Origin of the sequence: Commensalibacter papalotli (ex Botero et al. 2024), from assembly GCF_947179115.1 — a bacterium.
Lineage (GTDB): Bacteria > Pseudomonadota > Alphaproteobacteria > Acetobacterales > Acetobacteraceae > Commensalibacter > Commensalibacter papalotli.
On the sequence record NZ_CAMXCI010000001.1, the window covers coordinates 1,095,760 to 1,153,430 of the forward strand.

56 protein-coding genes, 1 tRNA gene and 1 other RNA gene (2 of these 58 only partly in view) are annotated in these 57,671 nt (G+C 38.2%); 42 read left to right on the forward strand and 16 right to left on the reverse strand.

From position 1 onward, the window contains the following. On the reverse strand, positions 1-318 hold the 5' portion of the coding sequence (locus QMN76_RS04955) for an acetyl-CoA hydrolase/transferase family protein (RefSeq protein ID WP_282023620.1). It extends 1,194 nt beyond the left edge of the window; 318 of the gene's 1,512 nt are visible here — the first part of the coding sequence; it begins with the start codon at positions 316-318; its stop codon lies off the left edge, out of view. A gap of 164 nt (positions 319-482) precedes the next feature. Between QMN76_RS04955 and QMN76_RS04960 the strand changes: the two genes are divergently transcribed. The 4 genes from QMN76_RS04960 (at position 483) to QMN76_RS04975 (ending at position 3,448) form a co-directional block, all read left to right on the forward strand. After that, positions 483-1,178 carry a metallophosphoesterase gene (locus tag QMN76_RS04960; protein WP_034335697.1) on the forward strand — a complete coding sequence of 232 codons (696 nt, stop codon included), beginning with the start codon at positions 483-485 and terminating at the stop codon, positions 1,176-1,178. Between the two features lie 53 nt (positions 1,179-1,231). Continuing rightward, positions 1,232-1,540 (forward strand): chorismate mutase, encoded by a 309-nt coding sequence (locus QMN76_RS04965; RefSeq protein ID WP_034335694.1) that lies wholly within the window; start codon positions 1,232-1,234, stop codon positions 1,538-1,540. Next, on the forward strand, positions 1,540-2,052 hold the full coding sequence (locus QMN76_RS04970; protein WP_282023619.1) for a SixA phosphatase family protein: 513 nt from the start codon (positions 1,540-1,542) through the stop codon (positions 2,050-2,052). The genes QMN76_RS04965 and QMN76_RS04970 overlap by 1 nt, the downstream gene beginning before the upstream one ends. An 85-nt stretch (positions 2,053-2,137) precedes the next feature. Continuing rightward, positions 2,138-3,448 (forward strand): citrate synthase, encoded by a 1,311-nt coding sequence (locus QMN76_RS04975; RefSeq protein ID WP_051461741.1) that lies wholly within the window; start codon positions 2,138-2,140, stop codon positions 3,446-3,448. A 45-nt stretch (positions 3,449-3,493) separates the two neighbouring features. On the opposite strand, the gene QMN76_RS04980 is transcribed toward QMN76_RS04975, so the two are convergent. After that, on the reverse strand, positions 3,494-3,754 hold the full coding sequence (locus tag QMN76_RS04980; RefSeq protein ID WP_371827972.1) for a hypothetical protein: 261 nt from the start codon (positions 3,752-3,754) through the stop codon (positions 3,494-3,496). A gap of 223 nt (positions 3,755-3,977) precedes the next feature. Between QMN76_RS04980 and QMN76_RS04985 the strand changes: the two genes are divergently transcribed. Then, positions 3,978-4,730 carry an orotate phosphoribosyltransferase gene (locus tag QMN76_RS04985; RefSeq protein ID WP_034335688.1) on the forward strand — a complete coding sequence of 251 codons (753 nt, stop codon included), beginning with the start codon at positions 3,978-3,980 and terminating at the stop codon, positions 4,728-4,730. Between the two features lie 21 nt (positions 4,731-4,751). Beyond that, the gene (gene murI / locus QMN76_RS04990; protein WP_034335685.1) at positions 4,752-5,579 is read left to right on the forward strand and encodes a glutamate racemase; all 828 of its coding nucleotides are present in this window, start codon (positions 4,752-4,754) and stop codon (positions 5,577-5,579) included. Here murI and QMN76_RS04995 read toward each other — a convergent pair. Beyond that, positions 5,570-6,574, reverse strand: a complete 1,005-nt coding sequence (locus QMN76_RS04995; protein WP_282023618.1) for a polyprenyl synthetase family protein — start codon at positions 6,572-6,574, stop codon at positions 5,570-5,572. The genes murI and QMN76_RS04995 overlap by 10 nt on opposite strands. Before the next feature lie 192 nt (positions 6,575-6,766). On the opposite strand from QMN76_RS04995, the gene QMN76_RS05000 reads away from it, so the two are divergent. Both QMN76_RS05000 and QMN76_RS05005 read left to right on the forward strand, forming a co-directional pair. Next, on the forward strand, positions 6,767-7,567 hold the full coding sequence (locus QMN76_RS05000; protein ID WP_282023617.1) for a tRNA1(Val) (adenine(37)-N6)-methyltransferase: 801 nt from the start codon (positions 6,767-6,769) through the stop codon (positions 7,565-7,567). 312 nt (positions 7,568-7,879) lie between these two features. Then, positions 7,880-8,848, forward strand: coding sequence for a ribonucleotide-diphosphate reductase subunit beta (locus QMN76_RS05005; protein WP_051461740.1), 969 nt, complete (start codon positions 7,880-7,882; stop codon positions 8,846-8,848). Between the two features lie 52 nt (positions 8,849-8,900). Here the strand turns inward: QMN76_RS05005 and QMN76_RS05010 are convergent, their stop codons facing one another. From QMN76_RS05010 to guaA, 4 genes are all read right to left on the reverse strand, one after another. Continuing rightward, entirely contained in the window at positions 8,901-9,740 is an 840-nt protein-coding gene (locus tag QMN76_RS05010; RefSeq protein WP_034335677.1) for an aldo/keto reductase, read from the reverse strand. A gap of 115 nt (positions 9,741-9,855) precedes the next feature. Beyond that, a complete protein-coding gene (locus QMN76_RS05015) occupies positions 9,856-11,778 on the reverse strand; it encodes a ribonucleoside-diphosphate reductase subunit alpha (protein ID WP_282023616.1) in 1,923 nt (640 codons plus the stop codon). Positions 11,779-12,058: 280 nt separating this feature from the next. Next, on the reverse strand, positions 12,059-12,403 hold the full coding sequence (locus QMN76_RS05020; protein ID WP_328517269.1) for a DUF4377 domain-containing protein: 345 nt from the start codon (positions 12,401-12,403) through the stop codon (positions 12,059-12,061). Positions 12,404-12,576: 173 nt separating this feature from the next. Then, the gene (guaA, locus tag QMN76_RS05025) at positions 12,577-14,154 is read right to left on the reverse strand and encodes a glutamine-hydrolyzing GMP synthase (protein ID WP_282023615.1); all 1,578 of its coding nucleotides are present in this window, start codon (positions 14,152-14,154) and stop codon (positions 12,577-12,579) included. A gap of 176 nt (positions 14,155-14,330) precedes the next feature. Here guaA and QMN76_RS05030 point away from each other — a divergent pair, with 176 nt between their 5' ends. The 3 genes from QMN76_RS05030 (at position 14,331) to QMN76_RS05040 (ending at position 15,436) form a co-directional block, all read left to right on the forward strand. Beyond that, positions 14,331-14,768 carry a hypothetical protein gene (locus QMN76_RS05030; RefSeq protein WP_282023614.1) on the forward strand — a complete coding sequence of 146 codons (438 nt, stop codon included), beginning with the start codon at positions 14,331-14,333 and terminating at the stop codon, positions 14,766-14,768. Between the two features lie 64 nt (positions 14,769-14,832). Next, positions 14,833-14,909: transfer RNA gene (locus tag QMN76_RS05035), tRNA-Arg, on the forward strand. Between the two features lie 140 nt (positions 14,910-15,049). Continuing rightward, positions 15,050-15,436, forward strand: coding sequence for a DNA-binding transcriptional response regulator (locus QMN76_RS05040; protein WP_282023613.1), 387 nt, complete (start codon positions 15,050-15,052; stop codon positions 15,434-15,436). A gap of 153 nt (positions 15,437-15,589) precedes the next feature. Here QMN76_RS05040 and QMN76_RS05045 read toward each other — a convergent pair whose 3' ends face one another. The 3 genes from QMN76_RS05045 to QMN76_RS05055 form a co-directional block, all read right to left on the reverse strand. Then, positions 15,590-17,077, reverse strand: a complete 1,488-nt coding sequence (locus QMN76_RS05045; RefSeq protein WP_282023612.1) for an ArnT family glycosyltransferase — start codon at positions 17,075-17,077, stop codon at positions 15,590-15,592. 167 nt (positions 17,078-17,244) lie between these two features. After that, complete coding sequence (locus QMN76_RS05050) at positions 17,245-17,976, reverse strand: polyprenol monophosphomannose synthase (protein WP_034335661.1); 732 nt, start codon at positions 17,974-17,976, stop codon at positions 17,245-17,247. Between the two features lie 37 nt (positions 17,977-18,013). After that, positions 18,014-18,496 (reverse strand): Lrp/AsnC family transcriptional regulator, encoded by a 483-nt coding sequence (locus QMN76_RS05055; RefSeq protein WP_034335658.1) that lies wholly within the window; start codon positions 18,494-18,496, stop codon positions 18,014-18,016. A gap of 141 nt (positions 18,497-18,637) precedes the next feature. Here QMN76_RS05055 and trxB point away from each other — a divergent pair, with 141 nt between their 5' ends. Continuing rightward, on the forward strand, positions 18,638-19,597 hold the full coding sequence (trxB, locus tag QMN76_RS05060) for a thioredoxin-disulfide reductase (protein ID WP_282023611.1): 960 nt from the start codon (positions 18,638-18,640) through the stop codon (positions 19,595-19,597). A gap of 15 nt (positions 19,598-19,612) precedes the next feature. Beyond that, complete coding sequence (locus QMN76_RS05065) at positions 19,613-19,945, forward strand: MafI2 family immunity protein (protein WP_282023610.1); 333 nt, start codon at positions 19,613-19,615, stop codon at positions 19,943-19,945. On the opposite strand, the gene QMN76_RS05070 is transcribed toward QMN76_RS05065, so the two are convergent. The 4 genes from QMN76_RS05070 to QMN76_RS05085 form a co-directional block, all read right to left on the reverse strand. Further along, positions 19,942-21,378: a mannose-1-phosphate guanylyltransferase/mannose-6-phosphate isomerase gene (locus tag QMN76_RS05070; RefSeq protein WP_282023609.1), complete on the reverse strand. Its 1,437-nt coding sequence runs from the start codon at positions 21,376-21,378 to the stop codon at positions 19,942-19,944. The genes QMN76_RS05065 and QMN76_RS05070 overlap by 4 nt on opposite strands. Positions 21,379-21,418: 40 nt before the next feature. After that, positions 21,419-21,721 carry an integration host factor subunit beta gene (locus tag QMN76_RS05075; RefSeq protein WP_034335648.1) on the reverse strand — a complete coding sequence of 101 codons (303 nt, stop codon included), beginning with the start codon at positions 21,719-21,721 and terminating at the stop codon, positions 21,419-21,421. 39 nt (positions 21,722-21,760) lie between these two features. Further along, positions 21,761-22,699, reverse strand: a complete 939-nt coding sequence (gene sppA / locus QMN76_RS05080) for a signal peptide peptidase SppA (RefSeq protein ID WP_282023608.1) — start codon at positions 22,697-22,699, stop codon at positions 21,761-21,763. A 94-nt stretch (positions 22,700-22,793) separates the two neighbouring features. After that, positions 22,794-23,246: a Ros/MucR family transcriptional regulator gene (locus tag QMN76_RS05085; protein ID WP_034335642.1), complete on the reverse strand. Its 453-nt coding sequence runs from the start codon at positions 23,244-23,246 to the stop codon at positions 22,794-22,796. An 830-nt stretch (positions 23,247-24,076) separates the two neighbouring features. Here QMN76_RS05085 and rplU point away from each other — a divergent pair. From rplU to proB, 4 genes are all read left to right on the forward strand, one after another. Further along, positions 24,077-24,379 carry a 50S ribosomal protein L21 gene (rplU, locus tag QMN76_RS05090; protein ID WP_282065781.1) on the forward strand — a complete coding sequence of 101 codons (303 nt, stop codon included), beginning with the start codon at positions 24,077-24,079 and terminating at the stop codon, positions 24,377-24,379. Between the two features lie 45 nt (positions 24,380-24,424). Next, positions 24,425-24,694, forward strand: coding sequence for a 50S ribosomal protein L27 (gene rpmA, locus QMN76_RS05095; protein WP_034335637.1), 270 nt, complete (start codon positions 24,425-24,427; stop codon positions 24,692-24,694). A 90-nt stretch (positions 24,695-24,784) separates the two neighbouring features. Beyond that, complete coding sequence (gene obgE / locus QMN76_RS05100) at positions 24,785-25,819, forward strand: GTPase ObgE (RefSeq protein WP_034335633.1); 1,035 nt, start codon at positions 24,785-24,787, stop codon at positions 25,817-25,819. After that, a complete protein-coding gene (proB, locus tag QMN76_RS05105; RefSeq protein WP_282023607.1) occupies positions 25,816-26,946 on the forward strand; it encodes a glutamate 5-kinase in 1,131 nt (376 codons plus the stop codon). The genes obgE and proB overlap by 4 nt, the downstream gene beginning before the upstream one ends. Here the strand turns inward: proB and QMN76_RS05110 are convergent. Together QMN76_RS05110 and QMN76_RS05115 are read right to left on the reverse strand one after the other, a co-directional pair. Beyond that, complete coding sequence (locus QMN76_RS05110; protein ID WP_034335629.1) at positions 26,943-27,560, reverse strand: hypothetical protein; 618 nt, start codon at positions 27,558-27,560, stop codon at positions 26,943-26,945. The genes proB and QMN76_RS05110 overlap by 4 nt on opposite strands. A gap of 103 nt (positions 27,561-27,663) precedes the next feature. Continuing rightward, positions 27,664-27,924, reverse strand: coding sequence for a DUF2312 domain-containing protein (locus QMN76_RS05115; protein ID WP_034335627.1), 261 nt, complete (start codon positions 27,922-27,924; stop codon positions 27,664-27,666). A gap of 281 nt (positions 27,925-28,205) precedes the next feature. On the opposite strand from QMN76_RS05115, the gene zwf reads away from it, so the two are divergent. From zwf to QMN76_RS05240, 25 genes are all read left to right on the forward strand, one after another. Continuing rightward, positions 28,206-29,678, forward strand: coding sequence for a glucose-6-phosphate dehydrogenase (gene zwf / locus QMN76_RS05120; protein WP_282023606.1), 1,473 nt, complete (start codon positions 28,206-28,208; stop codon positions 29,676-29,678). A gap of 6 nt (positions 29,679-29,684) precedes the next feature. Beyond that, complete coding sequence (locus tag QMN76_RS05125; protein ID WP_034335623.1) at positions 29,685-30,161, forward strand: hypothetical protein; 477 nt, start codon at positions 29,685-29,687, stop codon at positions 30,159-30,161. 27 nt (positions 30,162-30,188) lie between these two features. Continuing rightward, on the forward strand, positions 30,189-30,821 hold the full coding sequence (gene petA / locus QMN76_RS05130; protein ID WP_282023605.1) for a ubiquinol-cytochrome c reductase iron-sulfur subunit: 633 nt from the start codon (positions 30,189-30,191) through the stop codon (positions 30,819-30,821). Positions 30,822-30,911: 90 nt separating this feature from the next. Continuing rightward, positions 30,912-31,321, forward strand: an RNA gene (gene rnpB / locus QMN76_RS05135) — RNase P RNA component class A. Between the two features lie 275 nt (positions 31,322-31,596). Next, entirely contained in the window at positions 31,597-32,076 is a 480-nt protein-coding gene (gene mraZ / locus QMN76_RS05140; RefSeq protein ID WP_034335616.1) for a division/cell wall cluster transcriptional repressor MraZ, read from the forward strand. Next, positions 32,073-33,023 (forward strand): 16S rRNA (cytosine(1402)-N(4))-methyltransferase RsmH, encoded by a 951-nt coding sequence (rsmH, locus tag QMN76_RS05145; protein ID WP_282065782.1) that lies wholly within the window; start codon positions 32,073-32,075, stop codon positions 33,021-33,023. Before mraZ ends, rsmH begins: the two co-directional genes overlap by 4 nt. Positions 33,024-33,046: 23 nt before the next feature. After that, complete coding sequence (gene ftsL, locus QMN76_RS05150) at positions 33,047-34,147, forward strand: cell division protein FtsL (protein WP_282065783.1); 1,101 nt, start codon at positions 33,047-33,049, stop codon at positions 34,145-34,147. A 69-nt stretch (positions 34,148-34,216) separates the two neighbouring features. Continuing rightward, positions 34,217-36,142, forward strand: a complete 1,926-nt coding sequence (locus QMN76_RS05155; RefSeq protein ID WP_282065785.1) for a peptidoglycan D,D-transpeptidase FtsI family protein — start codon at positions 34,217-34,219, stop codon at positions 36,140-36,142. Between the two features lie 14 nt (positions 36,143-36,156). Next, positions 36,157-37,623: a UDP-N-acetylmuramoyl-L-alanyl-D-glutamate--2,6-diaminopimelate ligase gene (locus tag QMN76_RS05160; RefSeq protein ID WP_282023602.1), complete on the forward strand. Its 1,467-nt coding sequence runs from the start codon at positions 36,157-36,159 to the stop codon at positions 37,621-37,623. Then, complete coding sequence (locus QMN76_RS05165; protein ID WP_282023601.1) at positions 37,620-39,008, forward strand: UDP-N-acetylmuramoyl-tripeptide--D-alanyl-D-alanine ligase; 1,389 nt, start codon at positions 37,620-37,622, stop codon at positions 39,006-39,008. The genes QMN76_RS05160 and QMN76_RS05165 overlap by 4 nt, the downstream gene beginning before the upstream one ends. After that, entirely contained in the window at positions 39,008-40,099 is a 1,092-nt protein-coding gene (gene mraY / locus QMN76_RS05170; RefSeq protein ID WP_282023600.1) for a phospho-N-acetylmuramoyl-pentapeptide-transferase, read from the forward strand. The genes QMN76_RS05165 and mraY overlap by 1 nt, the downstream gene beginning before the upstream one ends. A 1-nt stretch (position 40,100) precedes the next feature. Then, positions 40,101-41,480, forward strand: coding sequence for a UDP-N-acetylmuramoyl-L-alanine--D-glutamate ligase (murD, locus tag QMN76_RS05175; protein WP_282023599.1), 1,380 nt, complete (start codon positions 40,101-40,103; stop codon positions 41,478-41,480). Positions 41,481-41,508: 28 nt separating this feature from the next. Beyond that, positions 41,509-42,675: an FtsW/RodA/SpoVE family cell cycle protein gene (locus tag QMN76_RS05180; protein ID WP_034335599.1), complete on the forward strand. Its 1,167-nt coding sequence runs from the start codon at positions 41,509-41,511 to the stop codon at positions 42,673-42,675. Beyond that, on the forward strand, positions 42,672-43,769 hold the full coding sequence (gene murG / locus QMN76_RS05185; protein WP_282023598.1) for an undecaprenyldiphospho-muramoylpentapeptide beta-N-acetylglucosaminyltransferase: 1,098 nt from the start codon (positions 42,672-42,674) through the stop codon (positions 43,767-43,769). Before QMN76_RS05180 ends, murG begins: the two co-directional genes overlap by 4 nt. A 39-nt stretch (positions 43,770-43,808) precedes the next feature. Then, the gene (gene murC, locus QMN76_RS05190; protein WP_282023597.1) at positions 43,809-45,227 is read left to right on the forward strand and encodes a UDP-N-acetylmuramate--L-alanine ligase; all 1,419 of its coding nucleotides are present in this window, start codon (positions 43,809-43,811) and stop codon (positions 45,225-45,227) included. An 11-nt stretch (positions 45,228-45,238) separates the two neighbouring features. Next, complete coding sequence (gene murB, locus QMN76_RS05195) at positions 45,239-46,177, forward strand: UDP-N-acetylmuramate dehydrogenase (RefSeq protein WP_282023596.1); 939 nt, start codon at positions 45,239-45,241, stop codon at positions 46,175-46,177. Positions 46,178-46,189: 12 nt separating this feature from the next. Continuing rightward, positions 46,190-47,143 carry a D-alanine--D-alanine ligase gene (locus tag QMN76_RS05200; RefSeq protein ID WP_282023595.1) on the forward strand — a complete coding sequence of 318 codons (954 nt, stop codon included), beginning with the start codon at positions 46,190-46,192 and terminating at the stop codon, positions 47,141-47,143. Beyond that, positions 47,131-48,021, forward strand: a complete 891-nt coding sequence (locus QMN76_RS05205) for a cell division protein FtsQ/DivIB (RefSeq protein WP_084051479.1) — start codon at positions 47,131-47,133, stop codon at positions 48,019-48,021. Before QMN76_RS05200 ends, QMN76_RS05205 begins: the two co-directional genes overlap by 13 nt. A gap of 45 nt (positions 48,022-48,066) precedes the next feature. Beyond that, on the forward strand, positions 48,067-49,449 hold the full coding sequence (ftsA, locus tag QMN76_RS05210; protein ID WP_034335583.1) for a cell division protein FtsA: 1,383 nt from the start codon (positions 48,067-48,069) through the stop codon (positions 49,447-49,449). 78 nt (positions 49,450-49,527) lie between these two features. Continuing rightward, positions 49,528-51,051 carry a cell division protein FtsZ gene (gene ftsZ / locus QMN76_RS05215; RefSeq protein WP_034335580.1) on the forward strand — a complete coding sequence of 508 codons (1,524 nt, stop codon included), beginning with the start codon at positions 49,528-49,530 and terminating at the stop codon, positions 51,049-51,051. A 180-nt stretch (positions 51,052-51,231) separates the two neighbouring features. Next, positions 51,232-52,260 carry a UDP-3-O-acyl-N-acetylglucosamine deacetylase gene (gene lpxC / locus QMN76_RS05220; protein ID WP_282023594.1) on the forward strand — a complete coding sequence of 343 codons (1,029 nt, stop codon included), beginning with the start codon at positions 51,232-51,234 and terminating at the stop codon, positions 52,258-52,260. A gap of 156 nt (positions 52,261-52,416) precedes the next feature. Next, positions 52,417-53,295 (forward strand): outer membrane protein assembly factor BamD, encoded by an 879-nt coding sequence (locus QMN76_RS05225; protein WP_235176792.1) that lies wholly within the window; start codon positions 52,417-52,419, stop codon positions 53,293-53,295. Positions 53,296-53,333: 38 nt separating this feature from the next. Further along, entirely contained in the window at positions 53,334-55,055 is a 1,722-nt protein-coding gene (gene recN, locus QMN76_RS05230) for a DNA repair protein RecN (protein WP_282023593.1), read from the forward strand. Next, positions 55,055-57,163, forward strand: a complete 2,109-nt coding sequence (ligA, locus tag QMN76_RS05235; protein WP_282023592.1) for an NAD-dependent DNA ligase LigA — start codon at positions 55,055-55,057, stop codon at positions 57,161-57,163. The genes recN and ligA overlap by 1 nt, the downstream gene beginning before the upstream one ends. 368 nt (positions 57,164-57,531) lie before the next feature. Next, positions 57,532-57,671: the 5' end (the start) of a hypothetical protein gene (locus QMN76_RS05240; RefSeq protein WP_282023591.1), read on the forward strand. Its footprint extends 772 nt past the window's final position; 140 of the gene's 912 nt are visible here — the first part of the coding sequence; the start codon lies at positions 57,532-57,534; its stop codon lies off the right edge, out of view.

Here is a 57,671-nt window from a genome sequence, read left to right on the forward strand (position 1 = left end):
GTTATTAATACGCTCACGCATTTTAGGGTCAGTGTTAAATGATGATCGATAAGAAACACCATTAACTTCAGCTAGCACGCCATCCATCTGAGGGCCCGTCGAAGCGCCTGTTAACACTTTAATTTGAAACTCTTCACCTTCACTATGCGCTTGTTTTATACGATCTGCCAAAGCCCCAGGCACAGCCTTGGGATAACCAGAACCCGTAAAACCACTGACACCGACTAAGTCACCATGTTTAATCCATTTTGCAGCATCTTCTGCGCTGCATATTTTATGTTGTAAGCCCGAGTGATGGATACGTTTTTCCTGGCTCATAATACCCCCTATTTGTTTAATTAACCTTTATATAACCTTTTCCTTTTTAAAAATGAGAGAAAAAATTAAAAAACACTACACAAAACAATGTGAACTCATGTGTTTGAATCATTTCTGGAAATATATGATGCAAATTTTAATGTTTATGTTTAAAATGTTTTGTTATGTCTGATTTGTTTACTTCTTACCCTAAATCTTTACGTATAATTGGCGACGTGCATGGTGACTGGCACGCCTTTCGTCATGCCGTAAACACACACCATTTTATTATACAATTGGGTGATTTGGTGGATTATGGTGCTGACAGCGCTAAAGTTATGGCGTTGATGTTAAAGGTTATTGAAGAGAAAAGAGGGTTATTTATAATCGGTAACCATGATAGAAAGTTAGGATTAGTTCTAAAAGGCCATAAACCACGCACAGACAATGCTCTCAATGAAACAATAGAACAAATTGAAAATTATCCAGATAAAAATCTATCAGAAAAAATCATCTATGCGCTCGAACAGGCACCTGCATGGATTGTATTAAAAAAGTTGATTTTCGTACATGCAGGCTTTCATACAAGAATGTTGATAGAGAGCCCACCATCTAATCCCTTGGCACAGATTAATCCTCTTTTATCCAGAGCGTTATATGGAGAAACTAGTAATAAAATGTATAAAAGCGGGTATCCTGTTCGAAAACTGAAATGGGTAAACCATATTCCCGAAGGATATACTTTATATTGTGGACATGATTGTCGTTCTACTGATGGAAGACCTTGGGTTCGTAAAGGATATGCAGGTGGGACGGCTATTTTTATGGATACAGGTGCCAGCAAAGGTGGGCATTTATCTTGGGTTGATATTCCCCTATAAATATTGCTAGTGTAATTAAAGTGACTTTTTATTTTATATGATTGGATATTATAATGGCCTCTTCTGAAGAAGCATTAGAGCAATTACAAAAGCTTCGCCTCAGTATTGATAATATTGACAATGCTTTGATTCATATCCTAGCTGAGCGTTTTCGATTAACACAAAGTGTTGGAGAGCTCAAAGCAACATATAATTTACCAGCTGCTGATCCTCAAAGAGAAGCTAAACAAATAGCACGCCTGCGTGAAATGGCTCAATCTGCGCGTTTAAATCCTGATTTCGCTGAAAAATTTCTTAATTTTATCATCACAGAAGTCATACAACATCACAAAGCTATTGCTGAACAAAAAGACCAAAGATAATGTCAACCAATCCTTATTTAACTCTTTTTATTCTTAGGCATGGTAAGGCAAGCGATCATGCAAATACAGATTTTGATCGCCCTTTAACAAAAAAAGGGCAACAACAGGCTGCTGAAAAAGGGCTGATTTTAAAACAAAAGTTACCCTTTATAAACACAATTTTTTGTAGCTCAGCACTTCGAACTCGTGAAACGTTACAATACTCTAATTTAGATCACGATCAATCACACATCTTTATCCAAAAAGAACTATATCTTTGTAAACCTGAAGTTTTATTAGCACATATTAACCAAATTGATCATGGAAAATCTGCACTTTTAATTGGTCATAATCCAGGACTACATCAGTTCGCTTATAATTTGTTACCATTATACTCTAAAACACGGACACCACAAGAGGATGCCTTATCAGCATCTTTTCCCAAATGTGCCCTTGCCGAATTTCAATTCTCTTGTTCTGATTGGTCTCAAATTAACTGGCACCAAGGCTCTTTGATTTCGTTTGATCGGTAAAATTTACTCGCCTCGCATAGACGTTACAATTAATACCTTTATTTTTTGTTATATTATTTTAAACAAATATTTTAGGAGTACCTGTATGACACAGACCACACCGTCTTTTACCCCTCCTCAAGATGAGGGCGCTGTCAAAATCTCTTACAAGGGTAAAAGTTCAACTTTTCCAGTTTTGACAGGGACCAGTGGCAATAATGTTATCGATATCCGCAACTTACAAAAAGATTTAGATTTATTTACCTTTGACCCTGGTCTTGGCACGACAGCATCTTGTGAAAGTAAGATTACATTTATTGATGGTGATAAAGGTGTCCTACTTTACCGAGGTTATCCCATAACACAACTTGCAGAGCATTCAAGCTTTCCAGAAGTTGCTTATTTATTACTTTATGGCAATTTACCCACACGACATGAATATAAAGTATTCGTCGATCGCCTAGAAGAAAAATCATTATTACATGAACAAATCCGCAATTTCTTTAACGGATTCCGTCGTGATGCTCATCCTATGTCTATTCTTTGTGGAACAGTTGCGGGTTTGTCTGCGTTCTATCCCGAAGGCACTGATACTTCAAACGAAGAAAGCCGCGACATTGCCGCAGTACATTTAATTGCAAAAATCCCTACAATTGCGGCATGGGCTTATAAATATTCTCGTGGAGAACCTTTTGTATATCCAAGAGCGGATTATTCCTATTCTGAAAATTTTCTGAATATGCTTTTTGCTCGCCCTGATACCCCATACCAAATTAACCCTATCTTTAGTAAGGCTATGGATCGTATTTTGATCTTACACGCAGATCATGAACAAAATGCCTCAACCTCTACTGTAAGATTAACAGGCTCTACTGGTGCACATCCATTTGCATGTATTGCTGCTGGAATTGCTGCTTTGTGGGGACCTGCTCATGGTGGGGCTAACGAAGCTGTTTTAAAAATGCTGCATACTATTGGTTCGAAAGAAAATATTCCTGATTATATTGCTCAAGTTAAAGATAAAAATAGTGACGTCAGACTGATGGGATTCGGCCATCGGGTATATAAAAACTTTGATCCCAGAGCTAAGATCATGAAAAAAACTTGTGATGAAGTCTTAAATGAATTAGGCGAGCAAGACCCATTGCTTGAATTAGCGATGGAGCTTGAAAAATACGCTTTACAAGATGATTATTTTGTTCAACGTAAACTTTATCCTAATGTCGATTTCTACTCTGGCATTATTTTTAAAGCGATGGGCATTCCAGAAAGCATGTTCACAGCATTATTTGCTGTTGCTCGTACAGTAGGATGGGTCAGCCAATGGAAAGAAGCTTTTAACGACCCTTTACGCAGAATATATCGCCCTCGCCAATTATATACTGGCCCAGGTGAACGCGATCTGTGGCCAAGATAATAATAATTAAATAAATTGTAAAAGATTATATACTAATCAGGGAGTTTAATGATTTAAACTTCCTGAAGTATCAGGGCAATCACAACCCCTCGTTTTTCCTTGTGCACCAGTATAAAAATGATGATCAATCCATTCAGAAACTAGCAAACGTGCCTCTGTTATCGAAGATTCTGGATGATAAATTCTATATAAATTTGTGCAGCTTTGAAAAATTTGCATTTCACCTACACCAGCAGATTTTAACTCTTGATAAGCCGTAATAACGGAGCGTTCACAACGACGCTGTATATCATTTACCTGAATAATCACAACTTATTCCCATTTGTATCAATTAACTTTAGTTAACTTTAATTAACCTTTCCTTAAGAATAAGAACCAATAGCATTATAGTAAAGCCACTTTATAACAATGTATCGATTATTCTTTTTTTCTTTTGACATATTTAACACGATAATTACTGATTTTTTATAAAAAACCATATATAAAAGGTAAATATCATAAAGTAAGATTTTTTAACAAGGCACGCACTATGTCTCAAACAAATGCCAGAAAACAACCACGCTCTCCTCGTATGACAGAATGGGATCGTGACGCAGCACTAATTACTGCAAGACTACTCCTTGAAATTAAGGCCGTAAATTACCGTCCAGAAGATCCATATCTTTTAACCGCCGGTTGGAAATCTCCTGTATATATTGACTGTCGTAAAATTATTTTCTTTCCCAGAGCCAGAGCAAAAATTATTGAGCTTGGTGTAGAAAAAATTTGCCGTCACGTCGGTTACGAATCTTTTGATGCCGTTGTTGGCGGTGAAACCGCAGGAATTCCTTTTGCTGCATGGTTTGCTGATCGTATGATGACCCCTATGGCTTATGTACGTAAAAAACCAAAAGGCTTTGGCCGTAATGCACAGATCGAAGGCGACGTTCCTGAAAATATGCGCACGCTCTTGGTCGAAGATTTAACAACAGATGGTATGTCTAAAATTGGTTTTGCCAAAGCACTTCGTGATGCTGGCGCCATTGTTGACCATGCTTTTGTTGTATTTTTCTACGGTGTATTTTCAAGTGCTTATCAAACATTAAGTGATATGGGCATTACTCTGCATTCCCTTTGCACTTGGTGGGATATTTTAGAAGTAAGTTCCGAGTATCCTTATTTCTCTAATGGCGACACATCTGAAATCAGACGTTTCTTAGAAGACCCATGCGCTTGGTCTGCGAAACATGGTGGTGTCAGCAATGAACAAGAAGCTCTTGCTTATAAAAAAGCACGTTTGTAACCCTTAAAACCAATCATATAAATGTCTTATCATATTCTTGCATTTGATTCTGGTATCGGAGGCATCGGCATTGTTCGAAGCCTCTTTGAACAAGCTCAACAGACTAACTTAAATCTGTCCATTGATTATTTGGCAGATAATTTGGTTTTCCCTTATGGTGAGCAAGAAGACAATTTTCTTATCCAAAGAATTATAACATTAATTGGTAAGGCAATAGATAAACTTGAACCTGATCTGGTCATTATTGCTTGTAATACTGCTAGTACTATTGCCCTTCAGGCGCTTAGGGAGCATTATCCTAACACTGAGTTTGTTGGTTGTGTTCCCCCTATTCGTTGGGCAGCTCGGATCAGCCAAACGAAACATATAGGCCTGTTAGCAACCCGTGCCACTGTGCAGCGCCCCTATCTTAAAAGTTTAAAAGAGCAATTTGCTGCTGATTGTCAATTGATCGGCTATGGTTCACCAATTTTAGCCAAAATTGCCGAACAAATTTTTCGTCAAGAGTCTTATAATCCTGAAAATATTGCCCAAGAAATTCACGCACTTTTAAGTATGCCTAGTGCAGAACAAATCGATACAGTATGTCTAGGGTGCACACATTACACATTTGTCTTGCCCCATTTACAAGAGCTATCCCCTCGCCATATTCAATGGCTTGATCCAGCAAATGCCGTTGCTAAACATGCTTTGGATCTAATAGCAGCAAAAACAATTACGCCCAATAATAATACACCACGCACTAACCGTTTCTATTATACTGCCTTACCTAATGAAGATAAAGCTTTACTAGAACAGATTACGTATATGGGATATACAAAGTTACGTCATTTCCAATCTCAGAAATGACGCGTTACTGTGTATCGCGCAATTTCTTCAAACAAAGAATGCAATTCCCCTTCGGGGAAATGACGAATAGCATCACATGCCTTATTCGCAAAAGACATCGCTTCTTTTAAAGTTTCCTCAAGAGCCTGATGCTCATTAATCAAAGACAAAGCATGTTCAAGATCTTGATCCGTTTGATCGCAACTTTCAATGACACGTTCCCAGAATTTCTTTTCCTCTGCATCTGCCTTTTGATAAGCAATTAGAATTGGATAGGTAATTTTACCTTCACGAAAATCATCACCAACCGTCTTGCCTAACTCTTCTTGTTTTGCAGAATAATCCAAAGCATCATCTACAAGCTGAAAAGCCATACCGAGATTCAAACCATAATTCTCTAAAGCTTCTTCATCTTTTACAGTAGAATCAGCAACAATAGCACCGACTCGACAAGATGCTGCAAACAAAGCTGCTGTTTTTCCATAAATGACTTCATAATAACGTGCAATCGATGTCGACAAATCATTTTGCGTGGTCATTTGCAACAATTCACCTTCGGCGATTGTCGCACAAGCCTGAGAAATAACACGCATGACGTCCAAAGACCCATCTTCGGTCATAATTTGAAAAGCACGAGCGAATAAAAAATCACCTCCTAAAACAGAGGCGGCATTGCCAAACACAACATTGGCGCTATCCGCACCTCGACGCAATTTACTTTCATCAACAACATCATCATGTAATAAAGTGGATGTATGTAAAAACTCGATACTAGTTGCCAATCGAACATGACGAGGCATACTACCTTGAGAGAGTTGCTCATACCCACATAATCGAGCAGAAGCTAAGGTTAATAAAGGACGTAGCCGTTTACCCCCCGCAACAATAAGATGGGCTGCCAGCTGTGAAACCAAATCCACAGAGCTTTGCATTCTATCCATAATAAGACGATTACAAAGCTCCATATCACTGGCCAAGTAATCTAATAATTTTTGTAGAGGTTCTTTTGTATCCATTGAGATGGGCTTCTTACTCTATTACCTTTTGTAGAATTGTTACTTTCAATTCCAATCGACTATATGTAACACTTAAAATATTCTTACTAAATCCAAAAACAAGACTATAGAACATTTTTATCATTAACACTTCACTTATTATTAAGCTAGAATACAATTTATTTTGTTAAAACATCTTTTGGTCCATGATTTATGCAATCGCTCTCTTCTTCATCTTCTCTTATACACCATAAATCAAAAAAAACATCTGATGGAACGCTTCTTGAAGGAAAGATTCTTTATAAACAATATCAAGAAGGTTACCGTACTGCTCTAGAACCCATTTTAATGGCTGCCGCAATTCCTGCCAAAGCAGGGCAAACTATTATTGAAGGGGGTTGTGGTGCTGGAGCGGGATTAATGTGTTTGCATCACCGTGTTCCTAATATTTCTGGTATAGGTTTTGAACAGCATCCTGAAATGATAGCCTTAGCTAATGAGAATTTTCAACTCAACGAAATGAATAGTTTAAAAGCTATCGAAATCACTTTACCTAAACTTCCAAAACGCCCTTTTGACTTTTTACCCCAAGGGCAAGAACATGTAGATCATGTTTTTTCTAATCCTCCTTGGCACTCATATAATAGTTGTCCCTCTCCTGATCCCAAGAAGGATTTAGCCAAAAGATTACCTAAAGGCTTCTTGTCTGAGTGGATTTATGCGCTCAGTCGTCCTTTACGCCAAGGTGGAACCTTAACATTGGCACTTTCTGTCTCATTATATGCAGAAGCAAGTGCTGTAATGCATCATTACAAGCTGGGGTCACTAATTTTATTTCCCTTATGGCCGAAAGTAAATCGTCCTCCACGCATTATTTTACTTCAGGGACGTATGGGTTCCACTGGTGGTAGCCATATCGCCCCTGGACTAGTTTTGCATGAGGATAATGGAAATTTCACCACAGAGGCTAATCATATACTTAAAGATGGAAAAATGCTTTGCTTACTACCCTAAACAAGTTAAAATTAGAACAATAGTCATAAGGTTAAGATTCGCAAAACATGTAAAGAAGGCCAATCAGATAAATATTCCCAAACCTATAAAAACTATATATAGTATCTTTACATTATTTTATATACCATATACACAATATCTACCCGATAATTTATCATTAGCATAAAAGCAATTGGCGATAGTTACGCCCTCGTAGATTGATTTTTCTTTGGTTGTTCACCATGTTGCATGAATAAATAACCAAAGAAAGATCCACAAAGGAGAAGTTTGTTGAGTAACAACATAAAAGACACCACGAAACCCCATAATTTAATGACTTATAATCCCGTTTATAAGCCTTTTCATTATCCATGGGCCTATGAAGCATGGTCAACTCAACAACGCCTTCACTGGATTCCAGAAGAAGTCGCTTTGGCAGAAGATGTTAAAGATTGGCATAAAAACCTCAACGATTCAGAAAGAAATTTGATTACACAAATTTTTCGTTTTTTTACCCAGTCAGACGTTGAAGTTAATAATGTCTATATGAAATATTATAGTCAGGTCTTTAAACCCATTGAAGTTCTGATGATGCTTGCTGCATTTTCTAATATTGAGACGATTCATATTGCTGCTTATAGTTATCTTTTGGATACAATTGGCATGCCAGAAGTCGAATATTCTGCATTTTTAAATTATAAAGAAATGAAGGATAAATATGACTATATGCAGAGTTTCAACGTTGATAGCCCCTATGAAATTGCCAAAACAATGGCTGTATTTGGCGCATTTACAGAAGGGTTACAACTTTTTGCATCTTTTGCGATTTTGATGAATTTTCCACGCTTTAACAAGCTTAAAGGAATGGGACAAATCGTTTCATGGTCTGTGCGCGATGAAACTTTACATTGCTTATCCATCATCAAATTATTCCGTACGTTTATTCAAGAAAATCCATCTTTATGGACACCTGAATTCCAACAAGAATTACGCGATATTTGCGCAACCATTGTGGAACATGAAGATGCTTTTATCGATCTTGCTTTTGAAATGGGCGACGTAGAAGGTCTAGATGCTGAAACGGTTAAACAATATATTCGTTTCATTGCCAATCGTCGTTTAACCCAACTTGGGGTTGATATACTTTATGATATTCATAAAAATCCACTCCCATGGATGGATGAGATGTTAAACGCAGTTGAGCATACCAATTTCTTTGAAAACCGCTCTACTGAATATAGCCGTGCTGCAACCCAGGGAACTTGGGAAGATGCGTTTGAAGATATGATTTTAGAAGGTTAGTATTATAAAAAAGAGGTTAGTTTAAATAACCTCTTTTTTTATTTATATGATCTTAAAACTCTTCATATCGTGATGGATCCTGATCTTTTAACCGTCCATCAGGCCTGTCTAATTCTTTGATTTTGGCCATATCAGCTTCAGTTAATGCAAAATCAAATAATGCTAGATTGTTTTTTTGCCTTTCATCAGAGGTCGCTTTCGGAATAGGCATAGCCCCTAATTGCACATGCCAACGCAAGATAATTTGAGCGGTAGACCTTTGATGTTGCTTGGCAATTTCTTGGATAATTGGATTCTCCAACATACTACTTGCCCTACCAATTGGGCTCCATGATTGCGTTATAATTCCCAACTTTTTATTATAAGCACGTTGTGTTTCTTGAGAAAAATAAGGGTGTAATTCTATTTGATTAATACAAGGGGTAATTCCCGTTTCTTTAATAATAGTATCCAAATGCTCTGGTAAAAAATTACATACTCCAATCGATTTAATCATCCCTCTTTTTTGCGCTTCAATCAAAGCCTGCCAAGCCTCCACATAATTTCCTGTAATGGGGTTGGGCCAATGAATTAAATAAAAATCATAATACTCTAATTGAGCTCTATATAAAGACTCCTCAATAGTGAGCAACGCTCTATCATATTGATGATGCCGTCCAGGAAGTTTAGAGGTGACCTGTATTTTCTCTCTAGCAAGACCACATTGACGAACAGCTTCCCCCACTGTCCCTTCATTTTCATAATTAAATGCAGAATCTAAAAAATGATATCCGTTATGAATCGCTCTAACAATATCTTTGGCACCTTGTCTGCCATTTAACTTGTAAGTACCAAATCCAACAGCAGGAATTGTCGTTCCATCATTCAAAATAAGCTTTGGAATAGCAGTCATCTCTTATCCTTTCTATTATGATAAATTTTTATATTTCTAGTTATCAGAGTAAAAGAAAACCCCTTATCTAACATTAAAGATAAGGGGTTTTTATAAAATTACAAAGAATTAAAGTCTATTGACAAGATAGGCACTCTTCATAATCTGTCGTTGTATTCCCATCAATTGGTGTTGATGGCGTAATCGGAGATAAAACATCCATCTTTACCGCAACATTACTGACGTCATCTGCACGTTGTAAGGATAATGAGCGACAATAATATAAAGATTTCACCCCTTTTTTCCATGCTTGATAATGAATTTGATGTAAATCACGTTTATGAATGTCTGCTGGCACGAATAAATTAACAGATTGAGACTGACAAATAAACGGCGAGCGATCTGCTGCATGTTCAATAATCCAGCGTTGATCAAGTTCAAATGCTGTCTTAAAAACATCTTTTTCATCTTGAGTTAAAAATTCTAAATTCTGAACACTGCCTTTGTTCAACGTGATAGAAGACCAAACCTCATCTGTGTCTTGTCCTTTGCTTTGCAATAATGCTCTCAAATGACGATTACGCACGATAAAGGACCCTGATAATGTTTTTTGCAAGAAGACATTGGCATTAATCGGTTCTATTCCTGGACTGGCATTTCCCGCAATAATAGAAATAGAAGCCGTTGGTGCAATTGCCATTTTATTTGAAAAGCGTTCGTTAATTCCATAATCTTCAGCATCAGGACACGGGCCACGTTCTTCGGCTAGCATCACAGAGGCTTTATCCGCTTGAGCACGAATATGTTGGAACATTTTTTTATTCCAAACTTTGGCCATCGCACTTTCAAAAGGAATATTCTTGGCTTGCAAGAAAGAATGAAAACCCATAACGCCCATACCAACTGAACGTTCACGAGACGCTGCATAACGAGCGCGTGCCATTTCATCTGGCGCGTTATTGATAAAATCTTGTAAGACATTGTCCAAAAATAACATGACATCTGGAATAAACTGAGGAACATTATTCCATTGATCCCAATATTCTAGATTTAAAGAAGACAAACAACAAACAGCTGTTCTTTCTTCACCTTTATGATCTATTCCAGTTGGTAATGTAATTTCAGCACAGAGATTCGAAGTTTTAACTTCAAGTCCAGCTAATTTATGATGTTCTGGACGTGCATTATTAACGGTATCTGAATAAACAATATATGGTTCGCCCTGTTCAATACGTGTGGTTAGCAATCTGATCCACAAAGAACGTGCTGAAACTTTACGAATCACTGATTGATCTTTAGGGGACAATAACGCCCACTCTTCATTTTTTTCTACAGCGCGCATAAAAGCATCAGAAACCAATACACCATGATGTAAATTCAATGCTTTACGATTAGGATCCCCCCCTGTAGGGCGACGTAATTCGATAAATTCTTCAATCTCAGGATGCCAAACAGGCAAATACACAGCAGCTGAACCACGACGTAAAGAGCCTTGGCTGATTGCCAACGTTAAGCTATCCATCACGCGAATAAACGGAATCACTCCTGAGGTTTTACCATTCCGTTTAACATTTTCACCAATTGAACGCAGATTCCCCCAGTAAGAACCAATTCCACCGCCACGAGAAGCAAGCCAAACATTTTCGTTCCACAGCTCAACAATACCTTTAAGGCTGTCTTCTGCTTCGTTCAAAAAGCAAGAAATCGGCAAACCACGAGAAGTTCCCCCATTTGATAGTACTGGCGTTGCAGGCATAAACCAATGTTGAGACATATAGTCATAAAGACGTTGTGCATGCCCTGCGTCACTACCGTAATAAGAAGCAACACGTGCAAATAAATCTTGATAAGACTCCCCTTCCATCAAATAGCGATCATCCAATGTCGCTTTACCAAAAGGGGTTAACAAATCATCACGAGAATGATTAAGTTTTACCTGATATCGCCCATAAAGCTGAACGTTCCCAGCCAACGCATCAGTAAAGTCAAACGTGGATTGTTCAACTTTACTTCTTACTGTTACAGAGGGCTTTTTTTCAAGTACATCAACAGGACTCACGTCTCATATCCTCGCAAAACAAGATTAAGGGCTTAAGGGTTTGTTATCCCTAACGATACACCATAAATTGTTAAATGAAATGGTTAATTTTCTATATCTAGTATATTTAAAGATTATAAATATCTATATGATGATATAAAATCAACAAAACAATAGTCTTGACAGGAAATATTTTTATTCGTGTGTGGTTATGACACAAGCTAAATTTACTCTACAAACACGATAAAACAAGAGCTGTCTCCATTATGTATAACTGAATCAAAAAAATAGAAAGTTACTATCAATTTTTATATGCTAAATTTTGATCAATTTTTTCTTTATGAATAATTTTTACTAAAGTCCAATACTGTCCAAACCGATCTGTAACCACTGGATGTTTACTCAAATCTGTATCCTTAACATACAACTGATATCTATATCCTTTTTCTCGTTTGAACCCTTCAATTGAAATATATAAAAAATCCCATTTTGCTTCTTGTGGCTCGCTGGGATTTGTAGAATTCAGCTTTTTAATTTGCATACACTTTTCCATTAGTCCCATCCATCCTTCACACGGGACTATTTCTGGAGACAACATAATCGTATAATGGTTGGAGGGGCAATCATTATGACAAGCACTTAACATAACAAAAAATACAAATAACGAGCAAAATTATAATAGTTTATTCATTGTATTTCTATTCTTTTATACACAAAATTTTTAATATATTTTTAAATAATAAAATTAAGACTTACTTAATTATTGAAATATTAAGTAAGTCTTAATTAAATCAACTGTATTCTTATATAAAAAAAACCTTATTCCCACTCAATGGTTCCTGGTGGTTTTGAGGTAATATCATACGTCACACGATTAACACCACGGACTTCATTCACAATACGCCCAGCAACTCTGGTTAAGAACGCCATATCGAATGGATAGACATCAGCCGTCATCCCATCAACACTGGTTACGGCGCGTAATGCGCAAGCGTGATCGTAAGTACGACCATCACCCATCACACCAACGGTGCGAACAGGGAGCAATACTGCAAAAGCCTGCCAAATGGCATCATATAAACCAGCACTGCGAATTTCTTCCAGATAAATAGAATCAATTTTACGCAACAAATCCAGTTTATCATTCGTAATATCACTTAGAATTCGAATAGCTAATCCTGGTCCAGGAAAAGGATGACGACCGACGATATTCTCTGGAATACCCATTTCACGACCAAGGTCACGGACTTCATCTTTAAACAAATCTCGAAGCGGTTCAACCAGCTGCATATTCATCCGCTCTGGTAACCCACCAACATTATGATGAGATTTAATAGTTACTGATGATCCTGTAACACTGACACTTTCAATCACATCAGGGTATAAAGTTCCTTGGGCAAGAAAATCCGCACCACCTAATTTTTTAGCTTCTTCTTCAAAGACTTCAACAAATAAACGACCAATCGTTTTACGTTTAACCTCTGGATCTTTAACACCCTCTAATTCTTTTAAGAACAGATCAGAAGCATCACGTTTAATCAAAGGAATATTAAACTGCCCTGTAAAGGTTTTAACAACCTCATCGACCTCACCTTGACGCAACATACCATGATCGACAAAAATACAGGTTAGTTGATCGCCAATCGCTTGGTGTATTAATACTGCTGCTACAGCAGAATCAACACCACCAGATAAACCACAAATAACCTTTTTATCCCCAACTTGCTGACGAATTCGTTCGATTTCCAAATCACGAAAACTCGCCATTGTCCAATTTCCACGACAACCAGCAATATTATGCGTGAAATTCTTTAACAATGCTGCACCATGAGGTGTATGCACAACTTCTGGATGGAATTGAACCCCGTATAAACGACGACCTTCATCAGCAATCATCGCATAAGGCGCACCTTCACTGGTTCCAATAACTTTAAATCCAGGAGGAAGTTTCACAACACGATCCCCATGGCTCATCCATACTTGCTCACGACTTCCTCTTGCCCATACCCCACGGCATAAAGAGCTATCTTCAACAACATCGACGTGCGCACGACCAAATTCACGATGATCGCTAGATTCGACCTGTCCCCCTAACTGGTGGCACATTGCTTGTTCGCCATAGCAAATCCCCAAGACAGGGATATTAAGCGCAAAAACTTCATCTGGAATACGAGGAGAATCTTGATCCGCAACACTGGCAGGACCGCCTGATAAAATAATACCTTTGGGCGCAAAAGAACGAATCTTTTCATTTTTACTGGTATAAGGCCAAATTTCACAATAAACACCACTTTCGCGAACGCGTCGGGCTATTAATTGAGTTACTTGGCTACCGAAATCAAGAATAAGAATCTTTTCTTCGTGTAAAGATTGTTCTAAGTCACTTACTTGGGTCATTATACCAACTTCTTCATTAAACTTTTTTGAAAAAACATGCTTCACTATCAAATAAGCGAAAAACATTCAGATAAAAAGAGAATTATCTAAAAAATTTTAACTTTCTCGTTTATAAGACTAAATTAATTTGATGTTTTCATACTATAAGTTTTTATTGAATTTTGTCGGAGCTTTCTATGATTAAAAAGAAAATAAGATATTTTTTTACCAACTCCATGCTTTTAGGGCTTACCTGCCTTGCTTTGAATGCTTGTGGCAGCAAACTTGCAGAAGATCACCCACAAGGTATTTGGTTGGGAAAAATGGAAGTTGAACAAGGAACCTGCCCTACCGATAGAATAGCCGCATTACGCGTTGATAAAAAAATGGTTCTTTTTTCCCCTGATAATGGTGCTTTGATTCTAAGAGGGGATTTCGATAAAAAACAAAAACCAAGACATTTAGTAGCAAAACTTCATCGAGTAGATATGGATCACAAACCTTATGATTTAATTTTCGAAGGTAAAGCAAAAGATGAAAATATTATCGGCACTTATGGAACCCCAGACTGCCGTGCGCACATTACTTTTTATCGCCCCAAACATTATGGCTTGTCAGATGCCATCGCACATTAATTAATAAAAATAAAAAAAAGGCTTGCAATCAAAAAAAAGATAAGATACAAGCCTATTTCAAGACGCACCCGTAGCTCAACTGGATAGAGCACCAGACTACGAATCTGGGGGTTATGGGTTCGATTCCTGTCGGGTGCGCCATTTAAATATCATTTAATTTTAAGTTGATATTTCTTTAATTTTTCCTTAAAATTTCAAAATAGTGTTATACAGATAATAATTTTTTTGTTATAAAAAAAGTTCTTTGCACCTCTCATGTTAAATACACGGTTGATTAGTTAATGATGCTCTCTTCTGCTTCGCTTTTAATCATAGAAGACCAACCAGAAATATGCGATTTACTCGAACTGAGTTTACTAGACAAAGTTGAAAAAATTTATATTGCGCACTCTGTTACTCAGGCATGTTGCCTACAATCTCAGTTTCGCTTTGATATTGCCATCGTAGATTCTTGCTTACCTGACGGCGACCCTTATCCTTTGGTTAAAGAACTACTGACGCAACAATGTAAAATCTTATTAATGAGTGGTAATTTCGAGCTTAATAAGCGTCTGGCACAACTCCCTTTGCCCAAAATTGACAAACCTTTTAGATTACCAACATTAATACAATCCGTTGAGCAAGCCTTTCAAGCTTCTACGGCCGAAGCTTTAAAATCTGCCTCTTAATCATCCGCCTGTATTTCTATGCAAAATATAGCCATTACCATAAAGACATCACCCTTTATTATTTGCTGACTACGTCCGCATAAAAATGATCATGTTCTATCTTTAATTAAAGGGATAGTACGATCCAAAAAAAGAGGTTTTATAAAGTACTAGCTAGTAAGGTAGAAACTTACTTTCTCTCTTTATGATAAGATCAGGACTAAGATTTACCAGATACAATTCATAAGCTTGAGCTATACTGCCCTTTTGGATACGAGCAACGTTCCCACGAGGTGCATAGCCCAAAGGGTTAAGTGGAGAAACAAAATAATCATTTTTACCAACAGTTAAAAATGATAGTTCCTTGGCACGTTGCCTACGAATAAAATAACCTTCTGTTAAATTACTGCTGGGCAAACTAAAATATTGCCAACGATTCCCAATTGCCATTATTTGCCTATCAGGTAAATAGAACCTAAGCTCTGAAGCTAGTCCATAATTATCAGAAATAATAACACAATCCACAGGCACAGCAGCATTGACAGATTGGGCAAAACTTTGCCAACCACCCAACTGTTTTAACAACATATCTTTTTTTGCAGGCAAAGGTACAATCGCAAAAATTGCTTGGATATAAACCAAAGACACTATTGAAAATCCAACAACAATAGCCGTTTTAAGCCATTTCGTCACATAAAGACCTGCAATTACCACTAACACAGGATATAATAATCCTACCCAATTAGCCTGTACTCGATCCCCAATTGCATGTTGAATAAACACAAAAACGGGTAAGACAACCATCAACCACAATAGATATGAACCAGAATTGCATTTTCTTTGCCATACAGCTCGTGTTAAATAAAATAGCCCAATACAAAAACAGATAAAAATAACGGGTGTAGATAAACCTATTTGTCCACCTAATAACTCTGATAAAAATTGCAAAGCACGATTTGGGTTCCAATCCCCAGCTCTTCCTCCTTGCTTGAAAAAGCTGATCCATTGATGCTGGCTGTTCCATATAATAACAGGGGAGAAAATAAAACCTGCTAGGATTGCCCCCCCCCATAGCTCTTTCGTTTTTAAATATCCACGACCTTCTTTGGTAAATAAACACCATAGTCCCAAAGCCGCAATCATTAATAAGGCTGTATATTTGCTCAATAATGCCAACCCAGCACTGGCGCCAATAACCCACCAATATTGTACAGATTTCGTATAAAGCAGACGACCACACGCCCATAGCATTATACAAATAAAAAATAACAACGGCGTATCAGGCGTTACAATAATACCGCCGACACCCACTGTTAAGGTCGCATTTAAAAGTAAAACGGCTATAATCGCTTTTTGCCTTGAATCTGAGTGATGGCGATTAAAATCTTTAACAGCAAAATAAACAAAAAAACTGCCAACGAATGCAGCAACAGAGCCTAAAAAGCGCACTCCTAATTCTGTATTACCCCATAATAAACATCCTGTTTTAATCCACAACGCAATCATGGGTGGGTGATCATAATAACTATAATCCAAAGCACGTGACCAAACCCAATAATAAGCTTCATCAGGAGACAGGTATAGAGATGAAGCAACAATAAAACGCACTATTGTCAAAATAATCAATATTACCAAAAGCCATAAAGATGGATGTTTTTTCACGTATAGTTAACCAGAATAAAAAAGGTGAAGATATTTGAAATGATGCCGATAATAATATCAACATAACACATTATAAGAAAGTTACATTCCACCGTAAGGAAGAATTAAACATCTCTTATTTGCAGCGATATAAAATTGTTTTAAATAAGTTGGTTAGATTAGACCGATTAAATTCGTTGATATAGTTTTTCAATTAACATAATGACGAATTGAATCATTACTCGGAAACCAAGTTTACTTTTCCCAAATATTCTTTCACGAAACCTGAAAGGTACTTCTTTTATTCGAGTTGTTTTGGGCGAGGACATTACCAGATCTAATAAAATCTTGAACCCTGTTCCTGACAATTGTGGCATAAGCTCAATGAACAAAGACCGTTTTAACAGAAAAAAACCACTCATTGGGTCTTGCAAAGGAACAGGTAAAAAAAATTGTGAAATACGAATTCCCGTATTTGATAAAAAATGACGCCATTTATTGGCAAGTCCAGTATCATCACCGCCTTCTACGTGACGACTACCTACTGCAAAATCATAATTATCTTTTAATACAGCATCTAACATAATGGGTAGACATGTTTCATCATGCTGCATATCTCCATCAATCACGGCTATACATTGTGCAGATGTCGACAGCACACCTTCTATTACTGCTGTAGAAAGCCCTCGCCTTCCTACACGTAAAATTCCCCTAATTCGTTGGTCTTGTTGGGCCAATTGCCAAACTTGCTCAATCGTACCGTCAGGAGAGTTATCATCGACAAAAATTGCTTCCCAACGTCTTCCATCTAATGCTTTAACCAGAGCTTGAAATAACGGCTCCACATTATCCCTTTCATTATAGCAAGGGATAATCACACAAAGCTCTAACTTATATTTTGAGGGGGTGAAAACATTCATTACGATATTTACAATCTATCCATATACAAAAGATACATCATTCAGCAGGTTTAGCTAGAGGAACCCCTTCTCTTTGCAAGCTGGTTCTAATGATTTGTAAAGTTTGAACTCTGGCAACATGAGGATTACTGGTCAACTCATGCGTTAATCGATTCTCATCCTCGGCATCCTTAGCAATAAAACGAATTAAGAAATCAACACCACCACGCACCATGTGGCACTCTCTCACCTCGGGCAATTCCGCCATTTGGGTTTCAAATTCTGTTAAGACAGATTCTTTTTGACTATCCAAACCAACCAAAACAAACACTGACAAAGACCAGCCCACAGAAACATTATCTATGACTGCATGATAACTTTTTATAACCCCCATAGCTTCCAAGCGTCTGACCCGTCGCAAACAAGGCGGAGCAGATATACCAACACGTTGAGCTAAATCAATATTAGTAATGCGTCCATCTTTTTGTAATTCATCCAAAATCAGCCAGTCAATTCTATCAAGTTCTACTAATTGTGCCATATACTTGTTACCTGCCCTAGCATTTTGTATTTTATTTATATCTTTAAAAGGCTATTGTTAAACGAAACCTTCTTTTTATACAATAAACACCATATATATAATATTTAAAAAATCGCTACGACAAAATCAGGATATAACAATATGACGGAAACATTTATAACAAATATGCTTATTATTGGTGCGGGTCCTGCTGGATATACAGCAGCAATTTACGGTGCCAGAGCTAATATGAAACCCGTTCTTTTAACAGGCCTACAACCTGGTGGACAATTGACCATCACCAATGATGTAGAAAACTATCCAGGCTTTGCAGAGGCTATTCAAGGGCCTTGGTTAATGGATCAAATGGCAGCGCAAGCTAAAAATGTTGGTGCCGAAATCGTAATGGACAGTGTTTCAAAATGTTCCTTACTTGACCCTCAAAAAGAAGATGGATATTTTGTTTTTCATACCGATGGTGGCAATATCTATAAAGCACGCACTGCCATTATTGCTACAGGGGCTCAGGCTCGTTGGTTAGGACTAGAAGCCGAAGAGCGCCTACAAGGATATGGCGTTTCTGCTTGTGCTACTTGTGATGGTTTTTTTTATCGTGGTAAAAAAGTAGCTGTAATTGGCGGCGGAAATACTGCTGTTGAAGAGGCATTATACCTGACCCATCATGCATCTCATGTTACTCTTATTCATCGCCGCGATAGCCTAAGAGCTGAAAAAATCCAACAAGATCGTTTGCTTGCTAATCCAAAGATCTCTGTCATTTGGGATTCTGTCGTTGAAAATATTCTTTCAGGAGGAACCCCAGAAGCTGTCACAGGTGTTGCTTTAAAAAATATTAAAACAAATGAACAAGCTACCATTGATGTAGATGGTGTTTTTATCGCTATTGGTCATAATCCAAACACCTCTTTGTTTAAAGGGCAAATTGAATTGGATTCTGAAAACTATATCAAGACAAAACCAGGTACAACACAGACCTCTATTCATGGTATTTTTGCAGCAGGTGACGTGCAAGATAAAACTTACCGCCAAGCAATTACTGCTGCTGGCTCTGGATGTATGGCAGCTTTAGAAGCTGAACGCTATTTAGGTGAAACAAACTAAAGAATATGATATTAGATGGGAAAAAATAATCTTTATTTCCCATCTAATATCAAAATGATAGATGACACGTATCTAAAATTATCGATTCATAAAGCTTTCTTAGGGCATATCGGAACAAATATCCGTGCCATTGCTTATGATTATACAAATATATGTATCTTTATTTATGCTTATTTAAATCAAGAGCCAAGGGATGATGATTTTGAAATTATAGATCGTGCTGCTACTGAAATATTAGCAGATTTTCCACAACTTGAATCACAAGATATTACTTTAATCAAAACAGCAAATCCAATAGCATCTCTCAATGCTCATAAGGGATGGATTTTCGTTAGATATGAAAATTAATCCAAACGGTTATAATTATCTTCTATACGAATAATATCATCTTCATTTAAATAAGCGCCAGACTGTATTTCAATCACTACCAAAGGGATACGTCCAGGATTCCCCAAACGATGTAATGTTCCAGCTGGCAAGTAAACACTTTCATTCTCTTTAACAAGAATATTTTCATTGCCCCTTGTGACCTCTGCAACTCCAGAAACCACAACCCAATGTTCAGAGCGATGATAATGTTTTTGCAAAGAAAGTTGTGAACCTTCATTTACCACCAGCTGTTTTACCTGAAAACGATGTCCATTGACCAAAGTTTCATAAAACCCCCAAGGGCGATAACAACGTGCATGTGCAAAGGCTTCTTTTTGCTTGGCTGTTATCAACCGTTCAACAATCTTTTTAACTTCTTGAGATTTGCGTCGATCTGTAACCAAGACAGCATCTTTAGTAACCACAACAACCACATCATCAAGACCACTGACCGCCGCCACCATATCATCCGAGCGAACATAGCTATTATGAGTATTTTCTAAGAACACATTACCTATGGCAACATTGCCTACTTTATCTTTTGGGCTAATGTCCCAAAGACCATCCCAACTACCTATATCTGACCAAGTTAAATCCGCAGCAATAACTAGCATTTGCTCGGTTTTTTCAGCAATCGCATAATCAATCGAAATATCAGGAATATTTACAAAATCCTCAAGTTGGATTCGTTCAAAATATAAATCTGTTTTGCGGTTTTTAATGGCAATTTGTATAAGAGATAAAAGCTCTGGCGTATATTTTTCCATTTCCCTCAGCATCGTCTGTGCAGAAAAAACAAACATCCCTGAATTCCACAAATAATTCCCAGATCCTATCATATGAACAGCACGCTGATAGTCAGGTTTTTCTGTAAATGCTTTTACAAAAAAAGCATGTTCGGCCTCTGAAAGCTTTTGCCCTTTTTCAATATACCCATACCCCGTTTCTGGTCTGGTTGGATGAATACCAAATGTAAGAATTTTTTCCTTTTGAGCCAGGATTGCTGCCTCTTTAACTAATTCAATTAAAAGCTCTGTTTCTTGAACAACTGCATCAGCTGCCATGACCCAAAGAATATAATTTGGGTTTTCTTGAGCTACTAACATGCTTGCTGCTGCAATCGCTGGGGCTGAATTTCTGCCAATTGGCTCTAATAAAATACGGGCTTTTTCAATGCCAATCTCGCGCAACTGTTCAGCAATTAAAAAACGATGATCATTATTACAAACAATAATCGGGTCTGTAAACATAGACCCGACCGCTCTTAATGCTGTATCTTGCAACATCGAATTATTTGTTAACAATGGCCATAATTGCTTGGGAAAACTGGCACGGGAAACAGGCCATAATCTGCTGCCTGTACCTCCTGACAAAATTACGGGAACAATTTTAAAATTCTCAGTTCCACTCATTTTTTTTCCTTGCCTTTTTATTATTTTCCCAAAGCTGAGCTTACTTTTTAGCAGCCTCTTCTAATTGATTATTTGTTCGCTTTCTGAGTTCTTTACCGGTTTTGAAAAAAGGAACGTGCTTTTCTTCAACTTCAACAGCATCCCCAGTTCTAGGATTGCGACCTGTACGAGCTTTACGATTTTTAACAAAAAAAGCACCAAAACCACGCAACTCTACTCTACCACCTTCAGACAACGAAGCTTCGATTTCATCAAAAATCGTAGAAACAATCAAATCAATATCTTTAATTAATAAATTTGGATGTGCTGCTGCAATCTCTAAAATTAGTTCAGATTTAGTCATTCATTTATACTCATTATATACTTTTATTAAATTTGTAGCCTAAGGTTTCCAAATTGCTATAGCACCATCAAGATTTTCATGACTATTATACAGTGCTTGCTGCATAACCCCATTCATCGTATCTCCTAGTGTTTCACCCATAAATCTAGAAAACCACTTAGAAGGTTTCTTATTTTTTAACTCTATTACTTTGATATCAGATGATAATTTTAAATACTGAGCTAACCATTTCTTGGCATCTTGCTCTGTACCAATTTGATCGACTAACCCATTGTTAACCGCTTGTTGACCACTATATGGACGACCATCACCAAGTTCTTTTACCTTGGCAACATCCATATGCCTTCCTTGTGCAACCATTCCTACAAATTGATCATAAAAGTTCTCAATCAATCCTTGTAACATCTCACGACCTTGAGGTGATAAAGGCTTAACCATCGAAGGTTGTCCCTTCAAAGGCCCAGAAACCAGCTGATCAACAGTAATGCCAACTTTTCCCAACAATCCGGAAATGTCAGGCGCTTGCATAATGACACCTATAGACCCCGTCAAGGTAGAGTTTAAAGCAAAAATCCGATTGGCTGGTACAGAAATCATATAACCAGCTGAAGCGGCTACACCTCCCATACTGACAACCACAGGTTTTTCCTTTGCAAAACGCATTACTGCATCATGCAATTGCTCTCCTCCTGTAACGGCACCCCCGGGACTATTCACACAAAGGATCAATCCTTTGATAGATTTATCTGCCAAAGCGTCATCAATTAACTTTACTTGCTTAGAAACATCAGATCCAATAATACCTTCGATTTTCAACTTTACCAAATGATCACCACCAGATCCCATCTTAGATAAAGAAGCACTCACAATAATTGATGCAACAGACACAACAAATATAATTATTGCCATACAACGCCACAAAACCAATTTTCGTCGTATTTTTTGACGTTCGAGTAATAAATCACTTTCTATTTGCATTTAATTGAGCATCCCATAACCATAAGATATTATTTATATTTCCAAACAATGGATATATAATTATCAAGACAACCCGAGTCAAAGAGAATATTTTTTAATCATCTTTGCGGCTTTTACGTCCATGGGTATGATCATTTTTATTATTGGCAATATTTTTACGTCCTAACCCAATTTCACGAGCTAAATTAGATCTGCGTTCTGCATAATTTGGCGCAACCATAGGATAGTCTGCAGGGAGATTCCAACGTTCACGATATTGTTCCGGTGTTAATCCATACGCACTTTGAATATGACGTTTTAACATTTTCAATTTTTTGCCATCTTCTAGGCAAATAATATAATCAGGAAATACAGAACGTTTAATAGGCACAACAGGCTGTAACTTTTCTGTTTCTGAGCCATTTTTCTCTATAGAGTTTAACGTTTGATATACTTGTCTAATTAATTCTGGCAATTGATCTGTGCCAACCGAATTATTAGATATATGTGACGAAACAACTTTGACTGTCAGCTCTAATAGCGAAAAATTTTTTTCTTCTAATTCCATTATATTTACCCAAAAACCACACTAAATACTTGAACTTTGTTTATAAAATTCAAATAAAATTATATTATAAATTTTATTTTTCAATATATATAGAAATAACAACTCTAACATTATTTAGAATAATTACTATCTAAAATTGAAAAAATATCTCTTCACTCAACATAATACTCATCACCCAAAATAAAACTTTGATTTCCCCAAGATTTCTTACTGTTTAATATAAGATTAACAACCCATACGCATTAATAATTTTCAAAAGAAAAACCATGAACAAAACAAAATCATTTTATCTAATTTGCATCATAAGCTTATTCTTTCTATCAAATTGCGCTCAAAACAATTCACATCATAATTATGTCAAAGGCTCATACTTACAAATTGGCTCTGGTGGATCTGTGCGTTAATCTTAAATAAGTATTCAAGAAAAAAATCATTATTAAATTTAAACAATACAGTAAATAATGTGACTGATTTATCGATAGTTTAAAAATATTTCAAGAAGTATTAACAAAAATGACAAAGAATATTTATTGCACTATCGAAAATACAAAATGTTTTTATGTATTACTCACTATGCTAAAAATATGTATACTTTGGTATTATATTAATATTTAATACATAAATCACTACTATTAATCAGATCAAATCTTTAAACTAAATATATCTATAAAAATTAGCTTTTTTATTGACTTAGCAATTGACTTTTATACTAAAAAATATGATATATGTCAGAATTCAAAGTCTATCGTACCTTTGAAAGCTAATTATAACAAAAAGAAATTCTGTAAAATCACTTTTACAAGAGTTTGGCATAAATAGAGAGTTTATTAATGTTTGCAATTATCCGCACTGGTGGAAAACAATATCGCGTTACCCCTGATATGGTATTAAAAGTTGAAAAACTTGATGTCGAAGCAGGAAGAACCGTTACTTTTTCAGAGATTCTAGCTGTTGATGGGAAAATTGGTATCCCAACTGTTGCTGGCGCATCTGTAAAAGCTACTGTTATTGCACAAGATCGTTTGAAAAAGGTAATTATTTTCAAAAAACGTCGTCGTCAAAACAGCCGCCGCAAAAATGGACATCGCCAACCTGTAACTGTTTTGCGTATTACCGAAATTAACGCTGCGTAATTCACAACCCTATTCAATATTGATTTCTTAAACAGGAGATAAATCATGGCACATAAAAAAGCAGGCGGTTCCTCCAGAAACGGACGCGATACAGAAGGTCGTCGTCTTGGAGTAAAAAAATTCGGTGGACAATCAGTTATCGCTGGTAACATTATTGTTCGTCAACGTGGCACAAAAATTAAACCAGGAAGTAATGTTGGTTTAGGTCGTGACCACACAATTTTTGCCCTTGTTGATGGCAATGTACGCTTTGACAGCCGTAACAAAGGAAACGTTACTGTTTCTGTAGAAACGCTAGCTAACGCTGCTGAATAAAGTCATCATTGACCTTTATGGTCTTTGTTATTCAATAAAGGGTCGATTCGTATTGAATCGACCCTTTATATTTTAAGGTATAGATAAAAAATGAAATTTCTCGATCAAGCAAAAATTTATATAAAATCAGGAGATGGTGGCAATGGCGTTGTCGCCTTTAGAAGAGAGAAATTCATTGAGTATGGCGGCCCAGACGGTGGAGATGGTGGACGCGGTGGCGACATTATTTTTCAAGCTATTGATAATTTAAATACCTTAATTGACTTTCGCTATACCCAACATTTTCGTGCTCGAAAAGGTGGCAATGGTTCTGGTTCCAACCGAACAGGTGCAGCTGCTGATGACGTGATAATCAAAGTCCCCGTGGGAACACAGATTTTTGATGATGACAAAGAAACCTTGCTGGCTGACCTTGATGAAACAGGAAAAACCATTACTTTATGTCGTGGTGGTGATGGTGGTTTTGGAAATGCACGCTTTAAATCCAGCACAAACAGAGCCCCTCGCCGTGCAGATCCAGGATGGCCTGGTGAAGAACGTTGGATTTGGTTACGATTAAAATTAATTGCTGATGCCGGATTGGTAGGGCTGCCAAATGCAGGAAAATCAACATTTTTATCCGTAGCTTCTGCAGCGCGTCCTAAAATTGCAGATTATCCTTTTACTACGCTACATCCTCAGTTAGGAATGGTGCGTTTATCTTCTACTGAAGAATTTGTTCTGGCAGATATACCAGGACTAATCGAAGGTGCCCATATGGGCAATGGTCTCGGCGATCGATTCTTGGGCCATGTCGAACGTTGCGCTTTGTTACTTCATTTAATTGATATTACATCCGAAGATGTTGTTGAAACTTGGAAAACCATTCGCCATGAATTGGAAGCTTATCACGGCGATCTTATTAAAAAACATGAAATTATTGGGTTAAATAAAGTAGATCTTTTAACTTCTGAAGAAGTTTTGGAAAAACAACAAGCTTTGGAAAAAGCAACAGGGCAAAAAGTCTTTTTACTTTCTGCGGCAACGCATCATGGTGTAAAAGATATTTTATATTATTTACAAAACTATATTACTAATCATAAACTGAATGATATTTCTCACCAAAAGCCATTTAGTCCTATATGAAACAAATTCCAAAAATTAATAAAGCCCGCCGAATTGTTATCAAAATTGGTAGTGCCTTGCTGGTCGATGGCCAGAATGCTTGTATCCGCCAATCTTGGTTACAAACTGTAGTCAAAGATATTGTCAATTTACGTATGCAAAATTGCGATGTTTTGGTTGTTTCTTCAGGGGCAATTGCGCTGGCACGTTATGCGTTTAACTTAAATCGCCATAAATTACGGTTGGCGGAAAAACAAGCTGCTGCTGCAATTGGGCAAATTAAACTGGCTCAGGCATGGAGTGAAAATTTTCTTGCCCACGATATTACAACTGCGCAGATTTTGCTAACCTTGGAAGATACAGAAACACGTTTACATTATTTAAACGCACGCTCGGCTTTGGAAACTTTATTAAAACTCGGTTGCATCCCTATTATCAATGAAAATGATACAGTAGCCACCTCAGAGATTCGCTTTGGTGATAATGATCGTTTAGCTGCTCGTGTTGCCGAAATGGTAGGAGCAGATCAACTCATTTTATTATCTGATATTGATGGCTTATATACCGCAGATCCAAAATCAGACACAAACGCTCAACATCTACCTATCATCGAAGAAATTACGCCTGAAATTATGGCAATGGGAGGCAAAGCCCCGAGTGGTTATTCCTCTGGAGGCATGGCGACCAAGCTTGCTGCGGGGAATATAGCTACTACAGCTGGTTGTGCCATGGCCATTGCTTTTGGCAAACTTCAGCATCCTTTAAAAGCGCTGCAAGACGGTGCAAGATGTTCATGGTTCTTACCTAACCACTCGACTTATTCTGCTCGCAAGCGTTGGATTGCAGGGGGAATAACAACAAAAGGGATTGTTTACGTTGATCACGGGGCAGAAAAAGCCTTGCACTCTGGAAAATCGCTACTGCCTGTAGGTATTATCAAGGTTGAAGGCTATTTCCAAAGAGGAGATTTAATTAAGATCTCTAATAAAGAAGGACTTATTATTGGCAGTGGTGTTACTGCTTATGATTCGTCTGAAATTAACCAAATTATTGGTCTGCAAACAGGCGATATTAATGCATCCCTTGGATGGGAAGGGCCCGATGAAGTCATTCACCATGACGACATGGTTCTTCCCCTTTCCAATTAGCGCGGGGGCCAACGCAAAATAGGTTCGGCTCTACGTCGTGGTTGTGATCCTTCCTGTCTTTCTTCTTTAACTGGTTTGCTAGGAGGATTGTAAATTTGATCTTCTCTTCGCCCAGGGTTAACAAATTGTTGCTCTTGCCTTGATACAGCAGGTCCACGCTCTCTAAAACGATTTTGTCTGGCGTTTTGTTCTTCCTCTGAAATATGTGTTTCTTTTTCAGGAGAACGCGTAAAGTCAACCTCCTCTGATTGAGAAGGAGGATCAAAACATGTGGGACGATTTTTTGTAGAAGCAACTGCTGCATAATATTCAGCAGAAGAATCTTTTAACTTTTTCCCTTTATTAACCACACCACTTCGACCAACCTCATCATCACCTGTAGGAATAGGCTGTAACTTGAACTCTAAGCGTTCACGTGCGTCAGGAAGTCGCTTCAATAAAACCCGTAATTGAGATTGGATATCTTCCATTTGATGATCAAGATACGTCAAACGACTTTTTAATCCCAAAACAGAAAACGGCATTAATAAAAAACAAAGACCAAAAATAACAACTACGCCGACGACGATCAGTTGAAACCATAAAGGCATCCATTCTGGAAAAAAAGACCCCATAAAACTTATCCAGCTACCTAATTACTAAAATAAAATTAATATTCTTGAATATGTATGAATTTATCAACTTTGAGAAAATTGTCAAAATTCCCCTTGAAATTCATTACATTCCCAAAGCGCGACGATAAATATCAAAAAGCGTTTCTTGTTCTTCAATTTCCGAAGGCTCTTTTTTACGTGCCGTAATAATACGACGAATAACAGGCACATCAAATCCAGCAGATTTCGCTTCAGCATAAATGTCTTTGATATCATTTGCTAGACCTTTACGCTCTTCTTCTAAACGTTCAATACGTTCAATGATGCTACGCAAACGATCTGCTGCAATCCCACCAACTTCTGGTGCTTTTTCAAACTCACTCATTTTAATTCCTTACTTTTGCATACTATCAAATAAACAGTATTTGTTATATTGCATTACGCAATCCTTTTGGTAGCGTCAATTATTTGATGCAATATTATTTTATTCAAACATAATTAAAAGTTTGAAAAAAGAAAATATCATATTAAGCTAACCCTAAATCATGATAATCAGTAAGACTAATTATTCAATGATAGGTTTATATTTTTATTATCGTTATTACCAAATTTATTTTACGCTTAATTCATGCAATTAAACAAAATAATCTGAAAGGTTAAATTTTTATGGAAAACCCGCATACCTATTCGCCATTTGATTTTATTATTTTTGGCGCAACAGGTGATTTAACAACTCGAAAATTATTACCTGCTTTATATTATCGTTACCTTGATGGTCAATTACCCAGCAATACTCGTATTATTGGTACTGCACGCTCACCATTGACAGATGAAGATTTCAGAAAACGTGCCCAAGATGGATTAAATCAATTCGTTCAAGAAGAGGATCATAGCCCAGAGAAAATAGAAGATTTCATTAAGCTCATTTACTATATAAGCTTGGATGGCGCAGATCCTAATGGCAAATGGGCTGATATTGAAAAATTATTAAATTCAGACAAAGCCAACACTGTACGTATTTTTTATTTTGCAACAGCACCTCGCCTCTATGGTGATATTTGTGATAATTTATCTAACAAAAAATTATTAACAAAAACCACTCGTGTCGTTTTAGAAAAGCCTATTGGAACCTCTTTAGCAACAGCCGAAGAAATTAATAGCCGTGTAGGAAAGCATTTACCAGAAAATCATATTTTCCGTATTGACCATTATCTTGGTAAAGAAACGGTTCAAAATATCTTAGCTTTGCGTTTTGCAAATCCTGTTTTTGAACGTTTATGGAGCTCTGATTCAATCGATTATGTCGAAATTACTGCTGCTGAGACTGTTGGGGTTGGCAAACGTGGTGGATATTATGATGGTGCTGGCGCATTACGAGACATGGTACAAAACCATTTATTGCAAGTCCTGTGTATGGTAGCAATGGATCCACCTATATCATTAAATGCTGATGATTTACGTAATGAAAAGTTGAAGGTTTTACGCTCTTTAAAACCAATGACCGACGAAATGATCAAGACAGACACTGTCAGAGGTCAATACACAGCTAATTCTATTAATGGCGAAGATATGCCTGGTTATTTAGAAGAGCTTAAAAAAGACAAAAGCAATACAGAAACATTTGTCGCAATTAAAGCACAAATTAATACATCTCGTTGGACTGGCGTTCCTTTTTACCTCAGAACAGGCAAACGACTGGCTGAAAAAACCAGCGAAATCATTATTCAATTTAAAAAATCCGCTTGGTCCTTATTTCCGACAGCTCCTCAACCAAACCGTTTACATATCCGTATTCAACCTGATGAAGGTGTGTCGTTATCAATGCAGGTCAAAGATCCAAGTAAATCTCATACCAGTTTACGCAGCACCTTTATTGACATTGCGTTTTCGCCAGCTTTTCATATTCGTTATCCCGATTCATATGAAGGATTATTAATGGATGCTGTTAAAGGAGATCCATTATTATTTATACGCCGTGACGAAGTTGATGCTGCGTGGAAATGGATTGAACCTATTTTGGACGGTTGGGCTAGAGACGTTATTCCCCTTTCTCAATATAAATCTGGAAGTTGGGGCCCTCAGGCATCTCAACAATTATTGGCTAAAGACGGCCATATTTGGCACGAAGATATGCCTTAATCTCCTATGTCTGAATCACCTAATCATTCTCAAAAGCCTGTTAAACAAGAAGAGAATACATCTCGTTTCTCAGGCAAACCTCGCCGTTCAATAAAGCGCAGGATTATACAGCGTGTTATTTTTGCATTACTGTTTTCTGCTGGGGTTATTGGTGCCCAAGAAATGGGATGGATAGACAATATCTCGCGTCAATGGAGCAAACAAAAAGTAAACTGGATGGATAATAAACAAGTCACCCAGTATCTACGCACGGTCATTACCGATAATAAATTGACCCAGACACCTATAAACTGTCTTGTTTTTGTTATTAATAATGACACAGGAGAAGAAACAGTGAATATGCAGGTAAGAGAGCAACATAACAGCACTTGCACCAATACACGCAATGATTTCCCTTTGTTATTTACCTTTCGCGTTGATCGAACAAATGGTAATATACAGGTTGATAAGGGATCCCCTAATCACTTTTATCCTATCCATTAATGGCTCAATGATAAGGCTTAAGCTCAAATGACGGATACTCCATCCACACCAACGCCTCCTCTACTCTCTTCACAGAACAATCGGCGCAGTTTCTTAAAACTATTAACCGCTAGCTCTGTGACCGTTGGCGGCGTTGTTGTGGCATGGCCTTTTCTTAATAGTTTAAATTCACAAAACACAATTCTGGAACATAGTTTTGTTGATGTTGACATTTCTTCCTTAAAAACAGGACAGCAAATAACCGTAACTTGGCAAGGACATCCCGTATTTATCTTAAACCGCCCCAAAGAAACACTGCAAACATTACAAGACGCAAGCTTGGTTTCACACCTACGCGATCCAGACAGCAAGGATTTCCAACAACCTCCTTATACGCAAAATTGGCATCGTTCTATTCATCCTGAAACAGCTGTTTTAATAGGGGTTTGTACGCATTTAGGATGCGTTCCAACCTTACAACTCAGCAATAAAATGGGGGGACTATATAATTGCACATGTCATGGCTCAAGGTTTGACCTAGCAGGACGTGTCTATAAATCCATGCCCGCACCCTATAATCTTCCTGTGCCGCCTTATACTTATATAAAACCTAATATCATTCGAATTGGTGAAAACCCCAAAGGTCAAGATTTTGACTTTACGAAAATCAAGCAACTTTGATTTAAACACTTTATCGTAACAATTCCTAAAATCCTCATCTTTATAGTTTTTCCTTGACTTTTTATCCAAAACACAGTCCCTATGAGCTTGTCAGATAGCCAGATGATCGCTGTTTATATTGCCAAAAACTCTATAAAAAGAGGAAAGTCCGGGCTCCACGGAAAAATGGTGCCAGTTAATGGCTGGCGAGGGTAACCTCAGGGAAAGTGCCACAGAAAATAAACCGCTTGTCGGAATTTATTGTTTCTCAATAAATTACAAGTCAGGGTGAAATGGTGTGGTAAGAGCACACCGCGTTCTTGGTAACAGGAATGGCAGGGTAAACCCCACCAGGAGCAAAACCTAATAGGGATAACGGATCATTGCAAAATGATCGAAGATTTTCCGTCTTGTTATCCGGGTTGGTTGCATGAAATGCGATGCGAATCGTATTCTAGATGAATGGTCATCACTTGTCTTTTAGACATTTACAGAACCCGGCTTACCGGCTATCTGACTTTTAAACTCTCTTTCAATTTAAATACTACCACTTATAGAATAACTTTAACCCCAATTTTTCATAAATACGAAGCAATTTTATCTTTGTTTAAAGAAGTTTAATAGCTTTTGGGCAAAAGCCACTGAAAATAGAAGATTTTTTACTGTAATCGTTTGACCTCCCATATTGACCCATGCTATCCCATAAAAGAACATGGTCGATTAATAATGACACCAGATCAATTCATATTCATTTTCTTTTAGATTTACGCAACATGTTAGAAAGGGGCATACAAGAATGAGCTTATTCCTTGGTACACATCAAAATAGACTTGATGTCAAAGGAAGGGTTTCTGTGCCTGCAAGCTTTCGATCTGCCTTGCGTAAAGAGCAAACTAAAGAAAATCATTCATTAATTTTCCGCCCTTCTCATAAAATGCCTTGCATTGAGGTTTGGCCTCTTTCGATTTTTTCTGAACTTACCAATTCTTTAGATAGCTTAAATCTGTTTTCAGAAGAGCATGATGATATCGCTACAACTCTATATGCAGAAGCATGGCCTATTGATCCAGATCGAGAAGGCAGAATATTGCTGCCAGATATTTTAAAAGAGCATGCTAACTTGACAGATTCAGTGACCTTTATGGGGCTAGGAACGATTTTTCAAATCTGGGAACCAATTGCAGCTATTGAAAGATGCAAAGCTGCACGTCATAAAGTGCAACAAAAAACCTTGGCAGTTCCACCAAAAGCAACAAAAAAAGGGGTAGAGTTATGACAAAACATATCTATCCTGCGCATGAGGGACATTTTCCTGTCATGTTAAACGAAGTAATGGCTTTACTAGATCCACAAGATAAAGGTGTCTATGTTGATGCTACTTTTGGTGGCGGTGGATATAGCAAAACCATCCTATCTGCTGCTGCATGTGAGGTTTGGGGGATTGATCGTGATCCCGATGCCATTGCTCGTGGACAAGAAATTCAAAAAGAATTTACTTCTTTACATTTATTACAAGGTGATTTTTCCAATATAAAGGAATTATTAGCATCACAAAAAATTACTGAATGTAATGGTATTGTTCTTGATTTAGGGGTCTCTTCTTTTCAAATTGATCAAGCAGAACGCGGTTTTTCTTTCCGTTTTGATGGTCCTTTAGATATGCGAATGAGCCGCACAGGAAAAACAGCGGCTGATCTAGTCAACACACTTTCAGAAACAGAGTTGGCGGATATTTTGTTCCACTATGGTGAAGAACGGTTTTCTCGTCGAATTGCCAAAGCTATTGTCCAGCGCCGTATTGAGGCTCCATTTGAAACCACCCAAGATTTGGCTGGTTTAATTCAGAAGACTATTCACGGGGACAAAAGCGGCATTAATCCTGCAACGCGTTCTTTTCAAGGGTTACGCATTGCTGTAAATAATGAACTAGAGCAAATTCACATTGCACTTCAAGCAGCTTTAAGTTTATTAAAGCCCGGTGGGAAGCTAATTGTTGTTTCTTTTCATTCTCTTGAAGACCGTATCGCCAAAGATATTATGAACAAAGCTGCTGGTCGTATCGCCAAACCGTCTCGACATTTGCCGCTTTCATTGTCTCCATCACAAGCTGATAATGAGTTTGAGTTATTAACTTCGAAACCACAACGCCCCTCTGAACAAGAATGTCAGCTTAATCCTCGCTCTCGCAGTGCCAGACTGCGTGCGATCAAACGCCGTTTATGATCTGAAAAAAGGAAAAACTCCCAATGATGATCCGTCCTTTCACTTTGTTTTGTGCTTTCTTTGCTGGAGTTTCTGGTATGGTTTTGTACGCACAAAAACATAAAACAACCCAGCTCGACAGAGAAATTACTAAAATTGTGTACGATACACAAAGAATTAAGTCTAATACAGCTATGTTGCGCACTGAATGGACGTTATTAAATCAACCTGATCGTTTGAAAAATCTTGCTAATCAGTTTATCCCTGGGTTACGTCCCTTAAACCCTAGCCAGTTTGTACAAATGGCTGCTGTTAGCACAACGCTTCCGCCAATTATAAAGACTCAAGAAAAAGACAAAACACGTGAAGATTTAGTTAAAAATGTTGCCCAAAATAATGGGCAGCCTGCTCCTATTATTGCTGATACTTCATCTGATAAAACTGAAGAAAACAAAAATACATCACCAGCGCTTATTGCCAAAAATACTGAGAGTTCATCTCCATCTGTAACACAAGCTAAACCTCAACAAACAGCCAAGCCTATTACAAAACCTGTTATTGTTGCTAAAAACAGTGTGAAGATTGAACCTGTAACTACTTCAGAGCCCGTGCGTCGTAAAAAAGTTAAAACGACAGAAATTGCTGATGCAACAGATGCTATTGAAACACAAAATCTAAAACCACAAACTGTTAAAAAACCTATTATTTCACCAACTAAAAATAATGTCGTTACTGAGTCTGTGGTTACGCCTGCACCAGTACATCGTAAGAAAGTTAAAACGACAGAAATCGCTGATGCAACAGATGCTATCGAAGCACAAAATCTAAAACCACAACCTGTTAAAAAGAATCATATCCAGAATGTTTCTTATAATATTCAAAGTGATAATCCTTTTTCTCACAACAAAGTTGCACGTCCGAAACAGACTGTTTCTAGTCAAACCAATACAACAAATAATGAAGCTTCACTTGAGAAAAAACTCTCTAGTAAACCAACACAACCGACGTCAACCATTGCCCAAAAAAAACGTCCCGCTGCGATCAAAGTTGCACGGAATGACAGTAAAAAAAGTAACTATACCGAATCTGCTTTAGGTGGTAACGCTGATGATGCCCTTCCCGCTCCTGTTCCTTTCGCTCATTAATTATTAAAGGTTGTATATAAAGCGATGCAATACAGGGATGATCAGAGGTCTAATCCTCCGCGTAGAAAAATGCAGGAAAATAATTCTGAGCCAAAGCTAAGCAAAAGAGAAAAGAAAAAACAATACAATAAAATGGATAAGACCAGAGCCCGTCTGCTGATCGCAGCATGTGGCTTTTGTGCTTTGTATGGCGCTGTGGCTTTTAAGTTAAGTTTAGCTACTATTCTAATGCCTCTTGCCCCACAAAAAAATCAAATTGCACCTCAGGTTCCTGCTATTCCCAAGAGCGATCCAAAGGGAGTAATGTCAGGTGATTTTTCTTTACCTCAAATTAAAAGAGCTTCAATTATTGACCGAAATGGTCAAATTTTAGCTATTTCATTACCGGTTGCACAAGTTTACGCTAACCCTCTAGAAATCATTGAACCTACTGTTGTTGCCAATAAACTAAAGGAAATACTTCCCTCTCTTGATGTTAATAAAACAATAGAGCGTTTATCTTCGCGCAAACAGTTTATTTATGTTGCGCGAGACATCTCTCCACAACAAGAGGTTGCCATCAATAACTTAGGTATTCCTGGATTATATTTCGAAGCAGGTGAACGCCGTCGTTATCCACTAGGAAGGCTTGCTTCTCATATTATGGGTAGTGTTGATATTGATGATCATGGGATTGCTGGCATCGAGAAATTTTTCAATGAACGTCTTATGGAGAATCGTCATCCATTAAGATTATCTATTGATACGCATGTGCAAACTGTTGTCCAAGAAGAGGTGGAGGCTGCAAAAAATAAATTCCAAGCAGAAGCCGCTTGTGGAATTGTTATGGATGTGCACACGGGTGAAATTCTAGCAATGATTAGCTTGCCAGATTATGATTCCAATCAATTTAGTAAGTCATCTCCAAATTCACAGTTTAACCGTGCCACTAATGGGATGTATGAACCAGGATCTACCTTCAAACTACAAAACGTAGCCATGGCATTAGAGTTAGGCGTTGTTCGCATTTGGGATCGTTTTGCGACTGCGCCTATACGTGTGGGACGATTTACTATTAAAGATTTAAAAACAGATCATTTCCCTCCATATTTATCTTTACCTGAAGTGATGGCTTACTCATCCAATCCTGCCTCTGCACATATCGCCTTGGATGTTGGAGCAGAAAGGCAAAGGGAATGGATGCAAAGAATGGGATTTACCGCCCGCGTTCCTATTGAATTACCAGAGGCTGGCCGACCCATTGTTCCCGCTGCCAAAAACTGGGGGATTTCAACTGTGATGACGATTGCTTTTGGTCATGGTATTGCTGAATCTCCACTTGCAATTGTCAGAGGAACCGCGGCTACTGTAAATGGTGGAGTTCTAGTCAAACCAACTTTATTATCTTTGCAAGATATCAGTAACAATGATCCATCTGTGCAACCGCAAGATCCCAACCTGCCCCCTCCAAAACCACAAGCTCAGGGCGAACGTGTTCTTTCTGAAAAAACTTCCTCACTTTTAAGAAAAATCTTGCGTTTAGACGTAACCAAAGGGACTGGTAGAAATGCAGAAGTGCCAGGATATTTTGTTGGTGGAAAAACGGGAACCAGTGAAAAAGTCAGTAAATCTGGGGGGTATCTAAAACATGTGAACGTTTCTGCATTTACGGCTGTATTCCCGATGAATGATCCTAAATATGCGGTCTATGTGATGCTAGATAGCCCTAAGCCAACCAAAGAAACTCATGGTTGGACAACGGCTGGTTGGAATGCTGCCCCAGCTGTTTCTAAAATCATTGGACGTATTGGCCCTATCCTTAATCTGTTTCCAAATACCAAAGATGCTGCCACCATTGATGCACAAATGGCTATTCCTTTGCGTCCTCCTGTTCCTAAAGGTATCAGAGCTTTGGGACCAGGAAATGATCCAGGCGATCCTCGTCTTAATCGTCAACAATCCAATGAAAAACCAAAAAAGAAAACCACCGTCACAACATCTTCAACAAGACAATAATAAAGCCTTTTATCATGATCTCTCTTAATAGCCTGCTCCATGATGTGCACTTGCCCATTATAGATCAAGATATCCACCTAACGGGAATAACCCTTGATAGTCGCAAGGTCAAAGACGGATACTTGTTTTGTGCCCTTCCTGGCACGCACTCTAATGGATGTGATTATATTAAAACGGCTATTGAAAAAGGTGCCAAAGCAATATTACTATCCACAAATGTGGATTTTCCTGAAACTGAAGGTTGTGTTTATATTTATAATGACAACCCACGTTATGTTTTTTCTTTAATGGCTGCTTTATTTTATCCGAAACACCCCAAACATCAAATCGCGATAACTGGGACAAACGGAAAAACTAGTACCGCCGATTTTGTTCGCCAATTATGGATTTTAAAACATTATAACTCAGCAACTATTGGTACTCTAGGCGTTATCAGTAATACAAACTATCATTATACAGGCCCTGTTCTGACTACCCCAGATCCGATTACCTTGCACCAAATTCTAACGAACTTGGTTAAACACGATATACAATATGTGGCATTAGAGGCCTCATCTCATGGGCTTGATCAATATCGTTTAGATGGATTAACCTTGGAAGCTGGTGGGTTTACTAATCTTACTCGTGATCATCTAGATTATCATCATGATCTTCAACATTATTTAGAAGCCAAACTGCGGTTATTTAAACATATTTTACCGATTGGCGGTATTGCAGCTGTTAATGCAGATATGGATCAAGATATCTTAAAACAAATTAAGCAAACTATTCAGGAGCGGCAGCAAAAACTTCGCTTAGTTGGTGAGCAAGGTGAGTTTTTAAAACTAATTTCTGTAACACCACTTCCAGAAGGGCAAAAACTAGAGATTAAAATAATGACTGGCGAACAAATCTCAGTGACCCTTCCTTTACTTGGACGATATCAAGTAGATAACATTTTACTAGCCATAGCATTAATTGCCAAAGACACCATTGATGTAAAAAACCTCATCTCTTTACTTCCTCAACTTAAAGGGGTTAGAGGTAGAATGGAGCAAGCAGCTATTTTACCAAATGGTGCAGCAATATATGTTGATTATGCTCATACACCTGATGCATTGGCACATTTATTGCAATCTTTACGCCCTCATACTCACCACAAACTTTATATTATTTTTGGTGCAGGCGGAGATCGTGATACAGGCAAGCGTCCTTTGATGGCACAAGAAGCTCAAAAATATGCCGATCATGTCATTATCACCGATGATAACCCTCGTAATGAGAATCCCGAGCTTGTTCGAAAGCAGGTCAAAGTCGGTGCTCCTGATGCGCTAGAAATTGCAGGGCGAGAAGAAGCTATTGCACAAACTATCAAAAAGCTACAAAAAGACGATATCTTAGTAGTGGCAGGAAAAGGACATGAACAAGGCCAAATTATTGGCACTACTGTTTATCCTTTTGATGATGTCACAATAATACAAAAATATGCGAGCCGTTTATGACTCTTTTATGGACTGAAACCGACCTTGTTCACGCAACCCAAGGTTCGTTCTCTTACGCTTGTCAAATCAAGGGCACAGGGATTTCTATTGATACGCGCACCCTTGAAAAAGGAGATATCTTCATCGCCATTATTGGTGAGAATAGCGACGGTCATGCACATGTGAAAAAAGCATTAGAGCTAGGAGCATCTTGTGCGATTATCAGCCATCCTATTGCAGAACTATCAGAAGATTCTCCTGTTTTATATGTTAAGGATACATTACAGGCCTTAACAGATATCGGTTATTATGGTCGTAAGCGTTTTACAGGCAAGGTTATTGCAGTTACGGGTAGTGTGGGTAAAACCACGACCAAAGAAATGCTTAAAACAACTTTGTCAGCTTTTGGCAGCGTGCATGCCGCAGCAGGATCGCATAATAATCATTTAGGTGTTCCATTGACTTTGGCACGCCTGCCAAATGATACAGATTTTTGCGTTTGTGAAATTGGAATGAATCATGTTGGGGAAATTGCACCATTAGCAAAGTTGGTTAATCCTCATATTGCCATTATTACCGAAGTTGCTTCATCTCACCTTGGATATATGCAAAACCTAGATAATATCGCCAAAGAAAAAAGTCAGATTATAACAGCCCTAACCGCTCAAGCTATTACCTTGATTCCAGATACGATTTATGGAATGTCAGTTTTCCAGAAAGTCGCCCAACAATATCAAGTACAATTAATAACAGTTGGTTTATCTGAAACTGCATCAATACAACTTAGCGATATTGAATTACTTCCTCAAGGATCAAAATTCCAAGCTACTTTGCACAATCAAGAATACCATTTTACTCTCTCCTCACCTGGAAAACATTTAGTGCATAATGCAGGTTTAGTTATTGGTGTAATAGAAAGCCTAAATCTGGATATTAAACGCTCTATTACTGCTTTAGCTGCATTTCAAACTGGCAATGGCAGAGGAAAAATCTTACCTTTACAGCCCATCAATGGAATTATATTAGACGAGAGTTATAATGCTTCCACCCTTTCTATACGCACGGCATTACAAACTTTATCTATACTGGCTCCAGCAAGAAAAATTGCAATATTAGGAGATATCAAAGAATTAGGTGAGTATAGTCAGTCTGAACATCTCTCTTTACTTCCTCATTTAACCACACATGCTGATCTAGTTTTCTGTTGTGGTGAAATGATGAAAATTGTATTTGAACAATTGCCTCTCACCTTACAGGGTTCTTGGCGTGCGACTGCGCAAGAATTAATTCCAGTAATCCAAGAGCGTCTGCAAGAAAATGATACTCTTTTGATTAAAGGCAGCAACTCTATGCGTATGAATATAATTGTTACAGCTTTAACTGCTCCAGCCATAAGGAAAAACTAATGCTATATGATCTGATAACGCGTTTTGGGTTGGAATATATTTCTCCTTTCAACCTCTTTCGCTATATTACATTTCGTGCTGGAGCTGCCTGTTTTACCGCCTTTTTCCTAAGCTTATGGATTGGCCCCTATATTATTGCCAAACTCCATAAAATTCAACGTGATGGACAACCTATCCGTGCTTTGGGACCAGAACGTCACATCAAAGAAAAAGCTGGAACGCCCACAATGGGCGGAATTATGATGCTTTTTACCCTGACTTTTTCCACCTTGTTATGGAGTGATCTTTCCAACGGTTTTATGTGGATTATGTTATTTGTAACGCTGGGCTTTGGGTTAATTGGTTTTTTTGATGATTATCAAAAACTGGCTAAAAGAAACACAGATGGTCTTTCTAAACGCACACGTTTAGGGGGAGAGTTCTTGATCTCTGCTGTTGCAGCCTTTGGTTTACAAGCAATAACCCCACCAGATATCGCCAATCATGTCGCTTTACCTTTTTTTCAAAATCTTATGATTCCCCTAGGATATTTCTTTCCTATTTTTGGAATGGTCGTTATTGCAGGATTTGGAAATGCAGTTAATTTTACCGATGGACTAGATGGGTTAGCCATTGTTCCTGTTGTTATTGCATTCTTGGTCTTTGCGTTGATTGCGTATCTTGTCGGAAATGCAGTATTTGCCAAATATTTATTCTTACATTTTGTACCACAAACAGGAGAACTTGGGATTTTCTGTGCAGCGATTATTGGTGCTGGGTTAGGATTTTTATGGTTTAATGCTCCTCCTGCTTCTGTATTTATGGGAGATACAGGATCCTTAGCCTTAGGTGGGGCTTTGGGTGCTGTTGCGGTTGCTGTCAAACATGAATTCGTTCTATGTATCGTTGGTGGTTTATTTGTCGTTGAAACATTATCTGTTATTATACAGGTTGCTTGGTATAAACGTACAAAAACCCGCGTATTCCTGATGGCACCTTTGCACCACCATTTTGAGAAAAAAGGCCTTTCAGAATCAAAAATTGTTATTCGTTTTTGGATTGTTGCGATTATGCTGGGTCTTATTGGTCTGGCCACATTAAAGTTACGGTAATATGAATTTCTCATCTACTCTTTTTCATAATCAACACTATGCCATTTTGGGGCTGGGGAAAAACGGTATTGTTGCTGCCAAACGCTTATTAACAATGGGCGCAACAATACAAATATGGGATGATCAAGAACAAAAAAGAAATGATATCCCCGCAGAGCTCAAACCGTATGTTAAGTCGTTTAAAGATCTACAAAATTTTAACGCGCTGGTTATGTCTCCTGGTATTCCACATCTTTTACCCAAAGCACACCCTATCGCAACACTTGCGATTGAGCAAAATATCCCTATTTTTTCCGATGCAGAGCTTTTATACCGCGCGGTCAAGAAGTCTGGATCAAAAGCACGTTTTGTGGCTATAACAGGCACAAATGGCAAATCCACAACAACAGTTTTATTAACGCATTTACTAAATGAAGCAGGTATTCCTGCAATGGCTGGTGGAAACTTGGGCCCTGCTGCTTTGGCATTACCTTTATTAAGGGATAATGGGGTTTATGTTCTGGAAATGTCTTCTTATATGCTTGAACGTTTATCAGAATTTACCGCTGATATTTCGTGCTTGTTAAATATGACCCCAGATCACTTGGAACGTCATGGGGATATGCAAGGATATATCAAAGCCAAAAGTCATATTTTTGATCGCCAATCTTCTACTGATTTGGCTATTATTGGCGTCGAAGATAATATTTGCAGCCATATTGCTCAAACGCTAGGTAATCAATCCAAAGTGCAAATTCAAACCATTACAGGCATCGATAAAAAAGCCGATTTTTGGGTAAGCAATCATATTTTACGCGATCAACGAGGCCCTATTGCAGATCTTACAACCGCTTTTTTACTTCCTGGGGATCATAATGCGCAAAATGCTGCAGCTGCAGCTGCAATGGCTTTACGTTTAGGCCTCAGCAAAACACAGATACAAACTGGATTAAACTCTTATCAAGGCCTAGCACATCGTCAACGCCCTGTGGCTACTATTCATAATATAACTTTTATTAATGACAGCAAAGCAACAAACGCCGATGCGGCCTCAAAAGCATTAACTTGTTATAACGAATTGATTTGGATTGCGGGAGGATTGGCCAAGTCCAATGGCCTTGACGATCTAGTGCCTTTTTTTTCGCGCATCAAGTTGGCTCTGCTAATTGGCGAAGACGCACAACTCTTAGCCAAAACCTTGCAAGCACATCATGTTTCTTATAAAATCGTGAGAACCCTTGAACATGCAGTTCCTGAAGCTTTTGGGTATGCACAAACACATCATATAAATACAGTTTTACTGTCTCCGGCATGTGCCAGTTTTGATCAATTTAGCAGTTTTGAAGAAAGAGGTGATCATTTTGCCGAGCTTGTTATGCAGCTTTCATCTTCACTTTCTTAAATCATCCAAGAATTAAAGGCCCAAATTAATGTCAGGAATTTCCCGCACTGATAATTCGTTACTTGCACGGTGGTGGCGTAATGTTGACCATTGGACGCTTGGTTCTGTAGGTCTGTTAATTGGTTTTGGTTATATTTTAATGATGGCCGCAAGCCCTGCCGTGGCTCAACGTATTGGGGCTTCAAGAGATGTATTTATTTTCAAACAGGTCATGTTTCTAAGCATTGCAGCTTTAACTATTATTGTTGTTTCAATGTTATCAACTGAAGGGATCAAAAAACTCAGTATTTTAGGCACATTTCTTGCTATTGCTGCCACGGCATATACGTTGGTTCATGGAATGGATATTAAAGGAGCAAAACGTTGGATTGCTTTACCAATTATGTCCTTACAACCTTCTGAGTTTTTAAAACCCTGTTTTGCAATTTTTACTGCATGGTTGCTAACGCAATGGAAAATGCGTTTTTATATACCTGGAATTCTGATTGCTTTGGGATTTTATGGTGTGATTTTATTTATTTTAAAATCCCAACCTGATATTGGTATGTTAGCCGTTATTACTGCTGTTCTGTTAACACAGCTGTTTATCAACGGATTAAACATGTTCTGGATTTTTTCTGGTTTTGGCGGAATGATTGCTGCTTTTATCGGTGCCTATGTAGTATTACCCCACGTGCGTTCACGCGTAGAACGGTTTTTACATCCTGAAGTCGGTGATCATTATCAAATTGATACTGCTTTACGTGCTTTTGGGAATGGTGGATTATGGGGGCGTGGTCCTGGTGAAGGACGTGTCAAAGACTTGCTACCTGATGCGCATGCTGACTTTGTTTTTGCTGTTGCTGGAGAAGAGTATGGTATGGTTGTTTGTTGTATCATTATCTTTCTTTTTTGCTTTATTGTTTCCAGAACTCTGCTAAAACTTATCAAAGAAGATGATCCTTTTGTAGTTTTAGCAACCTCTGGATTAATTACAGGTTTTGGGCTACAAGCCTTTATTAATATGGGATCAACGTTACATCTGATTCCAACCAAAGGAATGACGCTGCCATTTATTTCTTATGGGGGATCCTCGGCTTTATCCGTTGCTTTTACTATTGGTATGGTTCTCGCATTAACACGAAAACGGGTAGAATCTCCAAAATTCTTTAAAAATAACAATCAACCTTTTAGCAAGAGAAACCTCGTACGATGAATAAACCAAAAATCGGCATTGTTGCTGGGGGAACAGGGGGGCACTTCTTTCCTGCCAAAGCATTAGCTATGCAACTAAGAGAAAGAAACTATCCGATCTTGTTTATGACGGATAAACGAATAGAAGATCCTCAATTAGCAGAATGGGATGATATCCAGCAATTCGTCATTGATGGTGGGGGAATTGCAAAAAAATCTATTGGACAAAAAATTCATAATGGGTTGGAACTTTTAAAGGGTATTTCTCAGGCTCGTAAAATATTACAAAAAAACCCTGTAAGCGTCATTATTGGTTTTGGTGGATATCCTTCCATTCCTCCACTTGCAGCGGCACGCTTATTACCCAAGAAAAAACGTCCAAAGATCATTTTACATGAAGGTAATGCCATTATTGGTAAGGCTAATGCAATGTTGTCTTACTTTGCCGATACTATTGCAACATCTTTTCCAGAGGTTACAGGCATTTCCAAAAAAATTCCTGTAAAGACAACAGGACTTCCTGTTCGCCCCGATATTACGGCACTTTATCCTTCTGTTTATCAAGCGCCGACAGATACAATTAATTTAGTGATTTGGGGAGGCTCTTTAGGGGCTAAGATCTTAGGCGAGATCGTTCCTTATGCTTTAGAAAACCTACCTGTTGAGATCAAACAAAAGTTACGTATTACACAACAAGTGCGTCAAGAAGATTTGGATCATGTTAAGCAAATTTATAAAAGAGCACAAATACAAGCTACTCTTGCACCGTTCTTAAAAGATGTCGCTTCTATTTTAAAACAAGCACATCTGGTTGTTGGCCGTGCTGGTGGTTCCTCAGTTTCAGAATTATCCTTAGCAGGAAAACCTGCAATTTTAATTCCTTATCCATTTGCTGCAAATAAAGAACAAGACTATAATGCCAAAGCTCTAGAGCAAGAAGGTTCGGCGTGGGTAATTGATCAAAGCGAATTCTCAGTTACTCGGTTAAACGCATTATTAACAGACTTGCTAAACCATTCTGAGAAATTAACAACAGCCGCCCAATCCCATAAACTTATTTACCCTGATGCTGCAAAAGAATTGGCAGATTTAATAGAATCCAGTATCACCATATAAACTCCTTGACGATTATTTCAGAAAGAAAGCACCGCAATTATGAGATCTCTTCCCCTTTCGATTGGCACTATTCATTTTGTAGGAATTGGTGGTATTGGCATGTCCGGTATTGCTGAGACTTTACATTATCTGGGATATAAAATCCAAGGGTCAGATATGTCAGAAAATGCAAATGTATTACGTCTTCGTAAACTCGGCATTGTTGTTCATATTGGTCACAGTGCGGAAAATGTCGGCCAAGCTCAAGTTGTCGTTATTTCTTCAGCAATCAAAAAAGATAATCCTGAAATCGTTGAAGCACGTTCCAGATTTATTCCTGTGGTTCGCAGAGCAGAAATGCTGGCCGAGTTAATGCGTTTACGTTGGTCTATTGCCGTTGGAGGCACTCATGGAAAAACCACAACCACCAGTATGGTTGCTACTTTATTAGAGTACGCAAAACTGGACCCCACCGTCATTAACGGGGGTATTATCGAGGCCTATGGCACCAATACGAGAATGGGATCTGGGGACTGGATGGTTGTTGAGGCCGATGAAAGTGATGGTTCGTTCTTACATCTTCCTGTAGTCATTGCGATTGTCACCAATATGGACCCAGAACATATGGATCATTGGGGCACTCCAGAAGCTATGGAAAACGCCTATCATCAATTTGTATCCAATATTCCTTTTTATGGTTTTGCTGTTCTTTGTATAGACCATCCTGGCGTGCAAAAAATGCTGCCAAACCTTTCAGATCGCAGGCTTATTACCTATGGTTTTTCCCCTCAAGCTGATGTTCGTGCAGATAAAATTATTGCCGACAAACTAGGTACAACTTTTGACGTTGTTGTCACCAACCGTCATAAACAAATTAACCGTCGCATTGGGCCTTTCCGTTTACCGATGCTGGGCCAGCATAATGTACAAAATGCACTGGCTGCGATTGCTGTTGCTTTGGAAATGGATATCAGCGAAGACAATATTCGTTCTGCATTTGCTGCATTTAAAGGCGTTCAACGTCGCTTTACTCGCGTTGGAGAAATTGGAAAAATCAGCATTATTGATGATTATGGTCATCATCCCGTTGAAATCTCTGCCGTATTAAAAGCAGCTCGCCAAGCAACATCAAATAATGTAATTGCCGTAGTACAGCCTCACCGCTATACGCGCTTACGGGATTTATTTACTGAATTTTGTTCTTGTATGAATGATGCCAGCACCGTTATTGTGGCAGATGTATATGCAGCTGGTGAAGATCCCATTCCTGATTTCGATCGTGATGCTTTGATCGAAGGATTACGTGCTCATGGACACCAATCTGTAGTCGCTTTACCCCATCCTGATCAATTAGCGGAAATGATTAATGCCATTGCAGAGCCTGGTGACGTAGTAATTTTCCTGGGGGCTGGATCTGTAACCTATTGGGCACATGCTTTGCCAGAGCAACTTAAAAAATTACAACAAGAAAGCACTTAAAGGGATAGAATATGCAACAAGGTCTTTTTACCAAAGAAGCATTTTCTGATTTACTGCCAAAACTGCAGGGAAAGATCAATTTTGATGTTCCTCTTAATGTACGCAGCTGGTTCAGAGTAGGCGGAAATGCAGAAATTTTGATTAATCCTGCCAATGATGAAGACCTTGCATATATTTTATACCAACTCCCTTTGGAGTGGCCTATCTTTACTTTGGGCGCAACTTCAAATTTATTAATCCGTGATGGCGGTATTCCAGGCGTTAATTTTCAACTCCGCAAAGGGTTTAATGAAATCATTCCTGATCAAGATGGATTTATTGTTGGTGCCGCATGTCTTGACACTGTTGTTGCTGAACATGCCGCTGCGACAGGAATTAAAGGATTAGAATTCTTAATTGGTATTCCTGGCTCTATTGGTGGAGCTGTCAAAATGAATGCAGGAGCACATGGTTCAGAACTGTCCAATATCCTTGATTGGATAGAGATTATTACCCGCGAAGGCAAATTAATTCGTTTATCTGTCAGCGAGCTTGGGCTGAGCTATCGCCACTCCACTTTGCCACAAGATGCCATAGTTACCAAAGCACGCCTACAAGGGCTACCTGGGGACAAAGAAAAAATTATTCAAGCAATGAATGCTATTAAAAAGCAACGAGAAGACTCACAACCCATTCGATCTCGCACAGGCGGATCGACCTTCCGCAATCCTGACCCTTCAGTTTCAGAATATAAAGCATGGCAGTTGATTGACATGGTTAGCGGCAGAGGCTTAACCATCGGTGGCGCGCAAGTCAGTGAAAAACATTGTAATTTTTTAATAAATACTGGTACAGCGACAGCGGCTGATATTGAGAATCTGGGTGAAGAACTGAAAAAGCGCGTTATGGATCAATTCTCTATTGCACTTCACTGGGAAATCAAACGCATTGGTCGTCCATTACAACAATAAGAAAGTATTCAAATGTCCAAAAAACATGTAACCGTTCTTCGTGGTGGAATTTCTTCTGAACGTGAAGTCAGCCTAGCCAGTGGCAGCAATATTATCGAAGCGCTTAAAGAGACTGGTTATCAAGTCAGTGATCTTGTGGCTAATGATGACCTTGAGCAGATCATTCAATGTTTAAAAGAACAAAAACCTGATATCGTGTTTAACGCATTACATGGTCGTTTTGGAGAAGATGGAGCGATCCAAGGTGTTTTGGAATGGATGAACATCCCTTATACTCACGGTGGTATTTGTTCCTCTGCCATAGCAATGAACAAACAAATGACTCGTATTCTATTGGCTGATTCAGGACTACCTGTTGCCACAGGTAAAGTAATCCCTGTCCACGAGCTGGCTCACCAAGATCCCTTACCCTCGCCTTATGTTATCAAACCTATAGAGGAAGGCTCTTCAGTTGGGGTGTATATAGTCAATGAAACAGATGCACAAGAACGAAAAAAGCGCCGTCAAAAAATTATAAAAGAATGGCACTTTGGCGACAATGTCCTTGTTGAGCAATTTATCCCAGGAAAAGAATTAACTGTATGTGTTATGAGAGATAAAGCTTTAACCATCACAGATATTTCCTCTGGCACGCATGTGTTTTATGATTATACCTCTAAATATACGGCTGGAGAGTCAAAACATATTTTGCCCGCACAAATACATCCAAAGGCGTTTCAAAAAGCTATAGATTATGCTCAACAAGCACATAAAATTCTAGGGTGTTATCCTGTTTCCAGAACGGATTTTCGTTATGATAATTCACAAGAAACCTCTGATCATCCAGGCGCACTTTATATACTAGAAGTCAATACTCAACCTGGTATGACCAAAACCTCTTTATTACCTGAGCAAGCACAATATTGTGGTATTTCTTATCCTGATCTCTGCTCTTGGCTAGTGGAACATGCTAAATGTCGAGCATGAGAAAACGTCCTGATTATCAAAATGATCGACCATCGAAAAGTAAAATTGCTTTTCGGCGGTCAAGGCGATTATTGCGCCCTTTTATTTTTTTAATTGTGATTTTTGGCATCCTTGGCGGTGGGGGATGGTTTATCGCTCGCTTGGCTTCTGATCAACAATACTCAGTCATCGTAGGTAAAGTAAGCAGTATTTTACCTATGAAAATTACGAAAATTATTATTACGGGATGTGATTTGACCTCTGAGGATGAGGTTAAAGAAGCTTTGGGCATTCACATCGGAGATTCTATTTTTAATTTTTCCGTCAATGATGCTCAACAACGTCTGGACGAGCTACCTTTTGTTGAAACCGCTTTATTAAAACGACAATTACCTAATACAATTATTATTCATATTACTGAGCGTAAACCTTTTGCTGTATGGCAACATAATGGCCAATTTAAATTGATTGATCGTAAAGGCCAAATTGTGAATGATCATGGTATGAGTGGTAAAGATGGGCAAGCTTTTTTAAAGCTTCCATTAGTTGTTGGTTATGGTGCTAATACAGACGGTGCTGAACTTCTTGATATTTTATCTTCTCAACCTGACATCAAAAAACATGTCGTTGCCGCAGTTCGTGTTGGTAATAGACGATGGAATCTGGATTTAAAAAATGGTACCACTGTAAAATTACCAGAAAATCAAGAGCTACCAGCAATTCAACGTTTAAACCGTTTGCAAAAAGACATTCAGATATTAGATCGCCCAATAAAAATTATTGATTTGCGTCAAGCAGATCGATTAGTTATTACAGAAGACAAAGACTATATAAACAAACAAAAAGAAGATTCACAAAATATAAACGGTGATAATACCAGTACGCAATCAACACCATAAAAAACTACACTTTCATCATTCCGTTTTATAATCAGGGTAAATGTCATGAGTAAGCTAGCTTCTTCTCAGAAAAAAGCGCAAAGAAAAAACACTAATACAAATCATGACAAGAATGCTTTGGCCGTAGCACAATCCAGACAGTTAGTAAAAAGCCGTGTCTTTCCTCCTGACGATTTGCCCTATAAAAAGGATTGGCTTCCTGGTGTTTTTGGTGTTTTAGATATTGGCAGTAATAAAATTACTTGTCTTATTGGCCAAGGAAAGCCAAATGGTCAATTACAAGTTTTAGGCTATGGTTGGCGCAGATCTCATGGAGTTAAACAAGGTGGAATTGTAAACCTTGAAGCAGCTGAACGTGCAATTCGCTCTGCTGTCGGCCAAGCTGAAGAGGCAGCTGAACGCAGATTAAGTAAGATTTATGTTAATCTCTCTGGAGGGAAACCTCAAAGCCAGCTTTTTAATGTTGACTGGCCTATTGGCGGCAGAGAAGTTAATAATCACGATATTTACCGGCTTGTGAATGAAGGTGTTTTAAGAGCACAAATAGATGGTAGAGAAATTATTCACGCTCTACCCTTGGCATTTGATGTTGATGAAACTTCTGGTGTGGAAGATCCTCGTGGTCATCAATGCGAGCTTTTAAGCACTCGCCTACATATTATCGATACATCTGCAACCGCCCTACGTAACCTTGCCACTGTATTAATGCGTGCGGAATTACAAATTGAAGCAATCATTTCTTCGCCATTAGCAGCTGGATTAGCTGTTATGGCACCAGACGAACGTGATTTAGGGGCGACAATTGTTGATATGGGAGGGGGAACAACTTCTCTTGGTATTTTTGGCGAAAACCAACTTCTTTATACCTCGCAAATCCCAATTGGTGGGTCCCATATTACCAGAGACATTGCAGGGATTCTATCCACATCTATTGATACAGCTGAATGGTTGAAAACGATGTGGGGCAGTGCGGAATACTCTTATGACGATGAATATCAACAACTTCCGATTCAAATGATAGGCGATGATGACTATGAAGTTGTGACAAAAATACCGCTATCAAGAGTAATTTCTATTATTCGCCCCCGAATCGAAGAAACTTTAGAACTTGTCAGAGACCGTCTGGATAATGCAAATGTCGGAAATGCTGCCAATGGTAGAGTGATTTTAACAGGCGGTGGATCACTCTTAGATGGCCTTGGACCATTGGCTGCACGCATTTTAAATCGTCAAATTCGCTTAGGAAAACCGAATAATATCATAGGTTTACCAGACGATACTGCAAATTCTGCTGCTTTTTCAACTGCCGCGGGATTATTGGCCTGGGCGGCAGGAGATGGTCGAACTTTAGCTGATCTTGATTTTTTTGAAAAAAAATCAGAAGGCTTTTTGAAAAAGCTTGTTGAGTTTATCCGTGTACATATATAAATATTTCTTTGGATTCTAACACTTTTCTGATGTATCCTGTTTTCAAAACACAAAGCTATACTTGGTTCGAGGATATCCATGACACTCAATTTGACAATTCCACAACCTACCTATGCTGATTTTACACCTCGTATCACAGTTTTTGGTGTCGGTGGTGGTGGCACGAATGCCGTTGATAATATGATTCTTTTGCAGCTCAAAGGGGTCGAATTCGTTGTTGCGAATACAGATGCACAGCAACTAATGAAGAGCCTTTCTGATAATCGTATTCAACTGGGTCCTCATTTAACCCAAGGGTTAGGTGCTGGTGCAAAGCCTGATATTGGCCGTGCCGCCGCAGAAGAAGCAGCAGAAGAAATTGCCCGTCATATGGAAAATGTTCATATGGTATTTATCACTGCTGGTATGGGTGGTGGAACAGGAACTGGTGCAGCCCCCGTAATTGCACGTATGGCACGTGAACGTGGAATCCTGACAGTGGGTGTCGTAACAAAACCTTTTACCTTTGAAGGTGCCAGAAGAGCTCGCCTTGCAGAAACAGGCATTGCCGAACTTCAACAATTTGTTGATACTTTAATCGTTATTCCGAACCAAAATCTTTTCCGCACAGCAACTGAAAACACAACTTGGAAAGATGCGTTTAAAATGGCTGATGAAGTTTTGTATATGGGCGTTAAAGGGGTAACAGACTTAATGATGTCACCTGGCCTTGTTAATCTTGACTTTGCTGATATCCGCACCGTTATGGCGGAAATGGGTAAAGCAATGATGGGAACAGGCGAAGTAGAGGGCGAAAATAGAGCTATTCGTGCAGCAGAATCCGCAATCTCTAATCCTTTATTAGAAGATACCTCTATGGCTGGGGCAAAAGGATTATTAATCAACATTACGGGTGGTGATGATCTTACCCTATTCGAAGTTGATCAAGCTGCGAATCGTATTCGTGAAGAAGTCGCTGATGATGCCAATATTATCTTTGGTTCTGCAATTGATGAAAATCTAACTGGAAAAATTCGTGTTTCTGTTGTTGCTACAGGTATTGACAGCCCTGTTCAATACGAAAAACAAACACCTACAGCCCCACAGCCACAGCCGAGCGAACAAGAAAAAAATGTTGCTGTAGAGGCTGCGCCTCAAAACACAACACCTTCTTCTACAGAAGCAACTCACACTTCACAAAAAATTCCTGAACCTATTAACTATCAAGAGCCTCCTCAAACGGTAAAACCTGCTGCGCCAGCAAAAACAGAAGCTGTTATTGAACAAAACAGTTCTTACAAAAATAATGATGAGCCTCGCGCACCCTCTCCCGATGCGATTCCAGAGCGTGCTTCTAAAGCATCACCTCGTTCAGGTTTGTTCTCAGACCCTCATCATCGTCAGGATGACACTGCCCCTCCACCATCAAGAAGCTTATTTGGTATTGTAACTGGGGCACTACGCGGAAATAAAAACCCTTCTGCATCACAAGCTGAACTAGGAAAAAATGAACCCTCTATGGTTAATAACACAGAAGGTCAAGCCCGCTCTCATAACGAAAGCCAATCTAAAATAGACGAGGATGGCCTTGATATTCCAGCCTTTTTAAGAAGAAAATCTTAATTGATGAGCTATAAAAAAGACCTCTAGATAATAATTTAGAGGTCTTTTTTATAAGTATTTAATAATCTTGCGTAACACTATGCAATAATCTTTGACTGGCATTCTTCCAATTTCCCCTCTACATATACATTAAGATATCGCTCTTTTTAAGGTTATTATTAATTAAGATTGGAAAAGACTATGGATAGAATGCAAATTAAATCTTTGCCAAGACCAACTAATATACCACGTCGTTCTATCTGGTCTCATCTTCCATTGACTCAATCCTATATTGCACCAGAACACACTATATCTACACCAATTTCTTGTTGTGGAATTGGGTTACATTCTGGAAAATATATTAACCTAAAACTGTTACCTGCACCTGCTGGAACAGGAGTAATATTTCGCCGAACAGACATGAGCAATATCTCTATTCGTGCCTGTTATGATAATGTTGTTGACACAACCCTGAGTACTGTTATTGCAAACCCCAAAAATCCATCAATTAAAATAGCTACTATTGAACATTTAATGGCAGCTTTATCGGGCAATCAAATCGATAATATCATTGTAGAATGTGATGGCCCTGAACTTCCTGTTTTAGACGGTTCCTCTGCTCAATTCAACGCTTTATTAGAACAAGTAGGCCGCCAGACATTACTGGCTATTATCCCTAGCATTAAAATACTAAAAACCGTACGTGTAGAAAGTAAAGATGCTTTTGCAGAGCTAGTCCCTTCAACTTATGAAGGATTAACTTTGACCCTATCTATTGATTTTCCTGTGGCTGCTATTGGCAAACAGATTTTTAAAATGCATCTAACTCCTGAAAATTTCAAAAATGAGTTGGCGCATTGCCGTACTTTCACACTTAAGAGTGAAATTGATACTCTACATAAAATGGGTCTTGCCAAAGGTGGCAGCTTGGATAATGCAATCGTTGTCGAAGGTGATATTATCTTAAATCCGAATGGATTGCGTTGTAAAAATGAGTTTGTAAAACACAAAATGCTTGATGCTATTGGTGATTTAGCATTAAGTAATGTTCGCATACATGGTGAATTTATCGGGCATAAATCTGGGCATAAACTTAATAATCTTTTATTACGTAAATTAATGTCAGATAAAGAAGCATGGTGTTATTTACCCACATCCACCACTCGTGCAGCATCACCAGAAATTTTTCCGAATTTTTTCTATAAAAAACAAGAAAAACAAGAGGCTTAAAAACCTCACTTTAAATTAAAATTCATTTTTATTAAAGAAAGCACTTCAACTTCTCTAATGACATGATATAAAAATATTTCGATTATTAAGTATTGTGCCATTTTTAATAAAGCAGAAAGTTGTCAAACTGTGGTTACAGTGAATCCAAAACTACATATGTTAAAAAACATAACACGTGGCTTTTTTTCTGTCATGCTTGTGACCAGTTTGGTCGCATGCGGCGGCGGTAGTAGCAAAGATGCAAAAAAAGCAGCAGCTGATCATAACTCTGAAGAGAGCTATAGACAAGGCACACCAGAGCAGCTTTATAATAATGGTATCGATGCAATTAAAACAAAACATTATAAACTAGCTACTAAACAGTTTGAGATGTTGCAAGAGAACTTCCCCTATTCTGGGTATGCTCCGAATGCTCAATTAATGCAAGGTTACGCGTTTTACTTACAAAATAAATATCCAGACGCTGTAAAACAACTTGAAACTTTCTTGCAACTTCATCCCAATAGCCCTGATGCACCTTACGCATTTTATTTGCGCGCATTATGTTATTATGAACGAATTTCAGACGTTTCTCGTGATCAACAAAGTACATTAGAAGCTTTGAGTGCTTTAAACGACGTTGTTAATCGTTTTCCTGGCACCTCTTATGCACGTGATGCTCAATTAAAAATTGATCTTTGTCGTGACCATTTGGCAGGTAAAGAAATGCTAGTGGGTCGTTTTTACGAGCAACAAAAAAATTATGAAGCAGCAATTACGCGCTTTCAACGTGTAGTTTTTGATTATCAAACCACCAACCATGTAGCAGAAGCATTACATCGTTCTGTTGAAATTTATCTTAAGCTTGGATTGACTGATCAAGCTCGTAAAACAGCTTCTATCTTGGGATATAACTATCCTAACAGTACTTGGTATCGTTATACTTATAATGATCTTAAGAAATATAAACTTGTGTCTCCTCAAGCAGAAAAACCAACAGCTAAAACTCCTGGTTTCTTCAGCCGCACATGGAACTCTTTTACATCTCTTTTCTGATCACTATTCATTTCATTTTTTTGCATCAGTTTTTATAAATGTTAACACAACTCTCTATACGTAACGTTGTTTTGATAGAGAAACTCGATTTATTCTTTGATCGAGGATTAACAGTTTTCACTGGAGAAACTGGTGCAGGGAAATCTATACTATTAGATAGCCTTGGATTGGCATTAGGTGAACGTGCTAGTTCCTCTTTGGTAAGAGTTGGCACCAATCAAGCCACAGTAACGGCCTGTTTTGAAGTTCCTATTTCTCATCCTGTTTATACACAATTGGCCGAGCAAGGTTTTGAACTGGCCGAGCTTTCTGAAACAAATTTAGTCATTCGTCGCATTATTGCTGCCGATGGACGTTCCCGTGCTTATATTAATGATCAGCCCGTTAGCCTGAATTTTTTAAAAGAAATTTCACAGAATCTTGTGGAAATGCAAGGCCAACATGAACAGGTTGGGTTAATGGACCCAAGAGGGCATCTCAATATCCTCGATAATTTTGGTGTATCCACAAATTTACTACAAAAAATAAAACTTCATTATTCCAAATGGATTGAGGCAACTGCAAAACTATCTGCACTCAGAGCAACAATCGAAGCAACAGCGCATGAAGAGGAATGGTTACGAGAGTCAGTTGAAGAGTTAAAAAGACTTGCCCCTCAAAGCGATGAAGAACTTGATCTGATTGAAAAGCGTAAAAACCTGCAGCAAGATGAACGCCGTCAAGAGGCGTTAACCTCAGCATTAGCTCAACTTTCCCCGCAAGATCGCCGTGCCTTTCAACCTGCTCAAGCATTACTGAACGCTAGTAAATCATTACAAAAGCTTCTCCCATCTTCGATGAATGAACAAAATTCTTTATCATCTACAGACCAAGCCATACAAGAAGCTCTAGAGGCTATTATTCGTTCAGAAGAAGCTTTGGGAGAAGCAGAAAATATTGTAAATCATATTATTAATGATATTCACCTTGACCCTCAACTTTTAGACGATATTGAGGAACGGCTATTTTCCCTTCGTGCAGCAGGGCGCAAATATGGTGTCAATATTGATGAACTTTCCAACCTTTTACAAAATTTTGAAACAAGATTATTAAATCTTGACTTAGGAAATCATCAAATCAAAGATTTGGAACAAGAGGTCGCTACATGTAGAGCTTCTTTTGAAGATGCGGCTGAAAAGCTTTCAACTGAGCGGAAAAAAGTTGCAAAAAAGCTTGAAAACTCAATCACTCAAGAGTTAACACCATTAAAGCTAGACCGTGCAAAATTCTTTGTATCTATTACTCCTTTGCCTAATGAAGCTTGGAATCAAACAGGTAAAGATCAAGTTCAGTTTTTAATCGCGGCTAACCCAGGTGTTCCACCTGCCCCTCTGAACAAAGCTGCATCAGGGGGCGAGTTATCTCGACTCTTATTAGCTTTGAAAGTCGTGTTAAGCCAACAATCTACTTTATCAGCACTTGTATTTGATGAAATTGATTCTGGCGTAGGAGGATCCACAGCGTCTGCTATTGGGGATCGATTGCATCACGTAGCACAAAATTTACAAGTCTTTGTTGTTACTCATAGCCCACAAGTTGCTGCGAGTGGTGATATGCAGTTAAAAATTAGTAAAACTATTGAAAATGGGGTAACACTGACCCATACCAAACAACTAAGTGCTGATGAACGGCGCGAAGAAATTGCCCGTATGCTTGCAGGAAACCATGTCACCGACGCAGCCAGAGCCGCAGCAGACAGTTTATTACATAGATCAAATTAATGAATTCTTTTCAAACACCTTTTAATTCTCTCTTAATTTCAAATCTTACTCTTACTCAAGCCAAAGAAGAGTTATCTGTCATTTCAGATTATTTGCATCAATGTGATCATGCTTATTATAATCAAGATGATCCCTTAACTGATGATGCCACCTACGATCTTTTACGTCGTCGGCACAAAGAAATTGAAGTATTATTCCCCGAACTTGTTAAAAAAAACAGCCCAAGTCAGACAGTTGGCAGTCAAGCCAATAGTGCAATAAAAAAAAGTAAGCATAAAGTGCCAATGTTGTCTTTAGACAACGTATTCAACGCCGAGGAATTTCAAGATTTTATAAATCGTATTCAGCGTTATTTAGATCTTAAAACTGAAGATTTAGAGAAATTATCCTTTGTTGCGGAACCTAAAATTGATGGACTTTCAATTAATTTAACTTATGAAAAAGGTGAGTTAGTAAAGGCCAGCACTCGTGGTGATGGAACTGTTGGAGAAGATGTAACCTCGAATGTTAAAACAATTGCAGCTCTCCCCCTTCAACTCATGGGAAACATACCAGATCTTATGGAAATACGTGGCGAGGTTTATATTTCCAAAGAAGATTTCATTAGGCTAAACAAAGAACAAGAACAAGCCAGTAAACGCTTGTTTGCAAACCCAAGGAATGCAGCCGCAGGTTCTTTACGTCAACTGGATGCTGAAATTACTCGTTCGCGCCCCCTCTCTTTGTTTGTTTATTCTCAAGGTTATGTCAGCTCTCCTATTGCTGATACTCATGATCATTTTCTTAAAAAATTACAAACATGGGGCTTCCAAGTTAATCCTTTATACAAAATCGTTAAAAATGCAGCAGAAGCCGAGGCCTTTCAACAAGATTTAATGATTAAACGCTCTGGTTTATCTTATGATATTGACGGCATTGTCTACAAAGTTAATGCGATTCATTTACAAGAACGCCTTGGGTTTATAGGGCGCTCTCCTCGTTGGGCAACTGCCTGGAAATTCCCAGCTGAACAAGCCATCACGCGCTTAAAAAAGATTGATATTCAAGTTGGCAGGACAGGTGCATTAACACCTGTAGCTTTGTTAGAACCCATTAATGTAGGTGGGGTTATCGTAACACGTGCCACTTTGCATAATGAGGACGAAATCATCCGCAAAGATGTACGTGAAAATGATCGTGTGATTCTACAACGTGCTGGCGATGTGATTCCTCAAATTGTAAGTGTTGATCCCTCTAGCCTAGAACAAAATCGTTCAGATCCTTTTCAATTTCCCACTCATTGTCCTGTTTGTGGCGCGAATGCAGAAAAGCCAGAAGGTGAAGTTGTTCGTCGATGTACAGGTGGGCTTACCTGTAATGCACAAATTGAAGAACGGTTGATCCATTTTTGCTCTAAAGATGCTTTTGATATTGAAGGTATGGGACAAAAAACTGTAACAGAATTTTTTAATGAAGACCTCATTCACCAACCTGCAGATATTTTTCATCTTCAGAATCACCAAGAGAAAATCTTGCATTCAGAAGGATGGGCAGCGCTTTCTTTGAAAAATCTTTTAACTGCGATTGAAAATAAAAAAACAATTTCGCTAGATCGTTTTATCTATGCTTTGGGTATACGCCGTATTGGTATTGCCACGGCAAAAATACTTGCCAAGCATTATACGTCCTATGAAAATTGGACCAAAGAAATGCTTGCTGCCCGACAAATTGGATCTGATGAGCGGTTAACCTTAGGCTCAATTGAAGGTATTGGCCCCGCAATTGCGGATGAGCTTGTTGCTTTTTTTAGCGAAGAACATAATCAAAAAGCCCTTCATGATCTTGCGACAGTTCTCACTATTCAACATGTCGAAACATTACAAGAGGGCGTGTTGCTTGGTAAAATATTGGTCTTTACAGGCACCTTATCTACGATGACCAGGTCAGAGGCTAAAGATATCGCCGAACGATTAGGCGCAAAAGTCACAAATTCAGTTTCTGCCAAAACAGATTACGTTATAGAAGGTGTCGATGGCGGAAGCAAGGCTCGTAAAGCCAAAGAAATCGGTATTAAATGTTTAGATGAAAAAGAGTGGCGAGAGCTTATTAAATATCCAAAAAATTATTAATCATTATTACAGTAATATTTTATATTTCTGTAATAATTACATATATTTCATACGTCGAAAGATATTTATTCTTTAACAATATCTCATATAACGAGAATTATATTACTTTTTATATTCCAATAATTCTTACATTTTACCTTCTTGCCATCCTGTTGATAATTTAAAAAAATTAATAATATCAATAATTTATATAAATTAATATTCTTTTAAATTTATATCTGACTAATAAAATTAAGTAAAATACTTGAATTTAAATATTATAATAGCAATTTATATATAAAATATAAATATCAATATTTCTCTCCAAAATAAATAATACAAATACTAAAAAATAAGCTCTTCAACATTTATTTTAAAAGGCTATTTTAGTGACGACAAACGATACACAAGATCCATTAATTGATGATCAAAATAGCAATTTAAATGATGAAAATAATTCATCATCTGCTATAAATTCTCAAGAATCAGAAATTATTATTCTCAATGGTGCATCAATCAGCAATACAAG

Excerpts from the sequence above, each read along its gene's own strand:
- zwf (WP_282023606.1), top strand. The coding sequence starts at position 28,206 with ATGGAAAACCCGCATACCTATTCGCCATTTGATTTTATTATTTTTGGC.
- ligA (WP_282023592.1), top strand. The coding sequence starts at position 55,055 with ATGAATTCTTTTCAAACACCTTTTAATTCTCTCTTAATTTCAAATCTT.
- rplU (WP_282065781.1), top strand. The coding sequence starts at position 24,077 with ATGTTTGCAATTATCCGCACTGGTGGAAAACAATATCGCGTTACCCCT.
- QMN76_RS05205 (WP_084051479.1), top strand. The coding sequence starts at position 47,131 with ATGTCGAGCATGAGAAAACGTCCTGATTATCAAAATGATCGACCATCG.
- QMN76_RS05000 (WP_282023617.1), top strand. The coding sequence starts at position 6,767 with ATGCAATCGCTCTCTTCTTCATCTTCTCTTATACACCATAAATCAAAA.
- lpxC (WP_282023594.1), top strand. The coding sequence starts at position 51,232 with ATGGATAGAATGCAAATTAAATCTTTGCCAAGACCAACTAATATACCA.
- QMN76_RS04975 (WP_051461741.1), top strand. The coding sequence starts at position 2,138 with ATGACACAGACCACACCGTCTTTTACCCCTCCTCAAGATGAGGGCGCT.
- ftsL (WP_282065783.1), top strand. The coding sequence starts at position 33,047 with ATGATGATCCGTCCTTTCACTTTGTTTTGTGCTTTCTTTGCTGGAGTT.
- QMN76_RS04965 (WP_034335694.1), top strand. The coding sequence starts at position 1,232 with ATGGCCTCTTCTGAAGAAGCATTAGAGCAATTACAAAAGCTTCGCCTC.
- murI (WP_034335685.1), top strand. The coding sequence starts at position 4,752 with ATGTCTTATCATATTCTTGCATTTGATTCTGGTATCGGAGGCATCGGC.
- rpmA (WP_034335637.1), top strand. The coding sequence starts at position 24,425 with ATGGCACATAAAAAAGCAGGCGGTTCCTCCAGAAACGGACGCGATACA.
- QMN76_RS05225 (WP_235176792.1), top strand. The coding sequence starts at position 52,417 with ATGTTAAAAAACATAACACGTGGCTTTTTTTCTGTCATGCTTGTGACC.
- QMN76_RS04970 (WP_282023619.1), top strand. The coding sequence starts at position 1,540 with ATGTCAACCAATCCTTATTTAACTCTTTTTATTCTTAGGCATGGTAAG.
- QMN76_RS05125 (WP_034335623.1), top strand. The coding sequence starts at position 29,685 with ATGTCTGAATCACCTAATCATTCTCAAAAGCCTGTTAAACAAGAAGAG.
- QMN76_RS05165 (WP_282023601.1), top strand. The coding sequence starts at position 37,620 with ATGACTCTTTTATGGACTGAAACCGACCTTGTTCACGCAACCCAAGGT.
- QMN76_RS05110 (WP_034335629.1), bottom strand. The coding sequence starts at position 27,560 with ATGGGGTCTTTTTTTCCAGAATGGATGCCTTTATGGTTTCAACTGATC.
- guaA (WP_282023615.1), bottom strand. The coding sequence starts at position 14,154 with ATGACCCAAGTAAGTGACTTAGAACAATCTTTACACGAAGAAAAGATT.
- sppA (WP_282023608.1), bottom strand. The coding sequence starts at position 22,699 with ATGCAAATAGAAAGTGATTTATTACTCGAACGTCAAAAAATACGACGA.
- QMN76_RS05155 (WP_282065785.1), top strand. The coding sequence starts at position 34,217 with ATGCAGGAAAATAATTCTGAGCCAAAGCTAAGCAAAAGAGAAAAGAAA.
- QMN76_RS05065 (WP_282023610.1), top strand. The coding sequence starts at position 19,613 with ATGGGAAAAAATAATCTTTATTTCCCATCTAATATCAAAATGATAGAT.
- murG (WP_282023598.1), top strand. The coding sequence starts at position 42,672 with ATGAATAAACCAAAAATCGGCATTGTTGCTGGGGGAACAGGGGGGCAC.
- trxB (WP_282023611.1), top strand. The coding sequence starts at position 18,638 with ATGACGGAAACATTTATAACAAATATGCTTATTATTGGTGCGGGTCCT.
- obgE (WP_034335633.1), top strand. The coding sequence starts at position 24,785 with ATGAAATTTCTCGATCAAGCAAAAATTTATATAAAATCAGGAGATGGT.
- QMN76_RS04995 (WP_282023618.1), bottom strand. The coding sequence starts at position 6,574 with ATGGATACAAAAGAACCTCTACAAAAATTATTAGATTACTTGGCCAGT.
- QMN76_RS05050 (WP_034335661.1), bottom strand. The coding sequence starts at position 17,976 with ATGAATGTTTTCACCCCCTCAAAATATAAGTTAGAGCTTTGTGTGATT.
- ftsZ (WP_034335580.1), top strand. The coding sequence starts at position 49,528 with ATGACACTCAATTTGACAATTCCACAACCTACCTATGCTGATTTTACA.
- recN (WP_282023593.1), top strand. The coding sequence starts at position 53,334 with ATGTTAACACAACTCTCTATACGTAACGTTGTTTTGATAGAGAAACTC.
- QMN76_RS05160 (WP_282023602.1), top strand. The coding sequence starts at position 36,157 with ATGATCTCTCTTAATAGCCTGCTCCATGATGTGCACTTGCCCATTATA.
- murC (WP_282023597.1), top strand. The coding sequence starts at position 43,809 with ATGAGATCTCTTCCCCTTTCGATTGGCACTATTCATTTTGTAGGAATT.
- QMN76_RS05010 (WP_034335677.1), bottom strand. The coding sequence starts at position 9,740 with ATGACTGCTATTCCAAAGCTTATTTTGAATGATGGAACGACAATTCCT.
- murB (WP_282023596.1), top strand. The coding sequence starts at position 45,239 with ATGCAACAAGGTCTTTTTACCAAAGAAGCATTTTCTGATTTACTGCCA.
- mraY (WP_282023600.1), top strand. The coding sequence starts at position 39,008 with ATGCTATATGATCTGATAACGCGTTTTGGGTTGGAATATATTTCTCCT.
- rsmH (WP_282065782.1), top strand. The coding sequence starts at position 32,073 with ATGACAAAACATATCTATCCTGCGCATGAGGGACATTTTCCTGTCATG.
- QMN76_RS05200 (WP_282023595.1), top strand. The coding sequence starts at position 46,190 with ATGTCCAAAAAACATGTAACCGTTCTTCGTGGTGGAATTTCTTCTGAA.
- QMN76_RS04985 (WP_034335688.1), top strand. The coding sequence starts at position 3,978 with ATGTCTCAAACAAATGCCAGAAAACAACCACGCTCTCCTCGTATGACA.
- QMN76_RS05180 (WP_034335599.1), top strand. The coding sequence starts at position 41,509 with ATGTCAGGAATTTCCCGCACTGATAATTCGTTACTTGCACGGTGGTGG.
- murD (WP_282023599.1), top strand. The coding sequence starts at position 40,101 with ATGAATTTCTCATCTACTCTTTTTCATAATCAACACTATGCCATTTTG.
- QMN76_RS05030 (WP_282023614.1), top strand. The coding sequence starts at position 14,331 with ATGATTAAAAAGAAAATAAGATATTTTTTTACCAACTCCATGCTTTTA.
- QMN76_RS05085 (WP_034335642.1), bottom strand. The coding sequence starts at position 23,246 with ATGGAATTAGAAGAAAAAAATTTTTCGCTATTAGAGCTGACAGTCAAA.
- QMN76_RS04960 (WP_034335697.1), top strand. The coding sequence starts at position 483 with ATGTCTGATTTGTTTACTTCTTACCCTAAATCTTTACGTATAATTGGC.
- QMN76_RS05055 (WP_034335658.1), bottom strand. The coding sequence starts at position 18,496 with ATGGCACAATTAGTAGAACTTGATAGAATTGACTGGCTGATTTTGGAT.
- QMN76_RS05005 (WP_051461740.1), top strand. The coding sequence starts at position 7,880 with ATGACTTATAATCCCGTTTATAAGCCTTTTCATTATCCATGGGCCTAT.
- ftsA (WP_034335583.1), top strand. The coding sequence starts at position 48,067 with ATGAGTAAGCTAGCTTCTTCTCAGAAAAAAGCGCAAAGAAAAAACACT.
- petA (WP_282023605.1), top strand. The coding sequence starts at position 30,189 with ATGACGGATACTCCATCCACACCAACGCCTCCTCTACTCTCTTCACAG.
- proB (WP_282023607.1), top strand. The coding sequence starts at position 25,816 with ATGAAACAAATTCCAAAAATTAATAAAGCCCGCCGAATTGTTATCAAA.
- QMN76_RS05020 (WP_328517269.1), bottom strand. The coding sequence starts at position 12,403 with ATGTTAAGTGCTTGTCATAATGATTGCCCCTCCAACCATTATACGATT.
- QMN76_RS05040 (WP_282023613.1), top strand. The coding sequence starts at position 15,050 with ATGATGCTCTCTTCTGCTTCGCTTTTAATCATAGAAGACCAACCAGAA.
- QMN76_RS05075 (WP_034335648.1), bottom strand. The coding sequence starts at position 21,721 with ATGACTAAATCTGAACTAATTTTAGAGATTGCAGCAGCACATCCAAAT.
- QMN76_RS05070 (WP_282023609.1), bottom strand. The coding sequence starts at position 21,378 with ATGAGTGGAACTGAGAATTTTAAAATTGTTCCCGTAATTTTGTCAGGA.
- QMN76_RS05115 (WP_034335627.1), bottom strand. The coding sequence starts at position 27,924 with ATGAGTGAGTTTGAAAAAGCACCAGAAGTTGGTGGGATTGCAGCAGAT.
- mraZ (WP_034335616.1), top strand. The coding sequence starts at position 31,597 with ATGAGCTTATTCCTTGGTACACATCAAAATAGACTTGATGTCAAAGGA.